42 protein-coding genes and 1 pseudogene (1 of these 43 only partly in view) are annotated in these 57,671 nt (G+C 39.6%); 13 read left to right on the forward strand and 30 right to left on the reverse strand.

From position 1 onward, the window contains the following. Both A4H00_RS03525 and A4H00_RS03530 read right to left on the reverse strand, forming a co-directional pair. On the reverse strand, window positions 1–377 hold the 5' portion of the coding sequence (locus A4H00_RS03525) for a DUF3021 domain-containing protein (RefSeq protein WP_067087355.1). It extends 70 nt beyond the left edge of the window; only the first 377 of its 447 coding nucleotides appear in the window; the start codon lies at window positions 375–377; its stop codon lies beyond the left edge, outside the window. Next, a complete protein-coding gene (locus A4H00_RS03530) occupies window positions 374–817 on the reverse strand; it encodes a LytTR family DNA-binding domain-containing protein (RefSeq protein WP_067087358.1) in 444 nt (147 codons plus the stop codon). Before A4H00_RS03530 ends, A4H00_RS03525 begins: the two co-directional genes overlap by 4 nt. A 322-nt stretch (window positions 818–1,139) precedes the next feature. On the opposite strand from A4H00_RS03530, the gene A4H00_RS03535 reads away from it, so the two are divergent. Beyond that, window positions 1,140–1,775, forward strand: coding sequence for a hypothetical protein (locus tag A4H00_RS03535; protein ID WP_067087361.1), 636 nt, complete (start codon window positions 1,140–1,142; stop codon window positions 1,773–1,775). Between the two features lie 185 nt (window positions 1,776–1,960). Here the strand turns inward: A4H00_RS03535 and mutS are convergent, their stop codons facing one another. Both mutS and argR read right to left on the reverse strand, forming a co-directional pair. After that, window positions 1,961–4,492 carry a DNA mismatch repair protein MutS gene (gene mutS / locus A4H00_RS03540; RefSeq protein ID WP_067087364.1) on the reverse strand — a complete coding sequence of 844 codons (2,532 nt, stop codon included), beginning with the start codon at window positions 4,490–4,492 and terminating at the stop codon, window positions 1,961–1,963. 10 nt (window positions 4,493–4,502) lie between these two features. Next, a complete protein-coding gene (gene argR / locus A4H00_RS03545; RefSeq protein ID WP_067087367.1) occupies window positions 4,503–4,943 on the reverse strand; it encodes an arginine repressor in 441 nt (146 codons plus the stop codon). A gap of 112 nt (window positions 4,944–5,055) precedes the next feature. Between argR and argS the strand changes: the two genes are divergently transcribed. Continuing rightward, window positions 5,056–6,744: an arginine--tRNA ligase gene (gene argS / locus A4H00_RS03550; protein ID WP_067087368.1), complete on the forward strand. Its 1,689-nt coding sequence runs from the start codon at window positions 5,056–5,058 to the stop codon at window positions 6,742–6,744. Window positions 6,745–6,968: 224 nt separating this feature from the next. On the opposite strand, the gene A4H00_RS11820 is transcribed toward argS, so the two are convergent. The 8 genes from A4H00_RS11820 to malQ form a co-directional block, all read right to left on the reverse strand. Beyond that, window positions 6,969–7,142 (reverse strand): P-loop NTPase family protein, encoded by a 174-nt coding sequence (locus A4H00_RS11820; RefSeq protein ID WP_157770981.1) that lies wholly within the window; start codon window positions 7,140–7,142, stop codon window positions 6,969–6,971. Window positions 7,143–7,196: 54 nt separating this feature from the next. After that, window positions 7,197–8,567, reverse strand: a complete 1,371-nt coding sequence (locus A4H00_RS03555; RefSeq protein ID WP_167541353.1) for an ATP-binding cassette domain-containing protein — start codon at window positions 8,565–8,567, stop codon at window positions 7,197–7,199. A gap of 190 nt (window positions 8,568–8,757) precedes the next feature. Further along, window positions 8,758–9,624 (reverse strand): helix-turn-helix domain-containing protein, encoded by an 867-nt coding sequence (locus A4H00_RS03560; protein ID WP_067087371.1) that lies wholly within the window; start codon window positions 9,622–9,624, stop codon window positions 8,758–8,760. A 242-nt stretch (window positions 9,625–9,866) separates the two neighbouring features. After that, window positions 9,867–10,400, reverse strand: a complete 534-nt coding sequence (locus A4H00_RS03565; protein ID WP_237334210.1) for an ABC transporter permease — start codon at window positions 10,398–10,400, stop codon at window positions 9,867–9,869. A gap of 109 nt (window positions 10,401–10,509) precedes the next feature. Continuing rightward, window positions 10,510–12,111: an ATP-binding cassette domain-containing protein gene (locus A4H00_RS03570; protein WP_067087373.1), complete on the reverse strand. Its 1,602-nt coding sequence runs from the start codon at window positions 12,109–12,111 to the stop codon at window positions 10,510–10,512. A gap of 12 nt (window positions 12,112–12,123) precedes the next feature. Then, the gene (locus tag A4H00_RS03575; RefSeq protein WP_067087375.1) at window positions 12,124–14,703 is read right to left on the reverse strand and encodes a class III lanthionine synthetase LanKC N-terminal domain-containing protein; all 2,580 of its coding nucleotides are present in this window, start codon (window positions 14,701–14,703) and stop codon (window positions 12,124–12,126) included. Window positions 14,704–15,312: 609 nt separating this feature from the next. Continuing rightward, entirely contained in the window at window positions 15,313–16,233 is a 921-nt protein-coding gene (locus tag A4H00_RS03585) for a helix-turn-helix domain-containing protein (protein ID WP_067087381.1), read from the reverse strand. A gap of 196 nt (window positions 16,234–16,429) precedes the next feature. Further along, window positions 16,430–17,932, reverse strand: coding sequence for a 4-alpha-glucanotransferase (gene malQ / locus A4H00_RS03590; protein ID WP_067087383.1), 1,503 nt, complete (start codon window positions 17,930–17,932; stop codon window positions 16,430–16,432). Window positions 17,933–18,234: 302 nt separating this feature from the next. On the opposite strand from malQ, the gene A4H00_RS03595 reads away from it, so the two are divergent. The 6 genes from A4H00_RS03595 (at window position 18,235) to pulA (ending at window position 25,856) form a co-directional block, all read left to right on the forward strand. Beyond that, window positions 18,235–19,488, forward strand: coding sequence for an extracellular solute-binding protein (locus A4H00_RS03595; RefSeq protein ID WP_067087386.1), 1,254 nt, complete (start codon window positions 18,235–18,237; stop codon window positions 19,486–19,488). A gap of 94 nt (window positions 19,489–19,582) precedes the next feature. Further along, window positions 19,583–20,875 (forward strand): carbohydrate ABC transporter permease, encoded by a 1,293-nt coding sequence (locus A4H00_RS03600; RefSeq protein ID WP_067087389.1) that lies wholly within the window; start codon window positions 19,583–19,585, stop codon window positions 20,873–20,875. Window position 20,876: 1 nt separating this feature from the next. Next, a complete protein-coding gene (locus tag A4H00_RS03605; RefSeq protein ID WP_067087391.1) occupies window positions 20,877–21,719 on the forward strand; it encodes a sugar ABC transporter permease in 843 nt (280 codons plus the stop codon). A gap of 298 nt (window positions 21,720–22,017) precedes the next feature. Beyond that, on the forward strand, window positions 22,018–22,800 hold the full coding sequence (locus A4H00_RS03610) for a DUF1189 family protein (RefSeq protein ID WP_067087393.1): 783 nt from the start codon (window positions 22,018–22,020) through the stop codon (window positions 22,798–22,800). Window positions 22,801–22,809: 9 nt separating this feature from the next. After that, window positions 22,810–23,793 carry a LacI family DNA-binding transcriptional regulator gene (locus A4H00_RS03615; protein WP_067087396.1) on the forward strand — a complete coding sequence of 328 codons (984 nt, stop codon included), beginning with the start codon at window positions 22,810–22,812 and terminating at the stop codon, window positions 23,791–23,793. Between the two features lie 17 nt (window positions 23,794–23,810). After that, window positions 23,811–25,856, forward strand: a complete 2,046-nt coding sequence (gene pulA / locus A4H00_RS03620) for a type I pullulanase (protein ID WP_067087397.1) — start codon at window positions 23,811–23,813, stop codon at window positions 25,854–25,856. 225 nt (window positions 25,857–26,081) lie between these two features. Here the strand turns inward: pulA and A4H00_RS03625 are convergent, their stop codons facing one another. The 10 genes from A4H00_RS03625 to A4H00_RS03670 all read right to left on the reverse strand — a co-directional run bounded on the left by A4H00_RS03625 (window position 26,082) and on the right by A4H00_RS03670 (window position 42,279). Continuing rightward, complete coding sequence (locus tag A4H00_RS03625) at window positions 26,082–27,017, reverse strand: DUF6287 domain-containing protein (RefSeq protein WP_067087400.1); 936 nt, start codon at window positions 27,015–27,017, stop codon at window positions 26,082–26,084. Window positions 27,018–27,035: 18 nt separating this feature from the next. Continuing rightward, window positions 27,036–30,455 carry an InlB B-repeat-containing protein gene (locus tag A4H00_RS03630; RefSeq protein WP_067087403.1) on the reverse strand — a complete coding sequence of 1,140 codons (3,420 nt, stop codon included), beginning with the start codon at window positions 30,453–30,455 and terminating at the stop codon, window positions 27,036–27,038. A 289-nt stretch (window positions 30,456–30,744) separates the two neighbouring features. Further along, entirely contained in the window at window positions 30,745–31,194 is a 450-nt protein-coding gene (gene nrdI / locus A4H00_RS03635) for a class Ib ribonucleoside-diphosphate reductase assembly flavoprotein NrdI (RefSeq protein WP_067087405.1), read from the reverse strand. Window positions 31,195–31,288: 94 nt separating this feature from the next. Continuing rightward, entirely contained in the window at window positions 31,289–32,224 is a 936-nt protein-coding gene (locus A4H00_RS03640) for a YitT family protein (RefSeq protein ID WP_067087408.1), read from the reverse strand. Next, window positions 32,217–33,968, reverse strand: coding sequence for an aspartate--tRNA ligase (aspS, locus tag A4H00_RS03645; RefSeq protein ID WP_067087410.1), 1,752 nt, complete (start codon window positions 33,966–33,968; stop codon window positions 32,217–32,219). The genes A4H00_RS03640 and aspS overlap by 8 nt, the downstream gene beginning before the upstream one ends. Window positions 33,969–34,197: 229 nt before the next feature. Beyond that, window positions 34,198–35,109, reverse strand: a complete 912-nt coding sequence (locus A4H00_RS03650) for an aldo/keto reductase (protein ID WP_067087413.1) — start codon at window positions 35,107–35,109, stop codon at window positions 34,198–34,200. Window positions 35,110–35,121: 12 nt separating this feature from the next. Then, the gene (locus A4H00_RS03655) at window positions 35,122–36,135 is read right to left on the reverse strand and encodes a glycosyltransferase family 2 protein (RefSeq protein WP_067087416.1); all 1,014 of its coding nucleotides are present in this window, start codon (window positions 36,133–36,135) and stop codon (window positions 35,122–35,124) included. Between the two features lie 70 nt (window positions 36,136–36,205). Further along, on the reverse strand, window positions 36,206–38,605 hold the full coding sequence (locus tag A4H00_RS03660) for a glycoside hydrolase family 3 C-terminal domain-containing protein (protein WP_067087419.1): 2,400 nt from the start codon (window positions 38,603–38,605) through the stop codon (window positions 36,206–36,208). A gap of 275 nt (window positions 38,606–38,880) precedes the next feature. Beyond that, on the reverse strand, window positions 38,881–39,363 hold the full coding sequence (locus A4H00_RS03665) for a GtrA family protein (RefSeq protein WP_067091443.1): 483 nt from the start codon (window positions 39,361–39,363) through the stop codon (window positions 38,881–38,883). 12 nt (window positions 39,364–39,375) lie between these two features. Then, window positions 39,376–42,279, reverse strand: coding sequence for a glycoside hydrolase family 3 protein (locus A4H00_RS03670; protein WP_067087422.1), 2,904 nt, complete (start codon window positions 42,277–42,279; stop codon window positions 39,376–39,378). A gap of 216 nt (window positions 42,280–42,495) precedes the next feature. Here A4H00_RS03670 and A4H00_RS03675 point away from each other — a divergent pair, with 216 nt between their 5' ends. Together A4H00_RS03675 and A4H00_RS03680 are read left to right on the forward strand one after the other, a co-directional pair. After that, on the forward strand, window positions 42,496–42,717 hold the full coding sequence (locus A4H00_RS03675; RefSeq protein ID WP_067087424.1) for an AbrB/MazE/SpoVT family DNA-binding domain-containing protein: 222 nt from the start codon (window positions 42,496–42,498) through the stop codon (window positions 42,715–42,717). Next, entirely contained in the window at window positions 42,717–43,130 is a 414-nt protein-coding gene (locus tag A4H00_RS03680) for a type II toxin-antitoxin system death-on-curing family toxin (RefSeq protein ID WP_067091447.1), read from the forward strand. Before A4H00_RS03675 ends, A4H00_RS03680 begins: the two co-directional genes overlap by 1 nt. 152 nt (window positions 43,131–43,282) lie before the next feature. Here A4H00_RS03680 and A4H00_RS03685 read toward each other — a convergent pair whose 3' ends face one another. Continuing rightward, entirely contained in the window at window positions 43,283–43,762 is a 480-nt protein-coding gene (locus A4H00_RS03685; protein ID WP_067087427.1) for a GtrA family protein, read from the reverse strand. 53 nt (window positions 43,763–43,815) lie between these two features. Then, a pseudogene (locus A4H00_RS12425) lies at window positions 43,816–46,712 on the reverse strand (glycoside hydrolase family 3 protein). A gap of 259 nt (window positions 46,713–46,971) precedes the next feature. Between A4H00_RS12425 and A4H00_RS03695 the strand changes: the two are divergent. Genes A4H00_RS03695 through A4H00_RS03705 form a run of 3 tightly spaced genes read left to right on the forward strand, consistent with a single transcriptional unit; the run spans window position 46,972 to window position 50,231 of the window. Further along, window positions 46,972–48,189 carry a Fic family protein gene (locus A4H00_RS03695; protein WP_067087430.1) on the forward strand — a complete coding sequence of 406 codons (1,218 nt, stop codon included), beginning with the start codon at window positions 46,972–46,974 and terminating at the stop codon, window positions 48,187–48,189. Between the two features lie 18 nt (window positions 48,190–48,207). Continuing rightward, window positions 48,208–48,921 (forward strand): LytR/AlgR family response regulator transcription factor, encoded by a 714-nt coding sequence (locus A4H00_RS03700; RefSeq protein WP_067087433.1) that lies wholly within the window; start codon window positions 48,208–48,210, stop codon window positions 48,919–48,921. Further along, complete coding sequence (locus A4H00_RS03705) at window positions 48,918–50,231, forward strand: ATP-binding protein (protein WP_237334213.1); 1,314 nt, start codon at window positions 48,918–48,920, stop codon at window positions 50,229–50,231. Before A4H00_RS03700 ends, A4H00_RS03705 begins: the two co-directional genes overlap by 4 nt. Window positions 50,232–50,773: 542 nt before the next feature. On the opposite strand, the gene A4H00_RS03710 is transcribed toward A4H00_RS03705, so the two are convergent. From A4H00_RS03710 to A4H00_RS03730, 6 genes are all read right to left on the reverse strand, one after another. Continuing rightward, window positions 50,774–52,129 (reverse strand): metallophosphoesterase, encoded by a 1,356-nt coding sequence (locus A4H00_RS03710; RefSeq protein WP_067087435.1) that lies wholly within the window; start codon window positions 52,127–52,129, stop codon window positions 50,774–50,776. 159 nt (window positions 52,130–52,288) lie between these two features. Beyond that, the gene (locus A4H00_RS03715; protein ID WP_067087438.1) at window positions 52,289–53,803 is read right to left on the reverse strand and encodes a flavocytochrome c; all 1,515 of its coding nucleotides are present in this window, start codon (window positions 53,801–53,803) and stop codon (window positions 52,289–52,291) included. 160 nt (window positions 53,804–53,963) lie between these two features. Beyond that, window positions 53,964–54,575, reverse strand: coding sequence for a 30S ribosomal protein S4 (gene rpsD / locus A4H00_RS03720; RefSeq protein ID WP_067087439.1), 612 nt, complete (start codon window positions 54,573–54,575; stop codon window positions 53,964–53,966). 318 nt (window positions 54,576–54,893) lie between these two features. After that, window positions 54,894–55,049, reverse strand: a complete 156-nt coding sequence (locus A4H00_RS11825; RefSeq protein ID WP_157770982.1) for a hypothetical protein — start codon at window positions 55,047–55,049, stop codon at window positions 54,894–54,896. A gap of 48 nt (window positions 55,050–55,097) precedes the next feature. Further along, window positions 55,098–56,342, reverse strand: coding sequence for a bifunctional folylpolyglutamate synthase/dihydrofolate synthase (locus tag A4H00_RS03725; protein WP_067087442.1), 1,245 nt, complete (start codon window positions 56,340–56,342; stop codon window positions 55,098–55,100). Window positions 56,343–56,548: 206 nt separating this feature from the next. Beyond that, on the reverse strand, window positions 56,549–57,445 hold the full coding sequence (locus tag A4H00_RS03730; protein WP_067087444.1) for a helix-turn-helix domain-containing protein: 897 nt from the start codon (window positions 57,443–57,445) through the stop codon (window positions 56,549–56,551). Window positions 57,446–57,671: the final 226 nt, after the last annotated feature.

The following is a 57,671-nucleotide window of genomic DNA, read 5'->3' on the forward strand; positions in this document are numbered from 1 at the left end:
AGGGCATAAATGACAACAAAAATCATTTCAAAAAATAGTAGCCAAGGGAGATTGAGCGGAAACCAGCCTGCTAGTACGCCGAGCGAGGTAAAGCCGATTGCGGTTAGAAGAAAATGTACCACCGTCATTTTAAGCAAACTCCAATCTTGCTTAAAAATCCGATTAACAATTTGAAATAATAGACCAATAGCCGCCCAGATAAGGGCTGAAATCAGCATGACTTCTACCAAATTAAAATGCTGCAGATAATACTGCCCCAAGGTAGATGTAGGATTGAGTGACAGATAGGTGCCGTGTCCAAAAATAGCAGACATCAGCAGCGAGATGCTAAGACCAATAGTGACGCCTAAACTAGCGGAATAAAGATAGGGTTTCATAAGTTCAATGCCTCCTTGATACGTTTGAGATAGCGACGGGACGAGTAAGTCACGTCTTTATTTTTTAAGACAAGTTTAACAAGACCGTTTGTGGTCACTTGTAAATGGTCCAGTTGATGTAAATTGATGATTTCCGATTGCGAAACCTGCAAGAAATACTGCGGCAACATCTCCTTGACCTGATAGAGGCGCAAAGAAGATGTGTAACAGTCATCTTTCGTTTTGACCTGCAAGATACGATTTTCCAAATAGAGGGTGTAAATATCATCCCAATCCAGAAAATAGACATTCTCCCCCTTTTTGACCGTTAAAGTAGTTGAAACGGTGTCCAGCCGCTTGGTATAAGCAATCAAATCCGCAATAACTGGGGTCACGGCACGCGCTTCAATCATGACCCTATCTTCTGCAATATCCGGGTCAATCTCAACTCTTACTTTCATATAGAACTCCTTTCTTGCCTTTATTAAACACCATTTATGAACAGTTTGCAATAGCCGTTGCCTATGTGGCTGAATGCGGTGTTTATGTGGTTAACCATAAATAGACAACCAAAACATATAATAAAATAATAAATATTGTTGACAATCTCAAAAAAAAATTGTACAATAATAAAGTAGAAAACGTTTTCTTTTTTATTGTTTAATATGGAGGTTCGTATGGTAGGAATCAATACTGCACGCTACAGAAATGGAGATTGGATTATATAGCTCAATACTTCTTGATAGAATTTCTTACAACATATATTAATAAGGAGGTTTTCTCATGAAAAAATTAACTTTTCTGATTTTACTCATTGGCGCCTTATTTACAACTCCTATTTGGCAACATAATGCTGTACAGGCTGACACGCAAGAAAATCTGACAATCAATTTTAAAGATTTTAAATTTACAACCACCGATTATAAAGATTTTGATGTTTCAGTTAATTACTATCAAGTTGGACTAACAGAAGTAGCAGATATTATCGAAAATCAGACTGGACAAACTCTAGAATCTATCAAAGTTATTCCTAATCTTTTCCGTTCTGGTCATACTTATTCGCACACACTTAGCAGGAGCGCTTCTTTTGGACGAACAACTTTACAATTAGATGTTCACGTCGAAATCTACACCAATGGTTCTTTTCGACAAATCAATTCTGTCCAAGGGCATTACCTAGGTATAACCAACTTCATCACCAATACTTCTATTGAAGGGAAAGATGTCAGTGTTTGGTCATCAAATGGTTTTCCAACTACTGAATTGAAGTATGCTTATAGTGGTACTCTCGTTGCAACAATAAATAGTGGATTTAACGCCGGTATTAAAGGCGAACTATTTCAGGCTGGATTTCATATGAGTGGCGATAATCATTACAGACTTCCATTCAATAGAAACGGTTCAATTAGTCTCTACTAAAAAAAGGAAATACCTATGAAGCTAAGAGATAGTCTCATCATTGGAACTGCCATTATCATTGGTTCGATTATCATCAGTCTAACCATACAAGCTGGGCTGAACTACATTGCAGAAACAATTTCTATTTTCCACTAACTAAGAATCATTCTATCAAGAAGAGAAGAGGCTGGGGAATCCCCAGTCTCTTATACTAATTTCTTCAATTCAGCTAAGGCATTCATGGCTTCAAGCGGAGTCATGGCATAAATATCTAACTTCTCTAATTGTTCTAGTGCTGGATGTGGGGCGGAAAAGAGGTCCATTTGACCGACAGGAGGTTGGAAGGGGGCCTCTTCTACTCTCTGCGGTAACTGATTTTGATTTTCTAGGGATTGTAAAATAGTGTCTGCCCGCTGCAAGAGATCGTCTGGCATACCCGCAATTTTAGCCACATGAATTCCATAAGACTTATCAGCAGGTCCTGAAGCAATCTTGTGCAAGAAGGTCACTTGACCATTGTGTTCTAAGGTTGACACATGGACATTTTCTAAATGTGCCAAGGTTTCACTTAAATCGGTCAATTCGTGATAGTGGGTCGCAAACAAGGTCTTTGCTCCGATACGATCATGAATGTATTCAATAATCGATTGAGCCAAGGCCATTCCATCATAGGTGGCCGTTCCACGCCCTAATTCATCAAAGAGAATCAAGGACTGTTCGCTCGCTAAACGAATAGCTTTATTGGCTTCCATCATTTCAACCATAAAGGTTGACTGGCCACTCACTAGGTCATCTGCTGCTCCAATTCGGGTAAAAATCGCGTCAAAAATCGGTAAGGTAACAACCTCTGCTGGCACATAGGAGCCCATTTGCGCCATGATGACAATCATGCCCAGCTGGCGCATATAGGTTGATTTACCACTCATATTCGGTCCTGTAATCAACTGCATATTGGTCCGTTCATCAAGGACAATCGAATTAGGAATATAGGTCTGCTTGCCCATCACTTTTTCAACAACTGCATGACGCCCTTGTTCAATGGTTAATTGACGCGTGTCCGTAAACTGAGGACATACATAGCGCTGGTTTTCTGCCACAACAGCAAAGGATTGCAGTACATCAATCGTCGCAATAGTCCGCGCTAGCCTCTGCAGGCGACTGATATATTTTTCCACTTCTTGTCGAATCCGCATGAAAATCTCATACTCCAGATGAGCCGATTTATCACGTGCCTCGAGCATTTGTCCCTCAATTTTTGCCAACTCTTCTGTCCCATAGCGCTCTGAATTTTTCAAGGTTGCCTTCCGGAAAAAGTGGTCGGGAACGTTGTTAAGATTGGAATTGGTTACGTGGAAATAGTAGCCATCTTTTTTATTATAATCAATTTTTAAATTGTTAATTCCTGAATTGGCTCGCTCCTTGGCTTCTATTTCAGCAATCCAGCCAGTCCCTTCACGCATGACCAGACGGTATTGATCCAAGGTGGTATCAAACCCTGTCTTGATAATATTCCCATCTGTAATAGTCCCTTGGGCTTCGGGATCAATTGCTTCACTAATCAAGGCATGAAGCTCAGGAATGGCATCCAAACCTGAAATCAAGGGAGCAAGAGCAGGCTCATTCATCTGCTCTAAGATCGTCCGTATTGCAGGCACATTTGACAAAGTCTGAGAAAGTTGCAATAAGTCCTTCGGTATAGTTTTACCAAAGGAAACCCGACTAGCCAAGCGCTCAATATCATAAACCCCTTTTAAACTCTCCACCAAATCGCTTCGCTCAAAGAAATAATCTAGAAAGACCTGCACCACACGTTGACGCGATTCGATTTTCGTACGGTCAATCAAGGGGCGGTCAATCCACGAACGCAGTAAGCGTAAGCCCATGGCCGTTTTGGTTTCATCCAAAAGCCAGTAAAGACTGCCATGCTTCTTTCCTGTTCGGGCATTTTCCAGCAAATCAAGACTCGATTTGGTCGCATAATCCATCTGCAAATAATCCTTGATTTCATAATGCTGTACCTTTTGCAAATGAACCAAGTCCCGTAACTGCGTCCGTAAGACATAGCTCAGGAGTTTGCCAGCTACATTTTTTTCAATTGCAATTAAAGATGAATCAAGCAACTGCGTATCATCTGCTACTGTATCCTCATGAGATAAGAGAAGATTCATTTGAGATGTCAGAACCTGCTCCTCTTCCTCCGACAAAGAATAGCCAATGACCAATTCACGCGCACGAAGGTTACGAATTTCACCGCACAATGTCATAAAATCATCTAGGCTGGTCACAAAAAACTGCCCTGTCGCCACATCCATATAAGACAAGGCATAGGTCACGCCTTGGCGATCCACCGCCACCAAAAAGTTACTTTCAGAGCCGATTTTGGACGAGTCCACAACCGTCCCAGGTGTAATAATCTGAACAACTTCACGTCTCACGACACCAACAGCCGTCTTAGGGTCTTCCACCTGTTCAGCAATTGCGACCTTATGTCCCAAATCAACCAGAGTATCAATGTACTGCTGGGCTGCATGATAGGGAACGCCTGCCATCGGAATGGGATTTTCCGCATTTCGGTTGCGACTGGTCAAAGTTAATTCCAAAATCTGTGCTGCCTCTACTGCATCATCATAAAATAATTCATAGAAATCCCCCATGCGAAATAGCAAAAAAGCATCTGGATAGTTTGCTTTTATATCCAGATACTGTTGCATGCCGGGTGAAATTTTTTCTTTTGTCATCTCATCCCTCTCAATCCAAGTAAGATTTTATTTCAGCTTCTACCTGCTTAGCCGCTACTTCATCACGACAAATAACCAACAAGGTATCTGCTCCTGCCAAGGTCCCTAAAATCGTAGTCGGTTTTTCAATATCAATAATATTGGCCATCAAGGCTGCTTCACCCAATTCTGAATGCAGAACCAAAATAAAACTCGCACGCTCTACTTTATAGGCATATTTAGCCAATAATTGAGTAAAAGTCATTTCCTCTTGCGTGATGGGCAAGGTGTAGTAAGAACTTCCATTTTCATGCACTTTAACAAGACCCAACTCCCGCAAATCGCGCGATAAGGTGGTCTGGGTCACAGAAACACCACGTCGAACAAGCCCTTGCTGTATCTCTGCCTGCGTCCGAATCTTTTCCTCACGAATCATATCTTGAATGACTTCTTGTCTTTGTATTTTATTCACTCATCTACCTCAAACTGTATATTATATGAATAGTATAACAAATTTTAACATATTTCTCATGCGTAACATCAGAAATATGTTAAAATAGAATGAATAACTCTGGAGGTTTATTATGAATCAAAAAATGCTTGTTGCTGAAAAACTCGCAACTGCCATTTCTAGTCTTGAACTAGAAGCGATTTACGCACTATTAGAAAAACCAAAATCATCTGAAATGGGAGACATCGCTTTTCCTGCTTTTTCATTAGCAAAGGTTGAGCGCAAAGCGCCTCAAGCTATCGCAGCGGACATCGTGGAAAAATTAGATACAGACGGATTTGAAAAAATTGTTGCAACTGGTCCTTATGTCAACTTTTTCTTAGACAAAGCAGCCATTTCACACGCAACCTTGACCCAAGTCATCGAAGAAAAAGAGCAATATGGACAACAAAAACGTGGTGAAGGACAAAACATCACCATTGACATGTCTAGTCCAAACATCGCAAAACCCTTCTCAGTTGGTCACTTGCGTTCTACGGTTATCGGAGATGCCCTTGCTAATATCTATGAAAAGATGGGTTACAAGGCGCTTCGTATCAACCATTTGGGGGACTGGGGCAAACAGTTTGGTCTCTTAATCGTGGCCTACAAGCTATGGGGCGATAAGGCTGCTGTCGAAGCCAATCCGATTTCAGAATTGCTCAAACTCTATGTCCGTATCAATGCTGAAGCTGATGAAAATCCTGAACTAGACGAAGAAGGACGGAAGTGGTTTAAAAAATTAGAAGACGGAGATGCAGAAGCTCTTGAACTCTGGCAATGGTTCCGTGATGAAAGTCTAGTTGAGTTTAACCGTATCTATGACAAGCTCAATATTACCTTTGATTATATTCAAGGTGAGGCTTTCTACAACGATAAGATGGAAAAGGGAATTGGCATTCTCAAAGAGAAAAACCTCCTGCAAGAATCAAAAGGTGCCATGATTGTTGACCTTGAAGACTACAATCTCCCACCAGCTCTAATCATGAAATCAGACGGCGCAACCCTCTACATCACTCGTGATATTGCAACAGCCCTTTACCGCAAAGAACAGTACAACTTCGTCAAAAATATTTACGTCGTGGGGCAAGAACAAGCCAACCACTTCAAGCAGTTAAAAGCCGTTCTCAAAGAAATGGGACTTGACTGGAGTGATGATATGCTTCACATCGCCTTTGGTTTGGTGACAAGAGACAAGAAAAAACTGTCTACTCGTAAGGGAAATATCATCCTCTTAGAACCAACTCTTGATGAAGCCGTTTCTCGTGCCCTTTCTCAAATCGAAGCAAAAAATCCTGATTTGGAAGACAAGGAAGCTGTCGCAGAAGCTGTTGGTGTAGGAGCTGTCAAATTCTTCGACCTCAAAACAGACCGCGAAAATGGTTATGACTTTGATTTGGAAGCAATGGTATCCTTTGAAGGGGAAACTGGTCCTTACGTCCAATATGCCTACGCACGGATTCAATCCATTCTCCGCAAAGGCAACTTCACACCAGCAACGGACAACCAGTATCAATTGACTGATGCAGAAAGCTGGGAGATTATCAAACATCTCCAAAACTTCGCCAACGTCATCGAAAAAGCTGCTGACAAGTACGACCCATCCTTGATTGCCAAGTACGCGATTAACCTTGCCCAAGCCTTTAACAAATACTACGCACACACTCGCATTCTTGATGAAAGTCCAGAACGCGACAGCCGCCTAGCTTTGGCTTATGCAACAGGTGTTGTCTTAAAAGAAGCTCTTCGCCTCCTTGGTGTTGAAGCTCCTGAAAAAATGTAAAGAACAAAAGGAGTGGGCCTCAATCGTGATTTCAAAGAAATCGATTAACCTCACTCCTTTCTTTCTAGGTTCGGGCTAAACGAATCTGTATGTTGATTAACTTTCACAATTGAAAATTGTGAGCAGTTGGAAATAGGGCTAGCGAAGGAATGTTCGCTAACCCTTCTAAAAACTGTTAAAGCCATAAAGAAGCAAGGCTGGACACTTTTGTCTCAGCCTTTTTTCTATACCTCTAATAACGTTTGTTCTGACAAACTCAGATGTTTTACCTTATGTTTTTGAATAGCTTCCTCTGAAAAATGATGTGCTACTTCAATTACTGTACTGTTTAAATTTGCTAAAATATTTCGAATATTTTCTGAGTTTTCCTTATCAAGAGCAGAAGTTCCTTCGTCCACTAAAATGATAGACTTATCATGAAGAATTGCCCTTGCAATCTCTAATCGTTGCTTTTAACCACCAGACAATGAAATTATTCTATCATCACAAACGATATCCAATAAATTTGAACCTAATTCTGTGACTAATCCTAACCGACTTAATATTGAAAGAACCTTGACTTCATCTATTTCTTTTCCTAGGAGAAGATTGTTTCTAATAGAAGTCTGGAACAAGACTGGCTCTTGGCTGATTCTTGAGATAGACGAACTTAATTCAACGCTTCTATTTCCTACCCTACCAACTATTCTGCCTGAATCTGGAATAAACACTCCCTGCAATAAATCTAAAATCGTTGTTTTCCCTGTTCCAGACGAACCTGAAATAAGATATTTTTTTCCATATTCGAATGTATAACTAATCCCTTCAACTATTTTTTTGTTTCCGAAACTAAAATGAACATCTTCTAATACAATATCAACTTTATCATCAACAGATTTATCTCCTGAGAAGTCTGTCTTTACCTGTAAAATTTTGTATATCTTTTCTCGTGCTTCTTTTGTGGTATTAATTTGATTAAGCAACATTGACACATTTCGTAAAGGATAAATGACTCTATCACTTGCTAGGAACATAGCAACAACCGCACCAGCTTCTAGCTGTCCTCTAATGACAAAATACAAAGCACCAGTAATCGGAACAATATAGCCAACCCAAGATAAAATAGCAGAGATAAAATTAGCAAAATTCTGGGTATTCTTAAAAGATTTGTTTACCCCTTCAACCTCTCTTAACTTAGATGAGATTTCTTGGTTTGAAAAATTATAAGCCGAATAAGTTTTAATTACTTTTCGACCAGCAAATATACTTTTTAATCTAGCTGTAAACTCTTCGTTTGCATTTGACCACTCTAGCGACTTCTTCTGAATTAAACTGCTCATTAACTTAGGTGGCAGCATAGGCAAGAAAGAAAAGATAATAAATAGAACAGCAATAGTTGGATTTAAATAAATAAGATATCCCATAGAAACGATTCCCATCGTTCCAAAAGATAGAACGTCTAAAAGCACTCCGATATAATTGCTTTCAACTAACGTAAAGTCATTCAACATGAATGAGACAATTTCATCTGTATCATTTTTATAATCATCTACCTGCAGCTTATTTGTAATATATTGCTCCTTGATTTTAATGTTAATGATATACAACAGTTTGTTTCTTAAAAAAGAATTTAATTGTCCACTCACCATAATCAATGAATATAGTATAAAAGCAGATAAACTAAAACCCAAGACTTCCTGAATGCTACTGTTCCTATCAAACTCTGTTACCTTCGAAATAACTGATGATAATATAACTCCATCAAAAGAAGCAATCACCATCGTCAATAAAATAAAGACTAGAAGATATTTAGGAGAATATTTTAGTAAGTATTTATAATTCATGTATCTCACTCCTTTCATATTTATGAGAATATTTTAACACCACAAAATAACTTTGTCAATACTCTTTATGTTTATTTTTATATTTTTTATATTTATAATCATCTAAATGTTTTATACTATCTTAAACAAACAGTAAGGCTTGAGTTTTATATCTAACCAGAAATAAAACTCAAGCCTTACTGTTGTTAAATTATACATACTTTTCATTCATATATCGCTCCAGAGTTAGCACCATTTTTTGATTATCATCCATTTTATATAAAAATTGAGAAACTTGAAAATAGTGCAACACCACTTCTTTATCAGCAAAATCTTCACTAATATTTCCTAATAGACAGTACAAATCTGCTAATAAATAATTTGAGCGATATTGTTTACAGCGCTTAATCGCTTCTGTCGTTTCGTTAATTGCTTTTGTAATATTTTTATTAAGCCATAAAAATCTACAACAATTATAACTAAATTTAATTGATAGTTCCAGATCATCTAATGTAGTGATTCGGATATTTCGAAACTTTTCAGCTAGCTGATCATACCTATCCTCAAACCTTTCTAATTCACCACTTTCAAAATAGAAATTCATCAGTGTATTCGATAAGTGCAGGTAAATTGTATCACTTTCACTCAATTGAGATAATGTAGCTTCTAATTTATCTATTGCTTCTAGCTGTTTTTCGTAATAATAGAACGTAATCATCGACTCTATCCAAGCTAAATAGATTTGATCCGATAGGTTCAAACGATGACTTTGAGCCACTTCTGCATCATAAATATACTTTAGTGTTTCATAATCTCTATAATCTATGAATTTTTTTGATAATATTCTAAACTTCTCTAACCCTTTTGTTTCCTCTGGTTCAGTTTCATCAAAAAAGTAATTCATACTCACATTTAACTTTTTTGAAATCTCATATAATAACTCAGAACCCGGAGTATAATTTCCTTTCTCCATTCGACTAATTTGTCCTTGCTCACAGATTCCGTCTGCCAATTCTGCCTGCGATAGCTTCATTTCTAGACGCTTATTTTTTAATCTCGTAGCTAACAATATTCCCATCTTTTTTCTCCTATTTGTTTTTTCTTCATTATAGCATCAATTATATGCTAAATCAAATATTTTAAATGTTTAAAATCATATAAATCATTTGAATTAAAATTACAATACTATTCTAAGGCTCTAAAAAGAGGCTGGGACAAACGTCCCTAACCTCAGTATTTTTGTAGACTTAATAGTTTAGCGCAGTAGCTGTCAGGTTTACAGGGTGGAATTGATTTCTACGAAATCACGATTGAGCATATTTAAATATCTGTTGCTGTCTGTTCCATTGACGGTTTTTCTTTTGGTTTACGAAGTAGGAAGAAGACCGTCAAACCGGAAAATAGGAGAAAGAGCACAATGCCTAGACCATAACCTCCCAAAGTTGTAGCTTGCATTGTTTTACGCAGCATTTCATCTGAATAATAAGTAGCAATACCCCTTCCACCGATATAAGCATACGTTCCGTTTATTAACGTAACAAACAAGTAGGCTAGATACGTATAGGAGGCTGTTTCATTTTTCTTCCGGAATAAGAAAACAATTGTTGCAACAATCAATACCAAGAGGACAAGGGCTAGAATTTTATTAACTATATTTCCGTCAAATGCCATCCCCGCTTTTGTGACTTTGATTATGTCATCAATATTCGCCTTGGGCATATTCAGCTTACTATAAGTGTCTCGTACCAGTCCCTCGTCAAACGTTTTAGGAGTAAACCTTCCCCATAACTTCGCTAGTGTCGCAATGGTTGACAATGTCACTAAAATATATAAATGAATTGGTTTTTTCATCATACTTCTCCTTTGTATTATTGTTTTGTTACAATCGATTATACTCCTTTATTTTTGGCTTGTCAATTGATTCTTTAAAAAATTAAAATGCTTTTTTGCTACATAGTCATTTTCAATCTGCTTTAGCTAATGTTTTATTTTTTAGACAAATATGAGTTAAACTATATTTTTGAATCTCTTCTTCTGTAAAATGATGAGCAACCTCTATAATAGTAGCGGGTAAACTGTAAAGTTTATCTCGAACAATAGTTGAATTTTTCGAATCAAGAGCTGCTGTTCCCTCATCGACTAAAATGATTGGCTTCTTATGTAGAATTGCACGGGCAATCTCTAAGCGCTGCTTCTGACCACCAGACAAATCCATTGTTTTTTCATTGTAAACAGTATCTAAAATATCATTCCCCAATTCATTTATCAAACCAAGTTCTCCTAATACTGATACCATTTCAACATCTGTTATGGGCTTCCCTAACGCAAGGTTATCTCTGATACTAGCTTGAAACAAAGTAGGGTGTTGATTTATTCGTGCAACCTGAGATTCCAAATTTTCGGATGATAACGTACTATCTGTTATAAATACCCTTCCTTTTTGAGGTAGTAGTAATCCTTGTAATAAATCTAGGAACGTACTTTTTCCTGAACCAGATGGACCTGAAATAAGATAGTGTTTCCCAAACTCAAAGGTCATATCTACATTGTCAAAAATAGTTTTTGTTTCAAACGAAAAGGACATCTCTTTTATCACTAGTTTAGGAGTTGAAAGTTGGTGCCCCCCTTGGTCAATACTATCTCGTTGGATTACATCATATATTTTCTTTCTTGCCTCTTTCGTAGTATTTATCTGATTCATAAGCATTGAAACATTACGCAAGGGGTAAATCACACGATCACTCGCTAAAAATATAGCAACAACTGCACCAGCTTCTAGTTGTTTATGAATAACTAAGTATAACGCACAAGTTATGGGAATGATATAACTAACCCAAGATAGAACAGCTGCTACAAATCCAACGAAACTTTGGCTATTTTTAAATGACTCATTCATCTTCTCGTTTTTATACAGCTTATCTGCTACTTCTCGTGACGAAAATACATAACCGTTATAGGTTTTTAATGTTCTTCGACCAGAAATCAAAGACTTCAAGGTACTTGTGAAATTCTCATTACTTGAAGACCATTCCCTGGATTTTCTTTCCAAAGACTGTGAAAATAATCTCGGAGGCAACATTGGCAAAAATGAAAAAATGATAAACAACGTAGCTATAATAGGGTTTAAGTATAGCAGATAAGCCATCGAAACTACACCTGTAACTACATAGTAACACACATCAAAAAGAACATTAATATAATTACTTTCTACTAGCTTAAAATCATTTAGTAAGAACGAAACAATCTCGCTACTATCCAAAGAAAATGGATAAGATTCTAGACGATTTTTAATATACTTATCTTTTATTTTGATATTAAGTTCGCGAAGTAATTTATTTTTTAGAATCGTATTCAATTGACCACTTAACATGACTAAAATATAGCTTACCAAAGAAGTCATACTAAAAAAAATAATATCTTTAACGCTACTGTTACTATCAAAATGTGTCACTTCTGAGATAACTGCTGATAACACAATACCATCGAGAGATGCAATTAGCATTGTTAAAACGATAAACAATAGTAACATTTTAGATGATATCTTTATAATATATTTATAATTCATGACACACTCCTATTATTCCACCAGAATTAAGCTATCACAGAAGAAAAATGGATTCTCCCCTTGCCCACTATTAAGGCGATTTATAAAGGATAATATTCCACTACTACCAAAATTTAAACTACAATCTAATTTTTCCATTTTTAGATTCGGAAAAAAATGTATACCTTGTCTCTCAATCATCTGTAAATCTATTCCTTCTTGAAGGGAATAAAGCATATCTTCATATATATCATCTTTAAAATGAGTATATAAATCTAACAAAGTATGACCTACGCCAGCCAAACCATCTAGCAGTCCCGGTGAGACACTGTATTTGATATTGAGAGCTGGGGTAAATCTATTAATTTCTAATCTATAACTTTCATTCTTTGTTATTAAATAGTATCGTAATAGCACTGATATTAAGCCCGCCACTCCACTACCTAGATAAGGCAAAATAACATTATCATTTCTATATTCTGGAATACCTATACTTCCATTTACTGACGTAGCACATTTTAGCACTTCATCAATGATTGTTTCGCCAAATTTAAGATATTTTTCCTCTTTTGTAGCGACAAATAAATACAGCAAATAGAGCGCAATTCCAACTTGTCCATCTGCCAAACTTATTTTTCTTTCATTCAATATTAAATCTGAGTGATCTAGGAGTTGGTTCCCGATTGTTTTTGCCTGCTGTAAATAAGACTCAGACTGAAAATGTTGCCACATTTTTAGCAATACTATTCCATAACCTGCTAAACCATTGGATAAAGAAAAATCTTTTATATTTTCAAGTTTTATATTGTGTCCCAGTAATTTCATAATTTCATTAGAAAATTCTGGTCTATTCTTTAACAGTATTAAAGCAATACCTACATCTCCCTCTAGCAAACTTATACTCCCCTTATCCATACGCAAATATTTAGACATCAACCATTCTTCATATTTACTAATCATTTTACTATCTAAAACTATATTTAAATACATTAAAACCCCAGGTAATCCTGTACCTAAACTTAATATCTTTGAACTATTACCGAATATATTTTTTCGGCCTAATATAACCTCCTCCATCAGCTTCACTAGTTCTTCACTGTGCACAACTATCTGCTTTCTCACACTGAAAGGAAGTTGTTGATTTTGCAATTCTTCAATCGGATTTACTTGAATAGCATCAATAAGTTGATCAATTTTTGAAATGTTAGGACAATTATCGTAATGAATTAATAACTTCCACAACTCTAGAATATTTTGATTTATGTTAAAATCTTCTACGATGTTTAATAAGTATTTTTCTAGATATTCCTCACCAAATATTTTCATTACAGATTTCGGAAAAATTAGATCATAAAGAATATTACCCATCATTTCAAAATCTATACTAAATAAATCGTTTCTATTTGCGTGATTTGCAGGAAAGGTAAGCAAAATATCTTTTGGTACAGCATCTTCATGAAATACTGATTCCAAATCAACAAACTTGATACCATCATCGTTCAGCATAATATTTTCAAGGGATAAATCTCCTATAACATATCCTCTAGAATGAACAATGTCTAAAACTTCTCTAATTTCACTCAAAATATGTAAAATATTCACAACATACTGAGATATCTTTTCCTTATCATTCTTATTATCTTGGTTCAAAAATGGATTGAATTCCGCCGAAAATTCCTTTAATGTTTTTCCATCAATATACTCTTCCACAATAAAATAATGTTCCCACTCATAGAAGGAATCATAGAGTTTAGGGAATTGTTTTACATCAGAAAATAGGCATAAAAACTCAGCCTCTTGCTTCCTTCTATCAATAGAATCTTGAGAATCAGATATAGAAATACATGTTTGTGGCCTAGATTCTTTTAAAATCACTTTAATTTCGTCTTGATTTAATCCAGTATAAACTCCACCACTATTTGAAAATCGCAAAGCTTCAATTTCATAGTACGTACTAAACAGATAACTGACCCCCTCATCTGATGAATCAAATTCAGGAAAAGGATCTTCAACAAATGATGGCTGAACGTATTGAGCAACTCGTTTATCCTCAATGAATAATCCATTTGGAGACAAAACACCTAATTTACCCTCATTTCCATTTATACCATATATAGTGTCAAATCCCCCAAATCTATAATAAAGCACCTTACAATCTTTATATCTTTTATCTGTCAAAACAAAAGAACCTTCAAATAATCGTAATTTCTTATAAAGTTTTTCTATTACTACTTTAAATTCTTTATCATCCTTAGTATATATAGTTATAAATTTTCCTGATTGAAGTCTGGAATAATTTTTTTGTGTACTAAACCATAAAATCTGTTCACTAGTCATAAACTTGAACGAAAATCCTACTTCATTCGCCATTTGAGCCACTATTTTTAATATTTCAACTGCATTCTGTATATTAGAAGAGATATGTATTTTCCATCCCTGAATAGGAAGATTCTGTTCCTGATTAACACAATGTGTATATATTCCAAATCTACTAATCGAATACTTACTTAATAATTTAGTAGATATGAAATCTGCATATTCCTTTTGAAATATCATGCTATCAATATCTTGATAATAAATATTATCTGATAAATGATTAAAAAACATTTCCATTCTAATACCCTCCTTTTTCATATTTAATATAAGGAGGATAGAAACATTTTCCATCCTCCAACTATTTAATAATACTATGTTGTAGTAGTATTATGGCAAACGTTACTAATTGTGCTCCAACTCAAGGGTGTAGTTTCCTTTACTTTAGCTGTCTTTGATTGTAATGATAATACTTGCATTTTTATTCTCCTAATTTTATGATATTTTTTACTACGACTATCTCTATAAAGGATCTGCCCGTGAATAAGCGGTAAAATATTTTTTTATCATTGATTTCTCCCACATATATCTAAGTTAACAGTAAGAGTGTCAAATGGTTCAATAATCGTAAGTTTTTTTAAACTTCGATTTTTTTCAACTTTGAACACTATAGGAATTGAGCTCATATTTCTTAGCTTTATGACATCATTTTTGCTAATAATTTCTATATATGACACACTCTCTTCTACCACTCCATCCACCATTCCTCATCAGTTGTAGGTTTGGTGGGAGGATGAAAAATAATGATTGGTCGTTCCATTTTGTATCTCCTTTCGTTGTTATACTAACCATTTTAAAGTACAACACCAAAAAAGACCATGACACAAATGTCATGGTCCATCATTTACCTTAATAAAGCATTGCGAATGCCTTTCTATCCCTTTCCCTCTCCTTTTCAAGTTTCTCTCTTAAAATCATATCATCAATAAACTCTGCTCCTATAATCGCTTTGGTATAAAATTCTTCAGCTGTTTTTTCATCTTTTTTACAAAAATAGAAATACTTAGCCTGTAACATAAATGAAATAGATTTTTTCGCAACGTCACTACTATACGTCAATAACTGGTCTAAAATCTCAAAGACTAGTTCAATATACTCAAAATCATGATGAAATAGTAAAACATTTAAACAAGAAATATAGAAAATTGTTGCATATTCTATCAAATAAACATCACTATAATCAAATGCTCTAGTTGAATGAATGAAAAAATGATGAACCAGCTTTTTTGGATATTCAATTTCATCTGAATTTGTAAGAGATATAAAAAAGAGTCGAATAATCATTAAATCCGTAAGATTATATTGTTTTTTGCGCTTTACTTGTTCAAAATATTCTGCAATAATCGGCTGTCCATATAGCAAATTAGAACTATGATGAACATCTGCAATAGCCTGTAAAATATCAATAATAACTTGTTCATCTTCTGGTAACAACTCATAAAATTCTTCATAGATTTTTGAAAATAATTTATCTTTTTTATCTATAAGATATTGATTATGATACGTATTAAACTTGAACAGCTGTAACTTTAATGCTAAATATTCTTGAGGGAGCACTATATCCTCTTCGTCAACTAAATCACTAAGCGGTACACCCAATTTTCGATGAATATATTCCAGTTTCACTAAACTAGGCAAAGAATCTCCATTCTCTATTCGAGCTAGTTGCCGAACAGTTAAATCCGATTCATCTCCACAAAATCGTTCCCTGCTTAAGCACTTATTTTCTCTTAAACGCTTGATTTTCTGGCCCAATTTCTGTTTCAACATCGCTTCATCCTTTCCATCATATACTAAGTAAAATTATTAAGTGATTCGTTCCGATATCATTTCTTCCCACAATATACCAAATATTATATAATACTCATTAAAATAAGTAAAGTATTCTTAAAAGAAGCTATCAAACTAACACGGAAAACCCTATTTTCACAAATTTGAAAACAGGGTTTTTAACTACTATAAAAAGCTAGTATTTCACATTCTGACGGCGGTAGGTAGTTGTCAAATCTAACAGATTTGCTTCTACTTCTGCGGTCAGTTGTTCTTTTGTCATCCGCCATGTCCAGTTTCCACCTAGGGTATTTGGCAAATTCATCCGTGCAGATCCGTCTAGTTCAAGTAAATCTTGCATGGTTGCAACTGCCATAAAGGCAACTGATCCAAACAACATCCGCAGCATGGCATGGTTAACGGACTCCTCAGGACGACGGTTGCTATAAGCATCTAGGTAGGCTTTAGTTTCATCACTTGCTTCATTTTCATACCAGCCACGAATGGTACTGTTATCATGGGTACCAGTATAGGCCACAACATTTCGACGATGGTTATGGGGTGCTTCAATGCTGTCCCCATATGGGTCAAAGGCAAATTGTAAGACCTTCATGCCAGGAAAGCCTGTTGTTTCACGCAGCTCAATGACCTTATCTGTCACAGATCCCAAATCCTCAGCAATAATGTTCAAATCGCCTAAGGCTTCTTTAATGGCTGCAAATAATTCAAAACCTGGCGCCTCTACGCGATAACCATTGACGGCTGTTGTTTCACCTGCTGGGATTTCCCAGAAAGAAGCAAAGCCAATAAAGTGGTCAATTCGTACCATATCATACAATTTGAAACTCTCACGTAAGCGAGCAATCCACCAAGAAAAGCCGTCTGCCTTCATCGCCTCCCAATCGTAAATCGGATTGCCCCACAACTGACCGATTTCTGAAAAAGCATCAGGTGGACAACCTGCAACCACACTTGGACGACCTTCTTCATCTGTCTTGAAGAACTGTGGATTTGCCCACATATCAGAAGAATCAGCTGCAATATAAATCGGCATATCTCCAACAATTTCAATACCACGCTCATTCGCATAGGTTTTCAACGCCCGCCATTGACGGAAGAACAGGTATTGCGTCACACGGTGATAGTCTATTTTGTCGGCCAATTGCTCACGATAAAAAGCAAGAGCTCCTGGTTCCCGTCTACGGATGGCATCATCTTCCCACTCTGTCCATGCCTTAAGATCAAAATGTTCTTTAATGGCCATATACTCTGCAAAATTATCCAGCCAAGAAGATTGTTCTTCCAAGAAAGCCTGGTAATCTGCTGGCAAACCTTGTGCTTTCATACGTGCGACAACCTTTTCTAAGACAGGACGACGACCATGGAAGATTTTTGCATAATCTACTTCAGTTGGACTCTCTCCAAAATCAATCCCTTCTACTTCATGTCCTTCTAGCCAGCCCTCTTTCATCAATAACTCAAAATCAATGAAATGCGTATTGCCTGCAAAGGCTGAAAATGACTGGTAAGGAGAATCCCCATAACTCGTTGTTCCTAGAGGTAAAATTTGCCAATAGCGTTGCTTGGTTCGTTCCAAAAAATCTACGAAGTCATAAGCAGATTGCCCAAAGGTTCCAATTCCATAATTCCCTGGTAGGGAAGAAATGTGAAGCAAGACTCCACTACGCCGTTCTTTCATATAATAACTCCTTTTTAGAAATGTACTATTCGTTTGCTCCAGCAATCAAGCAAACGTTTGCTCGTCTAATATTATATAATGTTAGCGCTCACAAATCAAGACCTATTTGGTGAGAATCTATGTTTTTTCTATGTTTTTTTACAAAATTTGATACAGGATTTTCTCCTAACAAATTTTTTTAAATTTTTTCAAAAAAAGTATTGCAAACGCATTCATTTTGCGATATAATAATCTCAACAAGCAAACGTTTGCGCTTTCCGTAGGCGTTTTACTACACTACAATTATTCTTGGAGGGGATAATATGAAACACAAATTGATCAAGAGCGTTGCTCTTCTTGCTGCTACAACAAGCGTACTTGCTGCTTGTTCGTCAAACAAACCAGCTTCTACTGATTCAGCTGCTGATGGTAAAAACTTATCCGTTTATGTAGACCAAGGTTATAAGGAATACATCGAAAAAGTCGCAGAAAGCTTTGAAAAAGAAACTGGTGTCAAAGTCTCTGTTAAAACAGGGGATGCTCTTGGAGGGCTTGATAACCTTTCTCTTGATAACCAATCTGGTTCAGCGCCTGATGTGATGATGGCACCATACGACCGCGTAGGTAGCCTTGGATCAGAGGGACAATTGTCAGAAGTGAAGCTTGCTGAAACAAGCATGACAGATGACACAACAAAAGCGCTTGTCACAAATGGTGGTAAAGTCTACGGTTCACCAGCCGTTATCGAAACACTCGTTCTTTACTACAACAAAGACTTGATTACCGAAGCACCAAAAACATTTGCTGACCTAGAAGCACTTGCAAAAGACAGCAAATATGCTTTTGCAGGCGAAAATGGTAAAACAACTGCCTTCCTTGCAGACTGGACAAACTTCTACTACACTTACGGACTCCTTGCTGGATACGGCGGATATGTATTTGGTGACAATGGTACCAATCCAAAAGAAATCGGTTTGAACAACGAAGGTGCCGTTAAAGCGATTGAATATGCTAAAACATGGTATGGTCAATGGCCTCAAGGTCTTCAAGATACTTCAGCAGCAGCAAACCTTATCAAAACACAATTTACAGAAGGTAAAACTGCAGCGATTATTGATGGACCATGGCAAGCCGCTTCTTACAAGGAAGCAAAAGTGAACTACGGTGTCTCAACGATTCCAACTCTTCCAAATGGCAAAGAATACCAAGCATTCGGTGGTGGTAAAGCATGGGTTATCCCAGTTGGCGCACAAAATCCTGATGCAGCTCAAAAATTTGTAGATTTCTTAACATCAACTGACCAACAAAAAGCACTTTACGATATGACAAACGAAGTGCCAGCCAATACTGAAGCTCGTGAATACGCAGTAGGTAAAAAAGATGAATTGACAAGCGCGGTTGTTGCACAGTTCGCTGCTGCTCAACCACTTCCAAACATCTCTGAAATGAGCACTGTTTGGGAACCAGCTGCAAATATGCTCTTTGAAGCTGCAAGCGGTAAAAAAGATGCAAAAACAGCTGCTAACGATGCTGTGAAATTGATCGAAGATACTATTGCACAAAAATACGGCCAATAAGCAGAATGACTGAACAAAAGGCTGGGTTGATGCCCAGTCTTTTATTCAAATCTGCCATTCAACAACTATCGCTTACTAGAAAGGAGATTTTAGGATGACTCAGCAAAACCCTAGTAAAGCCCTCCTATTGTCCTTGATCCCAGGTCTTGGACAACTCTATAACAAACAAAAAGCAAAAGGCTTCATCTTCCTTGGGGTGACGATTGCTTTCTTGCTTTATCTCATTACCATCGCTTCTGGCGAAATTGCAAACCTCATCACATTGGGAAGTCAACGAGGACGTGATAATTCCCTCTTCATGCTGATTCGTGGCTCTTTCCACCTTATCATCATTGCAGTTTACCTATTCTTTTATGCCTTGAATTTGAAAGACGCAAAAGATACGGCAAAACGGTGGAATAGTGGCATTCCGGTCACTACAACCCTCAAGGGCATGTTTCAAAATATCTATGAGAACGGTTTTCCTTATCTCTTGATTATTCCATCTTATATCGCTATGACCTTTGCGATTATCTTCCCTGTTGTGGTAACGCTTTTGATTGCCTTTACCAACTACGACTTCCAACATTTACCACCAGGTGCCTTGTTGGACTGGGTTGGTCTTGCTAACTTCTCGAATATCTGGTCATTAAGCACCTTCCGCAGTGCCTTTGGATCTGTCTTATCATGGACCATTATTTGGGCGCTATGCGCTTCAACTGCTCAGATTGTCATCGGTATTTTAACCGCTATTGTCGCTAACCAGCCTTTTATCAAAGGGAAGCGTATTTTTGGGGTTATCTTCTTGTTGCCGTGGGCAGTTCCTGCTTTCGTTACTATTTTGACCTTCAGCAATATGTTCAACGATAGCGTTGGGGCAATCAATACACAGGTTCTTCCATTCTTGAGTAAATTCTTGCCATTTATTGACAATTTCCTCATCCCATGGAAAACAGACCCATTCTGGACAAAAGTGGCCTTAATCATGATGCAGGCCTGGCTTGGTTTCCCATATATCTACGTATTGACCTTAGGAATTTTACAATCTATTCCAAACGATTTGTACGAAGCTGCTTATATCGATGGGGCAAGTCCTTTGCAAAAATTCCGTAGTATTACTTTCCCGATGATTCTTGCGGTAGCTGCACCAACCTTGATCAGTCAGTATACCTTCAACTTCAACAACTTCTCGATTATCTACCTTTTCAACAACGGGGGACCTGGTAGTGTCGGTGGCGGAGCTGGTTCAACAGATATCTTGATTTCATGGATTTATAAATTGACCACAGGAACATCTCCACAATACTCCATGGCAGCAGCCGTGACCTTGATTATTTCAATGATTGTCATCAGTATCTCCATGATTGCTTTCAAGAAATTAAACGCCTTTGAAATGGAGGACGTATAAGATGAAACTTTCTGTAAAATTCAAACGTCGTCTTAGTCAGACCTTGACTTATCTGTACTTGATTGTCTTGTCTGTCGTTATCATCTATCCACTATTGATTACCATTATGTCTGCCTTCAAGTCAGGAAACGTTGTGGCCTTCAAGTTGGATGGAAATATCAACTTTACTCTGGAAAATTTCAGCAAGCTGTTTAGCGAAACCTTATACGGCACTTGGTACCTCAATACCTTGATTATAGCCCTCTTGACAATGGCTGCCCAAACCAGTATAGTGGTACTAGCAGGATACGCTTATAGTCGTTATAACTTCCTCGCTCGTAAACAAAGTTTGATTTTCTTCTTGATTATCCAAATGGTGCCGACTATGGCTGCCCTCACGGCCTTCTTCGTTATGGCCTTGATGTTAAACGCCCTCAACCAAAGCTGGTTCCTCATCTTCTTGTATGTCGGTGGTGGAATTCCAATGAATGCTTGGTTGATGAAAGGCTACTTTGATACGGTGCCAATCTCTCTTGATGAATCTGCAAAACTCGACGGTGCTGGACACTTCAGACGTTTCTGGCAAATCGTTCTCCCTCTTGTTCGTCCAATGATTGCTGTACAAGCACTTTGGGCATTTATGGGACCGTTTGGCGATTACATCTTATCTAAGTTCTTACTCCGTGAGAAAGAATACTATACCGTTGCCGTTGGTCTTCAGACCTTTGTCAACGATGCGAAGAATTTGAAAATCGCATATTTTGCGGCTGGAGCAATTCTCATTGCTTTGCCAATCTGTACCTTATTCTTCTTCCTTCAAAAGAACTTTGTATCTGGTTTAACGAGTGGTGGTGACAAGGGATAATCTTTTGTCCCACCTTTTCTTGTGGTCGAGATAAGCATACGTGCGAGGAGAACGACGTGAACTAAGAAAGCCCAACGTCGTACTGATGATAACTGTTCAATTCAAAACGAAGAACCTGTATGCACAAGAGAAGTGCTATTATATAAGAGATCGTTTTTCGCTAATCAAGGCAATTTTTTGAGGGAATACTGACTGTATTTTGAAAAAAACTAACGATGAGGAACTCAGAAACTAGCCTTAGATGGAAGCGCAAAACTGTGAATACAGGTTCTAAAGAACGATAGAAATGAGGATGCCTATGTTACCCTACCCCTTTTCTTATTTTTCCAGTCTCGTAAAACCGCAAAAGATGTTTGCTAATCGGCATGCTTTGACGCTCTGGCAACGTCTCTTTACAACGATTTTTCTGATTGCTCTTTTGGTCATTCCCTCGTCTTTGCAAACCGTTCAATTAACCAGTTACCCGCTTGAGCAGTTTATAGATGGGATTTATGATCCCTTGACAGAGCAAGTCGTGACAGACTTGGCTAGCCATAGCCAATTTGATGATGGACGATTGACCTATACTGGCACAGCTACCTATTCAGCTGTTACATTCGGTCAGAAAATACCACAAGGTGCTGGTTTTACCTACCAATTCAACACTGAACAGCTAACCATTCGGAAAGGGGACACCACCTTAGTGGAAACTCCTTATCAAAGCTTTGAAACCAGTAGCTTCCAAAGCAAAGAGGCTTTAACGACTGCTATTTCGCGGGCCTGGTATCAGCAGAATCGTTTGCCTATCAGCCTCACCATTACCTTCATTTCTGCTCTTCTTTTGGGTGCAAATTTGCTCTTTATCGTCCTTGGAGCCACCTTCTTCCTCTATCTAACAAAAAGATCGAAACTCTTTCATCTGCAGTCCGTCAAGGAATGCTATAATCTAGCTCTGAACTGTCTCGGTTTGCCAACGATTATCGCTTGTTTTGTCGGTTTATTTGGACAAACGGTGACGACAGTCATGACAGTACAAAATATCTTATTTGTCCTTGTCTTACTCTGGGTATTTTTCACCACAAAATTTCGAGATCGTGCTTAGGAGGTTTGTATGCGTGCTACCATTAAAGATGTTGCAAAACTAGCAGGGGTTTCGCCCTCTACTGTTACTCGTGTCATTCAAAACAGCTCTGCTATTAGCCAAAAAACCAAAGAAAGTGTCCGAAAGGCCATGGCAGAACTCAACTACCATCCCAATCTCAATGCCAGAAGTTTGGTGAGTAGCTATACCCAGGTCATTGGTCTGGTTCTACCAGATGATTCTGATATTTTCTATCAAAACCCCTTCTTTCCAACGGCTTTACGTGGCATTTCTCAGGTAGCAGCCGACCATAATTATGCCATTCAAATTAGCACTGGAAAAGATGAAAAACAACGCCTTGAAGCGATTTCTCAAATGGTATACGGCCGACGAGTAGATGGTTTAATTTTCCTTTACTCAAAGCCTGACGATCCCCTCGTACAGCTAGCTATTCAACATAATTTTCCATTTCTCATCTTGGGAAAAGCTGCATCGCCTTTTATTTCCCTAGTCGACAATGACAATATCCAAGCTGCCTTTGAAGCAACCAGCTATTTTATCCAAAAAGGCTATAAAAACCTAGCTTTTGTCGCTGGAAATAAGGAACTCGTAGTATCACAGGACCGCTATAAAGGGTATAAAAAGGCACTTAAAGCCTACAATATCCCCCTTGATGATAGCAAGGTCAAATTTAGCTCTGGTTTCCTCTTGGAAGACAGCAGTTATAAAATCATGAAAAAACTCATGAAACAAAATCCAGACGCTATTGTCACCACAGATACCATGGTAGCAGAAGGGATTCTCCATTATCTAAATGAAATCAATGTACAGTTGCCAATTATTTCCTTTGACTCTGTCAAACCAAAACTTGCAATCGATGCCTACGTGGACGTTCATGCCATTCAATTAGGACGTGTCGCCTGCGATACCCTACTGCAAATTATCAATGATAGCAAGGAGGAAAAACAAATTTGCTATCGCCGTGTGATTCCACATACCATTACTGAACTTTAGAAAGGAGCCATTGGCTCATGGCCTTACGAAAATTGAAAGCCTATCTTGATGACGAAGCAACGATTCGAATTCTTCTTGAAAAACGCTTTGATCATCCCGATTTAACCTTCCACATTGCCTCTCATCAGGCAGAAGAGGAATTAGTTATCCACAGTCGCATAGAACAAGGTGAGACCGTAACCTATTTTCTAACGAGTCTTCATCCCCTTCACTTGACAGGTGACTACACGATTTACGATCAGGATCGTAATGCAGCCGAATTAGCCTATGGGCACATTGTCCGCTCCCATCTCTTTGAACAAACCTTTACTTATGATGACGAAGATCTAGGTTCTCACTACAGTCCAACTCACACTCAATTTAAATTGTGGGCGCCGATTTCAAAAGCTGTTTTCCTCGTTCTTGAGGGCAAACCTTATGCCATGGACAGACAAGAAAAAGGTGTCTGGCAAGTAACTGTGGCAGGCGATTTAGACGGTGCCAGCTACCATTATCTCCACAAAGTCAATGGGGAGTGGATTTCCGTACATGATCCTTATGCCCTTTCTTCTAAGGCAAATTCTGGTGATAGCTACGTCATCAATCTAGCCAAACTCGCTAAACCACGTCGTGCTCACACTCAAATACCAGCTGCACAAGCCATTATCTATGAAATGAGCGTTCGTGACTTCTCTCAACAAGCAAGTGCAGGATTTCAGCATGCTGGCCAATTCCTTGGTTTAACGGAATCTCCTCAGCAAGAAGGAATGCACCTTGGAATGAACTATATCAAAGAGCTCGGTGTGAGCCATATCCAGCTCATGCCCCTCTATGATTTTGGTAGTGTGGATGAGAATTATCCACAGCTTGTGTATAACTGGGGATATGACCCTGTTCAATACAATACTCCTGAAGGATCCTTCTCTAGCAATCCTAATGATCCTTATGCACGAATTCAGGAATTACAAACCGCCATTCAAGCCTATCACGATGCTGATATCAGCGTCATCATGGACGTTGTCTATAACCATGTCTATCACGCTGAAGAATATGCTTTTGAACGCATCGTTCCTGGCTATTTCTATCGCTATCAAGAAAATGGTCTCCGAACAGACGGTACCTTCTGTGGAAATGATGTAGCCAGCGAACGCAGCATGGTCCGTAACTACATCAAACACTCCCTCCGCCAATGGACGGTCCTCTATGGATTTGATGGGTTCCGCTTTGACCTCATGGGCATTCTGGATGTCGAGACCATGAGCCAAATCGAGACGGAACTTCGGGCACTCCATCCAAACATTTATCTATATGGTGAAGGATGGAAAATGGCAACAGGTCTCGATTTTGACCAACTAGCACATCAATACAACGCAGAAAAACTGCCAACACTTGCCTTTTTCAACGATGATTACCGTGATACACTGAAAAAAGTCCTGCTCAACCCTGAGCGTTTGGTCACAAACCAGCTGCACGAGAAAATCCAACACCTCTTAGCAGGAAGCCGTTTCAGTCATTTCCTCAGTCCGGAACAATCTGTCAATTATATCGAATGCCACGACAATGCGACAGTCTTTGATTATTTCCACATCGAACATCCTGACTGGACACCGCAGCAGCAAAAACGTGCGGCGAGCTTTGGGCTTCAACTGATTCTCATCTCGCAAGGTATCGCCTTTCTTCATAGCGGACAGGAATTTTTCCGCACCAAAGATGAAATCGACAATACCTACAATATTCCAGACCAGGTTAACCGTCTTGATTGGGAAAGAGCTATTTGCTACCACGAACATGTCCAGTTTATCCGAGAAGTGATTGCCTTCCGCAAAGAGCACCCTATTCTCACACAAGCTGATTACCAAACCATTCAAAATAGTTGTGATTTCTACTGGCTGACCGACTCTGTCCTACGCTATACCGTCACATCAGATACAAAAAGAATTCAATTTATCATTAACTTCTCAAACGCTGACTTTAACTATGAAAAAGAAGCAACTCAAGCAGTTCGCTTCACCTTCCCACCAATGAGAGAGGATAGCAACCACATCCTTCTTGCTGGACAAAGTATCTGTATCTTAGAAGATTAGGAGCACACACAAAAAGCACTAACCAGTTGCGAACTGATTGGTGCTTTTTGATTTTGGTACATCAGATAAGGAGCTTGATAGTAATACTCTACAAATCAAAATCTGACAAAGCAACGAAACTGCAGATAGAACTAGAGTTCAGTAAGGTAAGTTAACGATGTCAGATTTTGATGTTTGACGAGTATAAGGACTCTTTTTAAAGGACTAGAGCTCTTGTACTGTCTATTACTGCTGAAATTCCATTTTTTCCAAAATGGTTTGAATCTTTTCAGGCATTCCCAATGGGACCTTTAGGAGCACGGCTTCATCTAAAATCTTCTGGGTATAGCTATCCATGTACTCTTTATCCTGCAATTGCTCTGGGCTTTGGTGCCATTTGTCTGGTGCAGGGTAGACGGTGATGGTACCATCTCCATTGCTGGTATAGGTGATGGTCGTTGAGGCCGGTGAAGCGGCAATCATACGAGTCGGCTTAGCATAACTTTTTCCAAAATCACTATACAGACAAACTTTTGTCCCTGCAGGCATTTCTGGAGTCGCTATTAGATTAGGAGCGCTCCAGTTGCCCAACATATTATAAATGCGAGCTGCTTCTACTTGCTTTTCTGTATAGCCTGGAAACTCTTGGCTTTCTGCATCCGTCACTGAGGTCATGGTTTGCATAGACTCTTCATCTACTCGATAATAAAATGAATCTGCTGCTAAGTCTGGACTTTGGCCAGCTCTGATGCGATCTTTGGTCTGATCTGATTCATCTTGGAAAAATTGATTGGTCAAATCAATCCCTGTTGGGATGAAACTGATTGCGGCATAAGGGAGTTGTCCTCCTGCTGTGCCGTTTTCATGTAGCTGCAACGTCTCCTGGCGGATAGGCAGATTTACCAATCCTCGAGTCGCATCAAAATACAAGGTTTCTCCCTTGGAGGTTTGCCACAAGCCTTGGACAGAGCTGTAATCTCCTGCCACTACCGCAGCTACATCCATAGGAGATACCACCTTCTTTTGTGCAGGAGCTGCTGTGCTACTGCTTGCGCTCGTTTCTGTCGTAGTCGTCTGCTGATTAGTCGATTCTACCGATTGCGCCGTTTCTTTTGGTGTCGCTGTCTGCTGACAAGCTGTCAGACAGAGCAGAACGACGATTCCTAGTATAGTCTTTTTCATGGTATATCCAATCATTTTTTAGTATAAGAAGAAACTTTGAACCCAACGTAGAGAGCCTTTAGCTTCTACAACAGAGATTGAAGTGTACTCATAATCAGGGTTTTCAATATTGCGTTTGTGCCCCGGAGAATCAAGCCATTGTTTCAATACGAAATTAGCGGCATCTTCTTTTTCTGAGTTCATTGCAATATTTTCACCTGCTGGGTGATTTGGGAAGAGTGTCGCTTGACTTTGGTCTGTTCCCGGAATTTTATGTGAGAACTCATAAAGCAATTGTTTTGCACGCAAATCGCTTCCAGCTTTTGTTTCATCCAACCAAATGAGTTTCTTTAACCCAAGAGAAGCACGATAATCATTCATCTTCTCGAAGAAATCTTTTGCCAAATCATCACGATAGCGATAAGTTTTTTCTGGAATTTCTTCTCTTGTCTTATAAGAATGGAATCCTGTTGAGTATTCATTATCTTTAGCTAACATCCAGCCAGATGCATAGTCAATACTCATTTTAGCTTTCATAATAATGGTTCCGTCTTGTTCGCTTTCTTTCTCCCAACCGTTGAATAACCATCCTGTAAAGAATCCGTTATCTAAGGCTTGTTCCAAATAGAATTGTCCGTTATGGAGAGATTTTGGAGCTTCTTCAAACTCTTGACCTTCTTCGACAGTTGCGGTTTTAACTTCAAAGTAAGTTAATCCTGTCCCCCAATGTTTTTCTCCAGCAGGGTTATCAACGATATAATGTACAGTGACGTATTTAATATCTTCGTATTCAGAGTAGATATCCAAGTCATTCGTTACAACATCAGACGATGCAGACCAGGCGATAAAGCGTTTGCCTTCTACCTCTTTTAGGGTTGGTGGGGTAGCTGACTGGCCGTGTTCGACAACTTCTGTCTTGACCACCTCTTTATTCACATCAAAGAACTGGACACGATAGGTTTTTATCTGATAGACAGGAGTCAGCACGGTATCTTTCGTGATTGCAATGTCGCTCAAGCCAACATTTTGACCATTCTCATCTACAAAGTTTGTGATAGTATAGCCTTCTTTCTCATACTGAGCAAGATTTGGGCTGACTGTCTCTTGATAGGTCTTCGTAAAGGTCTCCGTAGCCTGACCTTGTTCATCATTTACGGTGACCTGATAGTGATTTTGGCTATAGTGTGCTTTTACTACTGTATCGTCAGTCACCGTAACGGATTGTGGCTCCCACTTGACAAAGGTATAGCCAGGAATCTCAAGTAGACTAGGATAGTCTTCTTCCTTGATAAGCGTTTCTTCTTTAAAGATTTTGCTGGTAATGTCTTTTAGCTCTTGACCGTCTTGATCTACGGCAACAAAACGGACAGGTAGATCCGCATACACACGCTCATAGATCGCATTGACTTCCATATCTCCCGTTACATTTGTTAGGTCTTTATCCCAGCCAACAAACCGATGTTTTGCCTTTTCTGGGACTTTTGGAGCAAAGGCCATTCCATCCATACCATGAGGAATGATTGCAAGATTGAGCGAAGCGCCATCTGCTTTGAAAATAACGCGGTACCGTTTCTTCGCATAGATAGCTGTTACAGTCGTATCATCCTCAAAGCTCGTCTGCTTCGTTGACCAACGTACAAACTCATGTCCCTCTTTTTCTTTCGGAGTCGGGAAGGTGACCTCTTCACCACGTAATGCTCGAACCGTCGTCTTTTCTCCATCTTGGTCAAACGTGATGGTCAACGGAATTTCTTCTACAGAAAGGGTGATGGTCCTATCTTTTGTAATTGGCGAACCATCATAGTCAGAACCAGTGATTTTATACCCTTCAATGAGAAGAAGAGGCTTAGCAGGTAAAACATCTCCATGATCAACCGTTTGCGTATGAACTTTTTGACCAGTTGGTGTTACATACTGAACCGTGTATTCTTTCACCTTATACTGCGCAACTACTTGAATATCACCTGTGACCGAATCAAAGGCTGTTGACCAACCAACAAATACTTTTCCTTCTAACTCTGGAATATCTGGCGCCGTAGCAGCCTTCCCAGCTTCAACCTCTTCCGTCTTCAGTACTTGACCATCTACCATAAAGGTTACCTTATATGTTTGCGGTTTGGCTGGCTGACTTGGAGTAGGGGCATCTGTCTCATCATCTGACAGACCTGGCTGTGTTGTCGGTGGGACTGCATCTACTGACGTGCTTGGCTGGGGTTGACTAGTTGGCGGGACAGTATCTACTGGCGTACTTGGTTGAGCTGGGCTACTTGATGGAGCGGTATCCACTGGCGTACTTGGCTGAACTGAGCTACTTGATGGCATCGTATCATCTGACAAGCCTGGCTGTGTTGTCGGTGGGACGATATCCACTGGCGTACTTGGTTGAGCTAGGCTGCTTGATGGAGCGGTATCCGCTGGTGCACTTGACTGAGCTGAGCTACTTGATGGAATCGTGCCCACGGGTGCACTTGGTTGAACTGAGCTACTTGATGGAATGGTGCTCACGGGTGCACTTGGTTGAGCTGAGCTACTTGATGGAATAGTGCCCACGGGTGCACTTGGTTGAGCTGAGCTACTTGATGGAATGGTACTCACGGGTGCACTTGACTGAACTGAGCCACTTGATGGAATAGTGCCCACGGGTGCACTTGACTGAGCTGAGCTATTTGATGGAATGGTGCCCACGGGTGCACTTGGAGAAGTTGAAACAGTAGGATTTACTGACTCAACTAGTTTACTCAAAGCAGTCGTTTGAGCAGCAGATGATGGTATAGAAGAGGAAGGACGACCTTCTGTGGCATTTGACTGGCTATTGAGGGTAGCTGAAGCGCCATCAACCGTCGTCTTAGTGCCTGTATTTGACCTTAGGGCAGTCGCAGGTAGATAACCAACATAGGTATACCCCGGAATCTCCACTACATCTGGCAGTTCTTGTCCTTTTTGCAGGCTGAATTGCTGATTATAACCTGATAATTCCTTGCTTTCTAAAGCCAAGACCGTTGTCGAAGCCCCGATACTTGTCAACAAGAATAAACTTGTGATAACATGACGCTTCTTCTTGCCCCGTCCCACTATAGCTATTCCTACGACAAACAAGCTTGCCCCAACTATGCCTGGTACGAGCAAGGTACGGCCATCACTTGTCTTTGGTAACACAGATGACTGGTTTGCACGAAACACCAGATAATACGTCTGATTTTGATCGGTTGTATTTTCTGGAAGATTTTCTATGATTTGCTTTTTCTCGTCTGCAGTTAGCTCTGTCTCGGCTACATATTGGTAATCCACTGTAAAACGCTGCTGCTCACTTGTCATTTCTTCGGCAGCTACTGGGACAGGTAGTCCGACAAAGGGACCCACAAGGGCCGAACCGACAGCTAAAGAGACTGTCCCAAGGGCGATTTTCCGGATGGAATAGCGGGTCACAGATTTCCAACTCGACTGGGTATTCTTTTTCATTTATCATACTCCTTTTTGATTACAATCATATCTATATTATAATATGCTATAAAAAAAAAGCAATATCTGACCCCTATTTTAATTTGAGATTTTTCCTAGAAAATAGGGTCCCCGCTAGTACGCAACGCTAAAAAATCCTCTGAATAAATAAGGAAGAAAGCGCCCGCTATCCCATGATACCGACTCGCCAACTCCTATTTTATAACCTCCAAACTGACTGCATCATTCGTAAACAGCTAGTGTGACCGCTCTTTCTCATCTACAGATCTCATCTGTCCATCCGTCTCTATCACACTAACTCTATAATCTTTTTCCCTACCCGTTCAATATCATTTTGAAGACCACGGAGTTCGAAGTTCGCAAGCACAGGAAAACCAAACCGTTCGGAATATTGCTTAGCTGTCAAACAATATTGATTGTTGAAATTCCGATTTCCAGAACCGACAATACCAAGGCACTTATCCGCATTTTCTCCATAGGCGATAAAATCGCCTAGCGGATTCGTCAAAATCTCCACATCGCCATTGTCTACACCATTTCCACCTTCTAAATAGGTCGGCAAAAAGGCGACAAAAGGCGCATCCAATTCGTAAAAAGGAATATCCTCTTTGACCAAATCCTTGACATGCACCTGCTCGACCTGCAAATCAGACTGAAATTGTAAAAAAGTGGTCAAGCGCTTCACAAAACTTTCCGTATTTCCACTTAGACTGATATAAACTAGATAGACTTTTTTCATTCCTTCTCCAATCAAAAAACACAATATATAGGATATAACTATCATTATATATCTATATATTGTGTTTGTCAATTCATATACAAGATTCCAAACCTTATTCATCAGCCTCTACAAAGCGTCCGATAATATTGACATTATCCGCCACCGATACGAAGGCCGTCTTATCGGTCTTTTTCATAATAGCCTTGAAATCATTAAATTCTGCACGAGTAATAATGGTAATCAGCACGGTCTTTTCTTCATGATTGTAGGCACCTTCTGCCCCATTGATAATGGTCACACCACGGTGCAGTTTCTTTTGAATCATCTTGCACACACGACTCGGATGACTGGTGATAATCATGGCTTGCATACGCTTTTGCTTTACATAGATAACATCGGTCATCTGACTACAAACAAAGAGGGCAATCATGGAATAAAGAGCATATTTCCAGCCAAAGGTCACTCCAGCTGCCAGCATGATCAAGATATTGACAATCAACGAAATGCTTCCAACTTGCCTTCCTGTCTTTTTCCGAATCAAGATACTGACAATATCTGTCCCGCCACTGGACACATTATTCCGAAGGGCAAACCCAATCCCAGTTCCCAGCATGAGACCGCCAAAAATAGCATTGACTAGGGGGTCTGTCGTCAGAGTAATATGAGGCATGAACTGGATGAAGAAGGAGCTACAAGTAACCGTAATAAAGGTGAAAATCGTAAATTTATTTCCAATCTTATACCAAGCAATGATGAGCAAAGGCACATTTAGACCATAGTAGACCAAGGCTAGCGGAATTTTAAAGCCCCAGTAGGTAATCGAAATAGCAGAGACAATCTGTGCAATTCCTGTTACTCCAGAAGAATAGACATTCCCTGGCTGGAAGAAGAAATTGACGGCTATACTGGATAAAAGTCCATAAATGATTGAGCCAGATATACGCTCTGCATAGCGTTCTTTTGACACACTCGAGATGACAGACCAAAAACGATTGCGCCTTGCCTTTCTCAAGAATTGAATACGAAGTTTTCTAAAATATCTATTCATTAGTTGTTTGAATCTGAAGTGCTAATTCTTCTAATTGACTGTTAGCTACCGTACTTGGAGCTTGGGTCATTGGATCACTGGCCTTATTGTTCTTAGGAAAGGCGATTACCTCACGAATATTGTCCTTACCTGCTAGGAGCATAACCAAACGGTCCAATCCGATTGCAAGTCCACCATGTGGTGGGAAACCGTAGTCCATCGCTTCCAAAAGGAAACCAAATTGGTCATGAGCCTGTTCAGCACTAAAGCCAAGCGCTTTGAACATCTTCTCTTGCATCTCTTTTTGGTTAATACGTAGGCTTCCACCTCCTAATTCATAACCATTTAAGACGATGTCATAGGCAACCGCACGAACACTTGCCAAATCGCCTTCCAAATGATGTGCTGTTTCTTCTGTCGGAAGTGTAAATGGATGATGAGCGCTCATGAAACGACCTTCTTCTTCTGACCATTCAAACATTGGCCAATCCACAATCCACAGGAAGTTAAACTTGCTTTCATCAATCAAGCCTTGTTCCTTAGCAAGACGAGTACGAAGCGCTCCTAATGTATTATTCGCAATTTCTAATTCGTCTGCAACAAATAGGACCAAATCCTTGTCTACTAATTGTAAACCTTCTGTCAACTTTTCTGTAATAGCTGTCAAGAACTTGGCAATTGGACCTGTCAATTCACCATTTGTAACCTTTATCCAAGCTAGGCCTTTTGCCCCAAATTGCTTAGCGTAATCAGTTAATGTATCAATGTCTTTACGCGAGTAATTGTCTGCTGCACCTTTGACTACAATCGCTTTAACAGCAGGAGCTTGGGAAAAGACTTTAAAGTCAACTTCCTTTACAATATCTGTCAAGTCTTGCAAGAGCATCTCAAATCGAGTATCCGGTTTATCGCTACCATAAGCATTCATGGCATGGTCATAGCTCATACGAGGAAATGGTAGAGCAACATCGATTCCTTTAGTCTCTTTCATGACACGCGCAAGTAAACCCTCTACTATATCTTGAATTTCTAGCTCAGATAAGAAGGAGGTTTCTAAGTCAACTTGTGTAAACTCTGGCTGGCGATCTCCACGCAGATCCTCATCACGGAAGCATTTCACAATTTGATAGTAGCGGTCAAAACCAGCATTCATGAGCAATTGCTTGGTAATCTGTGGACTTTGTGGCAAAGCATAAAAATGCCCCTTACTCACACGACTTGGCACCAAGTAATCGCGTGCACCTTCTGGTGTTGACTTGGTCAACATCGGTGTTTCAACGTCGATAAACTCCAGTTCGTCCAAATAATTGCGGATACTATGTGTTGCTGCAGCTCGCAATTTAAAGTTTGCAAGCATCTCAGGACGGCGTAAGTCCAAATAGCGGTAGCGAAGACGAGTATCATCGCTTGCTTCAATACCATCCTTAATTTCAAACGGAGTTGTTTTGGCTACGTTTAAAATCGTCAGGCTAGACACTTGTAGCTCGACTTCACCTGTCGGTAGAGTAGCGTTGACCTGTTCACGTGCAACAACTTGTCCTGTTACTTCAAGAACAAACTCGCTCCGCACTTTCTCAGCCTGTTCCATCACATCACTAGATACCATCTCAGGATTAATGACCAACTGCATGATTCCTTCACGGTCCCGCAAGTCAATAAAAATCAAGCCACCCAAGTCACGACGGCGACCAACCCAACCTTTCAAAGTAATTTCTTGACCGATGTGTTCTTTCCGAACACGTCCCGCATACATCGAACGTTTCATATTTTCCTCTCTCCGATTATGGAATCCAGTAGCACAAACCTACATGCCCATCTTCCATCTATTCTTGGTTTTATACCTAACTATTCTATCATAAAAGCAGGCAAATCGGGAACAATTCGAGTGAATTTTCTCGAAAATCCTTGCTTGATAGAAAAAGGCTAGGCACCCCCCTACCCAACCTTGTTCACATTTCTGTTCTAGACAGCTTGAGATACTACTAGCTTTTCTGCTATGGCAGACTGTTTCCTGCACTCGTGTAGATGTCGTACCACTCTGGTCGTGTGAGGTGCACTTTTTCAGCTGCGGCAATGTTAGTCAACCGTTCAGGATTCATAGAACCTACAATGGTCTGAATCTTAGCAGGATGGCGCAAAATCCAGGCTACGACAATTGCTTCACGTGAAACATGGTATTGCGCTGCTAAGCGCTCAATCGTCTGATTTAAGTTGGCATAATCTGGATGATCAACGAAAATTCCTCTTTGTAGATCAATCAAAAATGGTGACCAGGCCTGAACTGTCACTCCTTTTAAGCGACAATAGTCTAAGACACCACCATCTCGGACAGTTGCTCCATCTTCTTTCATATTGACATGTAAGCCCATATCAATAAGGGGAGTATGGGCAGGTGAAAATTGCAACTGATTGACCACCAAAGGCTCATCCAAATAAGACTGGAGCAATGCCATTTGGTAGGAATTTTGATTACTGACACCGAAGTGGCGGACTTTTCCAGCTTGTTTCAGCTGAGTAAAGGCTTCTGCAACTTCTTCTGGCTCCATGAGGGCATCTGGGCGATGTAGGACTAGGACATCGAGATAATCAGTTCTCAACCGTTTTAATATCTCATCGACAGAAGTTAGGATATGCTCTTTTGAAAAATCAAAATATCCCTTGCGAATACCGCATTTAGATTGCAGAATGTAGTCCTCACGACGGATGCCCAATTCGTTCACAGCTGCTGCAAACCGAAGCTCTGATTCCCCACCACCATAGATGTCTGCATGATCAAAAAACGTAATGCCCTTTTCTAAAGCCGTTTTAACAACTGCTTGAGCTGCTGAAGCCTCCAAACTGGCCATGCGCATACAGCCTAGTGCGATTCGAGATACCTCTAGCTCTGTTGTCCCCAGTTTTTGCATTGATTTCTCCTATCAATTAAAGCCGTAAATGCTCTTTGCAATCTTGTAAACAGCGTTTGAAATCTTCCGGCCTGGGTAGCCATATAGGTTCGTCAATTGCCCTAACAAACCACTGCGAACGATTTTAAAGAGAGCTGGATTATTGTCTCGAATATAGTTCCACAATTCTTGCTTTTTCATCATATGCTCAGCTGTCCCACCTCGGTTAAGAAGGGCACAAGAGATAATAGTCGTAATCTCTACATGATTCAGCAAATAGCTGCGCAAATCGGGTTGATCAATGGCATCCAAGTCCAAACTGTCCACCAAGATACGATTCACCTTCAGCTGCTGGTCAATCCGCTTGATCATCACCGATTCATTAACAGATTGGTCATGACGCCCGATAAAATAACGGTAAAAATCAACCGGCAGATAATACATGGTCTTGACAGCTTGTAGTGGCGTAAAGACAAAAATATTGTCTACATAAAAGGTATGCTCTGGTAACACCAAGTCTACCTCTCTTAGCAGGTCTGTCCGATAAATCAGCGAATGCATCATCATATAGGTCCCCTTTGAAAAGGCAGCTACATCATCCCAAGTAAAAATGCGCTCAGTCGGTAAGACATTCTGGTAGTGCATACTCTTCTTACGAGATTGTCCTTCCTTTTCATAGACAAAATTCGAGATAAACGCATCCACGTATTGCCCCTGACTTTCCAATTTTGTCAAGGTTTCAAGGATTTTGAGATAGGCCCTCGTATCAACCCAATCATCGCTATCCACTACCTTAAAATAGCGACCTGTAGCCTCCCGCATACCAGTATTTACTGCCCCACCATGGCCCTTATTTTCTTGATAAATCGCCCGAACATTGGCATACTTGGCTGCAAGTTGTTCCGCAATTTCTTGTGTACGATCGCTTGAACCGTCATTGATAATTAAAATTTCGACTAAATCACCTCCAACAACGAGTGATTCAACACAGTAATGTAGATATTCTTGCGCATTGTAACTCGGAATGGCAACACTTAATAAAGTCATCTCCTACTCCCTATCAACGAATGATCTGCCAGCTTGAGCTGGCAGATTTTTTATTTATTTTACCATAATTTTATGAAAGTTGCTTTTGGTAACTGTTCTTGGCACGAAAGGCTTTCCATAATTGGCCAACACCTTTTATAAAGTGACCATTCACGATGATTAAAATAGCTGCAACCATTTGTTGATCTATCATACCTCCTGTCATTTTGGCAAGGGCTCTAAATGGCATATTATAAAGGAATAGTAAGTTCAGGTCTGGTTTTCCTTTCTTTTCAGCTTTTTTCAATAAATGGTGTAGCAATTTATAAACCAAGCGAGCCAATCCACTCTTGGCATACTGCAACTTCAATAAGGGATCATTGAGACGGAGTTCCTGACCAATTGTCCAAGATTCAACAGGTACTGGTCGGCCTAGCAAACGAGCAAACTCTTCATCTGTCACCTGATCAACTTGACCAGATTGATAGTGTTCTAGTCCTGCCATATCCGGTAATTGATCAGTTGTAGCTGCTTGCGTTACTTCTGCTACCAAACGAATATCTGACACACTTGCACCGATGTAAAGCTGATAGGCTCCTCCTTCAACTTCAAAGGAATTGATCAAGGTATTGAAGTAACGGAAGGTCTTATCATCAAAGGAAATCGTTATTTCTTTTGATTGACCTGCTTCCAAATACACCTTTGCAAAACCTTTTAATTCTTTTTTAGGTCGGAAAATAGCGCCGTCTTCTTTCCCCACATACAATTGCACGACTTCAGCACCAGCACAAGTACCCGTATTGGTGATCGTCACAGAAATTCCTGTCTCGTGAACGAGGAGATTGCTGTAAGCAAAGCTCGTATACGATAGACCGTAGCCAAATGGATAGTGAACAGCTTTCTTACTGGTATCGAAATACCGGTAGCCAACGTATAGACCCTCGCGATAGAGTGCATAATCACCTTCGGCAGGAAAATCTTTCGAAGAAGGGACATCTGCCAGATTCACTGGATAGGTTTCACTTAATTTTCCGCTTGGGTTGACGATACCAGTCAGCGCATCCAGCATGGCTCTTGCCCCTGCTTCACCTGCCAAATAACCATGAATCACTGCTTTTACATGCTGAGTCCAACTCATATCAACGACAGAACCTGCTGATAGGACTACGACAATATTCTCATGAACTGCTGCTAATTTCCCAAGTAAATAAAGCTGATTTTGCGGCAAATTCAAATGACTGCGATCTAATCCCTCACTCTCACTAATTTCATCCAAGCCCATGTAATATAAGACAGTATCCGCTTGCTTCGCTAAGGAAATAGCCTCTGTCACCAAGGTTTCATCTGGTTGGTCAATTCGCTGGTAACCCTGTGCATAGCCAACAACTGTTAAGGAATAATCCGCAATGCTATCCACCGTATTTTCTACCTGTCTAGCGTTAATAAGGGAAGAACCTGCCCCTTGATAACGTGGATTTTGAGCAAATTCTCCAATTATAGCAACTGTTTTTTCTGCTTGAAGTGGGAGGATTTGTTCGTCATTTTTTAGTAAGACAACACTTTCTGCAGCTGCTCGTTGCGCTAGACGGTGCTGTTCCTCAGGATGAATGCTACGCTTTTCTTGTGCCGCTAATTCTAAGACAACCTGCAACAGCTCATCCACGCGCTCATCGAGCACACGTTCAGACAGACGCCCAGATTGGACTGCAGCAATCAATTCCTTTTGACCAACCGTTGTCGTGCCTGGCATTTCCAGATGACTGCCATTTTCAACTCCAAGAACATGGTCATTTGAGCCACCCCAGTCTGAAACGACAAAGCCTGTAAAGCCCCATTCATCCCGTAAAATATCTCGTAACAATCGTTTATCTTCATTAGCATAAATCCCATTGATCTGATTATAAGCAGACATAATCGCCTTCGGATTTCCTTCACGAACAGCGATTTCAAATCCTGTCAGATAGATTTCACGTAGTGTGCGCTCATCTACAACGGAATCAGAAGCCATACGACGAAGCTCTTGACTATTTACCGCAAAATGTTTTGGCGTAGCTGCTACACCTTGAGATTGCAGACCACGGATCATAGCTGCTGCCATTTTTCCTGCCTGATATGGATCTTCTGAATAATATTCAAAATTACGTCCACACAAGGGATTCCGCTTGATATTGAGTCCAGGCCCCAAGACCACATGAACACCCAAACTACTTGCTTCTGCCCCTAAGGCCGCCCCAACTTTTTCCACCAAATTTGGATCCCAACTATTTGCAAGAGTCGCTGCTGTTGGGAAGCAAGTCGCTGGAACGGAAGCATTCAAGCCTAGATGATCCCCACTTCCTTCTTGCTTACGAATACCGTGTGGCCCGTCTGATAAAAAAACGGACGGAATTCCTTTTTCTGGAAAATCCTTGGTTTCCCAAACAGACTTACCAGACATCAGAGCTGCTTTTTCTGCTAAGGTTAATTGCTCAATAATCTCACGATGTTTCATACTTTTCCTCACTTATACTCTATAAAAAATCAAAATCTGACTAGGCAACGAAACTCTAGATAGAACTAGAGTTCAGCAAGGTGAGTTAACGATGTCAGATGTCGATGTTTGACGAGTAGTATTTCTATTCTACTAAACCTATCATAGCAAAGAAGAACAAGAATTAAAACGCTTTCTTCATAAATTGACAAGTTTCCGACATAATCTGTTTTCAACAATTGAAGGGTATACAAAATTCCCCCAACAACTCATCATTAGGGGAATAGTATTTTCCATTATTTCATAATGACAAATTTCATCATTGGATAGTTAACGGCAACTTGGACAAGGATATTAACCCAGTTGGCAGCTGTTTGAGCCCATCCTAGGCTCAAGCCCCATGATGTGAATAGCTGAGTGGAATAGGGTGGTAAGACAATGGATAAGATACCTGCCACAACCACCGTCAAGATATACCAATGGAGGGTTTTTGATATATCATTTTCCGCTCCAAAAACCAATTTCCGCTGAACGATATAGTTCACAATCTGCGCAACAACATAAGCTAACAGGAAGGATAGAAATCCATTTAAACCACCATGATCTGCTGCTGTATAATGGAAAATCAGCCAATGAAAATCTTGCCCTGAAAAAGCGGTAAATAGAAAGTTTGTTGACAACCACAGAACTGCGAAATTCGTAATCGTTGCAATATTGGACAAGACGTTAAACTTAATAAATTCCCACAAATCAGGATGTTTGGCAATCCACTCTTTCATCAAATGGATCATCTATTCCACCCAATCTTTCTTTTTAGACTTGATTTTACCAGAAATAGCGTACATAGATAGAGACCATATTCCCACAATTACCAGTTCTGCAACACATACCACTAACATCCATGTTCTTGTCTTTGGCACATACACTTCCATTGCTTTTGAGTTAGCAATCGTATATAGAATGTTTTTACTTGCCGCACGCAAAGCTTGCTTAGTAGTATTAGTATCCTGAATGGAGTTTAAGAATGGTAATGGATTAAGAATAAGATCATTACCTGCACGGATTGCCTGGTCTACATTCATATATTTTTTACCAAATGATCCGTCTGTTATAACAGTCCCTTTAAATCCCCATTCTCCACGTAATACCGTTGTTAAAAGGGGATAGGAAGCACCTGTCCATATAGTTCCAATACGATTAAACGATGACATTAGACCTGTTGCTTTCCCTTCCTTGACTGGAATTTCAAAGGCCTTGAGATAGACTTCACGAATCGCTTGCTCATTTGACCAAGTTGCAACACCTTCACGATTGCTCTCTTGATCGTTGAGAGCAAAGTGTTTCATATATGTATAGACCCCTTGTTTAGTAGCATTTTGCACAAAAGCTGATGCCATTTTCCCTGATACAACAGGGTCTTCTGAATAATACTCAAAATTTCGACCAGAAAATGGTGTTCGGTGAATATTAACAGCTGGTGCATAAAGACCCACTACTCCTAATGCTAAAGCTTCTGAACTTATAGCATCACCTATTTTACCAGCTAACTCAGTATTCCAAGTTGAGGCAATTACCACTTCAGAGTTAAGCTGAGTTCCAAAAATAGGCTTGAAGATACCATTGACTCCGGCAGGACCATCTAATTCAACTGTTGCAGGTTTATCAATTGAATTAATTTCAACTGTTCCATATCCTCCTGCTCCTACTAAACGCTTCATATCAGCAACCGATAATTGCTGGAGTATCTGTTCCCATTTAGGATCATCATATTCTAATCCAACCATATCAACTAACCGCAAACCATTGTTCCTAACAATAATATCTTCATCAGAATCTCTATTTTCAATTACTAGCTGATTCAGATCCAAAGCCTTAGAGATTTCATCTGTTGCTTCCTTATCTTTCGTCCGTTCCGTTGGAAGTGTTCCTGTCCAATCGTTACGAGTCACATAGTTTACATCACCTACTGCATATTCAAAGGCATTTGTTACCTCAGCCTTATCAGATGTCCGTTGTTTACGTACTTCTTTTTGAGCAACGGTGTAAGTCTTCGAATCGAGCACATCATGAGCATTGTTCATCAATTTAATCTCATAATTTCCAGCATCTAAGACATAGGCTTTTTCGTTTTTCTCATCATAGGATGCAAGGTCATCACGGTCAAAGCGGATGGCTAATTCTTCGCTCTTACCAGGCTCAAGCACTTCTGTCTTACCAAAACCAGCAAGAACAACATGTGATTTCTCAATGCCACCAGCTGTATATGGTGCTGTATAGTAGACTTGCGCTACATCTTTACCAGCAACCTCACCAGTGTTTGTGACCTTCACTTTCACTTCAATCTCATCACCATCTTCTTTCATGCTGGTAATTTCTTGTTTAAAGTTGGTATAAGATAGACCATATCCGAATGGGTATTGAACCGCTTTTTGATACGCTGCTTCATCCACTTTGCCTGTCGCATTATCTACAAAACGTGTTTCGTAGTAACGATAGCCGACATAGATTCCTTCTGCATAATTAAGGAAATGTGCTGGATATTCAGTAACTTCTTCCCCGTCTTTTTTAACTGTTTCAGTTATATTTGTATATGTAAAATTCCCTTGATTATAATAGGCAGGCGATTCCGTTACATCATATGCATAGGTATCAACTAAGCGTCCTGATGGATTAACTTGACCAGTTACAATTTGTCCTACTCCGTATGCCCCTGTTGAACCTGGGTTACCAATCCAAAGGGCTGCATCCACACCTTCATCTTCTAGGAAGCCAAGCTCCATCGCATTAGAAGAATTGACTAATACAATAACTTTATTAAACTTTTCTTTAACTACGTTTAGTAATTTGCGTTCTACGTCTTGTAACTCCAAGTAGTGTTTATCGGCATCACCATTATAACTCGCCATATCCATTGGCAAGTCTCCGCCTTCCCCTCCCTGGCGGGAAAATGTCACAATAGCAGTATCTGAGAAAGATTGTGCATCTTTTATAATATCTGATGGATAGCTATCTACATCCAGCTCGTTTATAGAAAAATCTCCCCCTGTCAAATTATGAATATCAGCTTTCTTTTTTTCAGGAAGATTTTTCTTATAATATTCCACCAGTTGAGTATTCACTTCCAAGCCAGCTTTCTCTAGTCCTTCTTGAAGAGTGATATTTGTAGCTTCATTAGCAGCACCAGAACCTGTCCCACCATAAGTCAATCTAACTGAAGAAATTCCAAAAAGATTCACTTTACTTCCATTCTTTAATGGTAAAGTACTTTTTTTATTTTCTAATAAGACAGAACCTTCTGATTGCACTTCTGTAACTAAATTTTTTGTCTTTGCGACTGAACTATCTACCTGTTTCTGATTAGCATATGACGGAGAAAAATATAAATTCACTGTTGTTGCAACGATGTTAAGAACAAAATTAAGGCCTAATATCATGAGAGAGAAAAGTGTTAAGAAAAATAAGCCAACTTTCCTCCAATGTGATTTGAGAGATTTATTTTTGCGAAACCGCAAAATAGAAAAAGCAAACATTCCCAAAATAATCACTAAAACTACCCCAAAAAGAATACTTGTAAAAGTTGTACTATTCATCTTGACATAATTTTCTGGGTAATTAACTTCCTTTGCTTGAACATCTTTACTAAATAAGCTAGCAGTCACTAGCACTCCCATAAAACAATTTTTCCAAGTCTTCATAAGACCCTCCTAAATAATTCAACGGCTTGAAAGCCCTTTCTTTTTATAGTTCTACTTTACCAAACGGGACAATTTATGAAAACCCTTTCTTCATAAATTGTCAAGTTCCCGACATAATCTGTCGCCATTCTAACAATCTATTTCATTTACAACAAAAATTTGCTATTTTTGTATATACCTGTTATTATGTATATACGAAAGATAAGAGGTGCCGATATGAATGTAAAACTCAGAAAGACTGGAAACAGTGCTGTTATTACCATACCTTTAGAAATTCAAAGAACTCTTGGAGCTAGTATCGGAGAAGAGATTGAGTTTGTCACAGACGGCCACACCGTTAAGATAAAAAAAGCCGAACCGACCTTTCATTTTGATATAGAACTTCAAAAAGCACTGACTCAATATGACGAATTGATGAAAGAATTGGTAGATAAATGATGCGATATCTATCTGTAGAAGATATTATTAAAATCAACGTCGCTATTATTCAAAAATATTCTCCAAAAGAACCTGTAGGCATTACAGATGCGAATAGTCTAAATATGATTGTAGAACAACCCAAACAAGAAATTTTTGGAAAAACACTCTATCCTACTATCGAAAGTAAGGCTGCTATTCTTTGGATCAATCTAATCAAAAAACATCCTTTCAAAAATGCAAATAAGCGGACTGCTTTCATTGCCATGCAAATGTTTTTTCAACTAAATGGCTATCGCACAGCTATTCCAATAGAAGATGGTTTACATCTAACCCTCGAAATTGCCACCTTTCAAGGGAATTTTGAAACATTAAAAGAGAAGATTACGAACTTTCTAAGCGATAAAGAAACCGTTCAAAAAAGCAAATCTTAAAAACACAAAACTAGACTGGGTAAAAATTTTTCAAATAGTAAAAACACATAAAATCAGGTTGTTAGAAAACCCGATTTTATGTGTTTTTTATGAGACTTTATTATTGTTCTGACCTAAAATTTAGTTTATGCCTTGTTTCATTACTTTTTCCATTATTTCATAATGACAAATTTCATCATCGGATAGTTAACGGCAACTTGGACAAAGATATTAACCCAGTTGGCAGCCGTTTGAGCCCAGCCTAGGCTCAAGCCCCATGATGTGAATAGCTGAGTGGAATAGGGTGGTAAGACAATGGATAAGATACCTGCCACAACCACCGTCAAGATATACCAATGGAGGGTTTTTGATATATCATTTTCCGCTCCAAAGACCAGTTTTCGCTGAACAATATAGTTCACAATCTGCGCAACGACATAAGCTAATAAGAAAGATAGAAAACCGTTTAAGCCACCATTGTCAACGGAATAATGGAATATCATCCAATGAAAATCTTGCCCTGAAAAAGCGGTAAATAGAAAGTTTGTTGACAACCACAGAACTGCGAAGTTCGTAATCGTCGCAATATTGGACAAGACGTTAAACTTAATAAATTCCCACAAATCAGGATGCTTGGCAATCCACTCTTTCATATTTCTCCTTCTAAAAGAGAGGAGGACGAACTGTCCTCACACCTCTTCATTCATTATGCTACTTCTTTTTTCTTTGCAGTTAGTTTCACAAGACCAAGCCCTACTAGCGCAACCAGAACAATGTTTGCCGCTACAAGGACAACCAACCACCATTTTGTTTTTGGTTTGTAAATATCAAGTGCTGCTGAATGTGCAATGGTATACAAGATATTTTTACTTGCTTGACGAAGGGCTGCAACTCCTTCTTTGGTACCAGTAGAGAGCGTTGTTGGATCATCTCCTACAGGAGTGAGCATCAAGTCACCACCGTTGCGAATCGCTTGGTCAGGACTCATGTAGCTTTGACCGTCATAGTCTGTAATCACCATACCATGGAAGCCCCACTCGCCACGTAAAACCGTATTCAATAGGTCACTGTTTCCACCAGCCCAAAGAGTACCAATGCGGTTGAAGGAAGACATGATTGCTGTTGCGCCACCTTCCTTGACTGGAAGTTCAAAGGCTTTGAGGTAGACTTCACGAATCGCTTGCTCGTTTGACCAAGTTGCAACACCTTCACGATTGTCTTCTTGATCGTTGAGAGCAAAGTGTTTGGTAAAGGTATAGACACCATTGTCAAGGGCTTTTTTCACTAGGGCAGAAGCCATTTGACCGGATACGACAGGATCTTCTGAATAGTATTCAAAGTTTCGACCGGAGAATGGAGAACGGTGAATATTCACTGCAGGAGCGTACAAACCGACAATTCCATGAGCCAAGGCTTCTTTTGCAAAAGCATCACCCATTTCTTCAGCAAGCGCTGTATTCCAAGTAGAGGCAACAACCACTTCTGAATTGTATTGGATTCCCTTGATGCCTTGGAAGATACCGTTGATTCCCGCAGGTCCGTCAAGATCCACTACTGCTGGCTTATCAACTGATTTAACCGCAATCGTTGCATAACCACCATGCCCAATCAAGGCAGCCATCTCAGCTACTGTCATTTGAGCAACCAATTTTTCCCAACGTTCATCATCATAATCTGCGCCAACAAGATCTGCCAAACGAAGACCATTCTTTTCAGCTTCTACCTTGTCAACTGGCGTTTCAGCATCTGCATCAATTCGGAAGTTTTCACGATCGACTTCTTTTGCAACCGCATCCGTTGCCTCCTTATCAGATGTCCGTTTAGTTGGAAGTGTTCCTGCCCAATCGTTACGAGTCACATAGTTTACATCACCTACTGCATATTCAAAGGCATTTGTTACCTCAGCCTTATCAGATGTCCGTTGTTTGCGTACTTCTTTTTGAGCAACGGTATAAGTCTTCGAATCGAGCACATCATGAGCATTGTTCATCAATTTAATCTCATAATTTCCAGCATCTAAGACATAGGCTTTTTCGTTTTTCTCATCATAGGATGCAAGGTCATCACGGTCAAAGCGGATGGCTAATTCTTCGCTCTTACCAGGCTCAAGCACTTCTGTCTTACCAAAACCAGCAAGAACAACATGTGATTTCTCAATGCCACCAGCTGTATATGGTGCTGTATAGTAGACTTGCGCTACATCTTTACCAGCAACCTCACCAGTGTTTGTGACCTTCACTTTCACTTCAATCTCATCACCATCTTCTTTCATGCTGGTGATTTCTTGTTTAAAGTTGGTATAAGATAGACCATATCCGAATGGGTATTGAACCGCTTTTTGATACGCTACTTCATCCACTTTGCCTGTCGCATTATCTACAAAACGTGTTTCGTAGTAACGATAGCCGACATAGATTCCTTCTTGGTAATTGACAAATTTGTAGTTAAAGGTTGTGGTTCTTTTGCACCCCACGGAGTTTTTTCATAGGTAATATTTGTGTAAGAGAAGTCTCCTGTATTCCAGTATGTTGGAGCAGAAGCCATATCATAGGCATAGGTATCTACCAAACGACCTGACGGATTGACCTCACCCGCTAAGATGCGTGCTACACCATCAAGACCTGTTGAACCTGGTCCACCAATCCAAAGGGCTGCATCGACACCTTCATCTTCTAGGAAGCCAAGCTCCATCGCATTAGATGAATTCACTAGGACGACGACTTTATCAAAGTTTTTCTTAACGGTTTCAAGCATGTCTTTTTCAACATCTTGAAGCTCAAGATAATGTTTATCTGCTTGCCCTTGCTCATAATCTTTCATAGATTGAGGAAGGTCTGCCCCCTCACCACCATTACGAGAAATGACAACAAGCGCTGTATCAGAGAATTCTTTCGCATTCTTCATCAACTCTTCCGAATACTTGTCTTGACTTGGCTCATAGATATTGTAATCTCCACCGTTTAATGAGAAGATATTGGTTCCCTCTTTTTTCGGTAAGTTTTCTTTATAAAAATCGGTCAATTCAGTATTGACTTTAAAACCTGCATTTTCAAGACCCTGTTGCAAGTTGATATTTTTTGATTCATCGGCTGAACCCGAACCTGAACCACCGTAGGTCACTGCAACTGAAGAAATCCCAAATACATTGACTTTTGATGATTTTTCAAGTGGCAAGGTCTTCTGCTTGTTCTTCAAAAGAACCGTACCTTCTTCTTGAATCTTTGTCACCAATTGTTTGGAAACTGCTTCTGCATCCTTGATTTTACCTTCATCGGCATAAGAGGGTGCAAAATAGGTGTCAATCACGTTTACAAACATGTTCACCGCATAGTTAGCGCCTACAATCACAATACTGAGTAGTGACAGCAATCCCATTGCAACCTTGCTCTTAACTGTTTTCAACGGCTTGTTCTGCACAATACGGTAAATCGCATATGCCAGTAGGGCAACTACTGCAACTGAAGCGACAATCAAGGTCGTCTTTACTATCCCCGCTGCATCCCATGACTGATAGGATTTAGCATAATCTTCAGCTGCTACTGGAACGCTAAGAAGTGCGCCAGCAACAACCAAAGCTAGTCCTTTGTTTTTCCAAGTCTTCATAAGACCCTCCTAAATAATTCAATGGCTTGAAAGCCTTTTCTTTTTATAGTCCTACTTTACCAAACCAAACAATTTATGAAAACCTTTTCTTCATAATCTGTCATTTAGACTGCATAATTTGTCTGTTTCTGCTGATTTGTCTCTTTTCTTTATTTTCTACTTATCCTATTCTCTCTATTTTGCCATTTTTATTGAATAAAGATAAAAAAAGTGTTACTATTTGTAATATATCGCCTTATTTTACAAATAGGAGTCTGAAATGTCTTATAAAGAATTAAAAATCATCAAATATCAACATTACGATACACTGGAAGAAGAATATCAACGAAGATTGACTAGTTTTGGTGTCATTAAAACAGAAATGTATCCCTATCTAATGCAAAGAGATCGTTTTAAAACCCATCAATATCCCTTATTTGTCGTTCCTTTGTTAGAACTACAATTAGTATCACAAAAAATACAGGAAAATTCGACAAGAATTAAAGAAATTGCAAACTTACTTCCCCCAGTCGCTCATACCCAATTTTATACAGAGCAACTCTACAAGGCTGTGATTAACACCAACGAAATAGAAGGCATTAAAACCACACGAAAAGATGTTTCAGAAGCCTATCGAGCCTTACAAGAATCTTCTTCGAAAGATATCCGTCTCTTGTCCACTGTACGCATGTATCACGATATTGCAGATAATCAATTACTCACAATCGACCAACTCTCAGTGATTCGAGATATTTATGATAAGCTCACTGATGAAGAAAACCAACTAGATGGTGAGCTGTTCCGTGACAATATCGTCAGCATTGTTGATCAGCACAGCGGGAAAGTAGAACATATCGCTCCATCAACTGAAAAGCAAATCTATTTGATGCTGACAAGCTGGATTCAATTCATCAACGATGACACAATTCCCTTCTTAATCAAGGCAACGCTAGGACATTTCTTTTTTGAAAACATTCATCCGTTTTACGATGGAAACGGGCGGACAGGTCGCTACATTTTATCTCGTTATCTAGCTAGAAAACTTGACATTTTTTCAGGTCTCGTTATTTCACAAAAAATCAATGAGAATAAAAAAAGATACTACAAAGCTTTCTCAACTACAGGAGATAGTGATAATCGTGCAGAGGGCACCTTCTTTGTTCAAACCATGCTAGAATTAATTGAGGAGGGACAAAAAGATATTCTTAACATACTAAAAGAGAAAAAGGTCATTCTTGATCATTTCTGGCAGCGGATGGAATCCAATAATGACCTGACAGAAATCCAAAGACACATCCTATTTCTCCTGCTGCAATCTACTACCTTTGTCAACCATCCCAAAGAAGGCTTGACAGACCGTGCTATCATTGATATTCTAGCTTCCGAGTTCCCTAGAAAAACCATCAAAGATAGCATTGCAGTATTACGAGAAAAAGGAATGATTGCCCAAATTGCCCGAAAACCAAGCAGACATCAATTACTCAACACTGACGAATAATAGATAGAAAGGACTCGTATGAACATCGCAATTGTAGAAGACCAAAAAGTCGAGCAAGAACGACTCAGTAAGTATATTCACAACTACTGCCAAAAGATCAAACGCCCTGTAGACATCACCTGTTTTAACGACGGTATTGATATCACCAGTGACTACCAGCATCGCTTCGATATTATCTATTTGGATGTGGAAATGGAAATCATGGACGGTATGACGACTGCTAAAAAGATTCGTGCGGTAGACAAAGATGTCTTGATTGTCTTTGTAACCAACCATTCTCAGGTAGCCATTCAGGGATATTCTGTTGAAGCAATCGACTTTCTCCTCAAACCACTTAGCAACTTCGTTTTTGAAGAACATTTCAAAAAAATGCTTCGAAAGCTTCCTAGCCCCGAAGAGGAGCAGCACTATCTCTATGTAAAAAATAAGGCTTCCACTTTTAAAATTCCTCAAAAGGACATCTATTATCTGGAAAGTGACGGCCACCAACTCCATATCCATAGCAAGCAAGAAACCATTACCATCAGCAATACCTTAAAAAACATGGAACAATTGCTCGATAAAAAGAGTTTCTTTCGTTCTAATTCAGGCTATATTGTTAATCTCGCTTATGTAGAAAAAATCGAAGGTAATCTAGCCTATATCAAGGGAGAACCCTTGCAAATCAGTCGACCTCGTAAGAAAGATTTCATGACTGCTCTGACCAATTACATCGGAGACACCTTGCTATGATGACACACTTTCCAGATATTCCACGAGTCTATACCGCACTATCTGAAGCAGTCGCCTGTTGCTTGGTCTGTCTTCCCCTGATTATCAACATGGAATGGTTGCGAAAAATGAGAACCTTGCTCCTCATCTTTCCTGCTCAAATTCTACTGCAACTCCTAGCTGGTCAATTCCCTATCCTCTTGTGGACAATCGGCATGGGTATCAATATCTCTTGGATGTTTGCATCGATTTACCTACTAGGTGTCAAACAGTCAAAGACTGCTCTTTATTTAACTGCAAAGGCCTTTATCGCTGCAGAATTAGTCGCCTCTCTTGCCTGGCATCTTTACTGTCTCACGATTTATTCACAACCTGTGGATAACTTGTGGACACAGGCTTTATTCATGGGAATTATTTCTAGCATCGCTTTTCTTCTCTTCTATCAGCAAAATCGAAAAATAAACCTAGAAGAGCTGCAAAATAGTATCGAAAAACGAGAGGTTTGGGTTGCTGTTTTTACTTCATTAACTATTTTTATTTTAAGCAATATTGGGTTTATCCTCTCTGGGACACCCCAATTTCAAGATTCAACAAGTATCTTTATCCTCAGAACGACGGTCAATTTCTCTGGTATTCTACTCCTTCTCACACAAGAGTCCCAGCAATACGATCGCTATCTACGTGAAGAATTGGTTGCCATCCACAACATGTTCCAACTGCAGTATAAACAATACCAAGCCTACCGAGAAAATAATGATCTCATCAGCAGAAAAGCCCATGATCTCAAGCATCAGCTCTACATTATCCAGCAGGAAGCAGATAAGCAAAAGCAACAACAATACCTCAAGGAAATGACAGTAGCCATTCAGAATTTTGAAGCTAAGATTGAAACAGGAAATCCCGTCCTTGATACCATTTTGACACAAAAAAATCAATACTGCCTCCAAAACAGTATCAATTTTACTTGTATCGTGCAGGGTCAGCTTCTCCATTTCATGGACATTATGGACATCTCTGCTCTTTTTGGAAATGCGATTGACAATGCCATTGAAGCTGTGGAAAAAATCAGCCAAGCCGAGCAACGCCTGATGACCTTAAAAGTCTCTCAACACAGCCAATTTATCGTCATTCGACTCGATAATTATGACACTTCTAATCTTGACTTATCCACAGGACAATTTCCCAGCACTTCAAAAGAAGATAAAAATCTCCATGGTATCGGCCTGAAAAGTATGGACTTTATTGTCCAAAAATATGGCGGCAATCTAACGCTCAGCAAGGAGGACAACTGGGTTCAACTAAAAATCTTACTTCCTGTGGAAAACAGTTAATACTCTATCCATATCAAAATGAGCGTTTTTCAATACTTTATTGGGTAGTGCGGGCGCAAGCAACCTCCTTCGGGGTTTCATTGCTAAAGTATCCTATATTTAAATACCTTCGACTTACTGTACTTCCAAGCTGACATCATCACTCTCCTAACGTTGTCAATGCAACCAATTTCTATTTTTTAAGGGTCTAAATTGGTGGATAAGTTGGTTATTTTTGAATGTCAATGAGTATACTACTCTATAAAATCTGATTAAGATTCGAAATTAGAGATAGAAAGAATCTCCAAATGATTCAGCAAGGTGTGGCATACTCTATAAAAATCAACATCTGACTAGGTTCCACAATTGAGAATTGTGGAAGATGATAGATAAAACTAGCGTAGCTTGTGTCCTAAAAACTGCAGGGGTAACGTAGATTAGCTGAGGATTATTTCATAATCCTTATTTCCAACCTTCAACAGTCCGCTGGACTGTTGAAGGCAGGTGACTTAACGACAGAAGAAACTGATTGTTGCCGTGCTTACTATGCCATTCAAAAAGCCCTAATCGGGCTTTTTCTGCTTCCATTCGATTTCTACATAATCAACAGCGCCCTCTTTCATTTCATCTATCATCATCCCTATATAATCTACCAATCTACTTTGAGGCTCTTGTTTCAGGAGGGCTACATAAGCCGGGTGTTGATAGATTTTTTCTTTAAACCATTCCTCCGTCAAACGTTCACCTGAAAAAAAGGCAAGATTGAGCGAAGCCATTATGTCTGACAGTTGATCTGCCAATTGCCGGTCATAAGCTGCATCATCATGTAAGGCAGTATGAAGCATCATATCACTCGACCGATGAAAGACATCCATTAAATATTTTTGATGATCCGCTAAATCGAGATTCGCATTGTTTTTCCACAAGTCAACATCAAGTCTGGTTTGTTGATAAATGAGGCGATTCTCTTTTAAAGATAAACGACCAATGGTCATAGGATACATGGAAAAAGCGCCATTTACAACCTCAGTAAGCTGCGATTGCTTTCCTGTTGATTGAGTGATGTGCTGGGTATGAATATGACCAGAAAAGGTTAGGGTAATACCATACTGATCATACAATTCTCGCAAATCAACCGCATTATCAAGTGTAAATCCACTCGTCGGCGCAATGTGCTGGTCCAAGACATTATGATGCATAATCGGAATCACCTGAACTCCCGCTTCCCTAGCTTCCTGCAATTGGGAAGTTATCCACATCAACGTTTCTTTTTTCAATCGCCCATTCGTCGCAGGAGCACCCCTTCCTAGGCCGTCGACATAGATATTACTATCAATCATCAATAACCAAAGATTTGTAAAGGGCTTTGCCATATAACTAAGAGAAGATTTATCCCGTTGACTGGCTTGGGCGTAACCAAAATCTGTAAAGATTTTTTCAAAGTCCTTCTTCGTGACTTGGGCTGTCTTAACCTGATTCTCACCCTTAAATTCACGCGCCCACCCACTGGCAATATCATGATTTCCTGGAATAACCAACACTTCTGTACCAGCAGCTTCCATTACGTTGAACTGTTCTGCCAAGTCTTCCATGCTCTTTTTTTCACCATTTAGGCTCAAATCCCCACTAACAAGGAGTAACTTAGGCTTCTCTTTCTTCACTTGAGCCACCAAGGCATCCATTCTTTCCTTACTATAGCGGACATCTTTTCCTGCTGCTGTATTTTGAATAATGGAAAAAGCCTTACCATTATCGTGCAGACTTGGAGATAGGTAATGCATATCGGTTACAATCCAAATTTGCTCAGAGTCAGTCCACTCTTTTGCTAAATAAGAAGCTCGTTGCGCTTGTTTGGGCATCAAAAAATAGCCAATTAATACCCCTAAACACACTAGATAAAACCAATAGCGCTTCTTCATACAACCTCCTCCATTCTCTTTCTTATTATACCATCTTCTGCTATTTTTTGAAGAAGCCTAGCATGATTCAACAGATGAATTAGACTTTATAGGAAAGAGAATGTTAACTCTATAAAAATAGAAGGCTGAGAACGAGCCTCAACCTCCTTGATTATTGGATTATTTTTTCACAAATTTCGCAGATTGTTCACCAGCTTGGCGACCAAATACAATAATATCTGCGACGGCATTCCCACCAATACGGTTTTTACCGTGAACACCACCTGTCACTTCTCCAGCTGCGTAAAGACCTGGAATTGCTTGACCTTCTTTGTTCAATACTTCTGTATTGGTATTAATTTTAAGACCACCCATTGTGTGGTGAATACCTGGTGCAATCTTGATTGCATAGTAAGGAGCTTTATCTAAAGCATGATCCATACCGCTTGACCGACCAAATGCTGCATCACTTTTATCTGCAACAGCCTTATTCCATGTATCCAAGGTTGTTTGTAAGGCATCTGCTGGAACATCAATTGCTTTTGCAAGATCTGCAAGTGTTTCACCTGATTTCACAAGACCTTTTTTCTCATATTGAGCAATTGCTTTTACGCGGTCTTTCAAGGCTGAATCAAACACCACGTAAGCATAGTTTGGCTCTAAACCATTGATTGCTGCAGAAACTTTATCACGAGTTTCCAATTCATTGAAGAAACGCTCTCCTTTTGTATTCACCAAAATAGCACCTTCTCCACGGATAGCTTCTGTAATCAAGTAAGCTTTTTCTTGCTCAACAGTTGGGTGGATTTGAATCTGTTCCATATCAACCGTTGCAGCACCTTTTGCTTCTGCAAGAGCAATCCCATCACCTGTTGAACCTGCTTGGTTTGTTGTGACATAACCTTTTAATTTGGGATTTAATTGAGCAACTTTTTCTAAATCAGCACCGAAACCACCTGTTGCAATCACGACGGCTTTAGCTGCAACTTTTTTTGTTTTACCATCAATTTTTACTTCAACACCTGAAATCTTACCGTCTTTTTCTTCAAGATTTGTCACATCAGCATTGACGAACATTGGAATCTTGCGCTCTGTCAAGTTGTGATAAAGACCAGTTACAAGGTAACCACCAACTGCTGAACCATCCGCTGGACGGTGAGTTCGTTTTTCACTCATACCACCTGTTGTTGTGATGTTGCTGAGGGTAATTCCCATACCATCCAACCAGTCGATTGCAGATGCTGAGTTATCTACTAAATAGCGAAGCAATTCTGGGTCGTTTGTTCCGCCACCACCTTTAAGGGTTTCTTCATAGAATTTATCGTTTGAATCGTTAATTCCCTCTTTATCTTGGAATTTCGTTTGAGAAGCATTCATACCTGCGGATGATTTTGCGGTATTTCCACCTACTTCTCCCATCTTTTCAAGAACAGCTACGCTTGCTCCTGCATCGTGAGCAGAAACTGCTGCAGCCATACCTGCACCACCTGAACCGATGACAACTACATCATAGTTGTCTTTTAATTCTGACGGATCTGTATAGACCTTCTCTGATGCTCCTGAAACAGCTTCTTCTTTAGAAGATGAAGCAGGAGTTGACGATTCTGCTGTATTGGTTGATTTACTTCCACAAGCAATCAAGAAAACAGCAGCGAACAAACTTAGTAAGGCACCTAGCCAAACTTTCTTCTTCATATTAAATCTTCTCCTTTTTTAAAGTTACCGTATTATTGTACCCTATTTACCAATCACTTGCAATAGTTTTTGTAATTTTTTTCACAAATGTATTGATTTTCATTTTCATGCAAAACAAAAAGCCCACTTGCGTAGGCTTTCTGTAATATACATAATGAAATTAAAGCATTTTGTTGTAGAATTCAACGACAAGTGCTTCGTTAATTTCTGGGTTGATTTCGTCGCGTTCTGGAAGGCGAGTTAATGAACCTTCTAATTTATCAGCATCAAATGATACGAATGCTGGACGTCCAAGAGTTGCTTCAACTGCTTCAAGGATTGCAGGTACTTTCAATGATTTTTCACGAACGGAAATCACTTGACCTACTTCAACACGGTAGCTAGGAATGTCAACGCGTTTTCCGTCAACAAGGATATGACCGTGGTTTACAAATTGACGTGCTTGACGACGAGTTGTTGCAAGACCAAGACGGTAAACAACGTTGTCCAAACGACGCTCAAGAAGAAGCATGAAGTTGAAACCAAGAATTCCGCCTTTGATTTTTGTAGCTTGTACGAACAAGTTACGGAATTGCTTCTCACCTACACCGTAAGAGAAACGAAGTTTTTGTTTCTCAGCCAATTGCAAACCGTATTCTGACAATTTGCTGCGGTTGTTTGGTCCATGTTGACCTGGTACATAGTTACGACGAGCAAGCTCTTTACCTGTACCTGTAAGTGACAAACCAAGACGGCGTGCTTGTTTCCAAGATGGTCCTGTATAACGTGACATAAGAATGTCCTCCATAAAATAAATTTTTTATGGAAATAGTCTTTGAGAAATCCTGATTCGTGCAGGTACCCTTCGCCTAAACAGCTAAGGTTACTTCTATTGCAAAGTACCTGTTGACGAGCTTCATATTCCTCTGCTGCTATTTCACACAAGGGATAGTATATCATAGAAAAAAGGCTTTGTAAAGCCTTTTGTACATTTTATCACGACAGACGCAGGAAAAATTGCACACCAAAAGTTCTAAAATGAAGCTAGCCACTTAGGATAAGTTAATAAGGTCAGAGTTTGATTTTTGACGAGTATTAGAACTTTTGTTCTTCACTTAATAACCTGATTTTTCGGGACAATATCAAGTTCAATTGACAGACCCGTCTTCTCTTGTAATAGTTGGACATAGCGCTCAATTTCACGAAAAGTATGGTATTCTTCTTTTTGAAAGGTTGCTAAAAAAGCTTCTTTTTCTTGATGTGTCATACCTATTTATTCGAAAAACAGGAACATAAATCAATCAAGTAATGATAGCTACTTTGAGTTTTTTTCGATAGCTTTTCTGACTTCTGCGATGAAGTAGAGAGAGCCCGTTATAAAGAGCAGTTCCCCTTCAAGCGACTGACGCTCCCATTCTTGAATGAATTGGACATAATCCGCTATATAAGGTATCCCTTTAGGAGCATCTAGCTCGTCTATCCCTCCATCATAGGCAAAGCTCGTTAAAATCAAGCGAGCTTCCGGTAGCCGTTCGCAAATAGAATCCAGCATTTCTCGGAAATCTTTCCGTTTCAATGCTGAAAATAAAATTGTAACCCTATTCCATTGCTGAGACTGGACAAAATCGACCAGCCGCTCAATTGCTGGCAAATTATGTGCGCCGTCTAAGTACATGCGATTTGTACCACCAATCCGTTCGAGTCGACCAGCCCACTGGGTGTTTTTCAAGGTTTTCAAAACCTCTTCTTGGTCAATGTGGATATCTTGATGATTCATCAACAGATAAAAAGCCTGCAATGCTAGCGCTGCATTTTCTTCTTGATGCTGACCAATCAGCCCCAGTTCGATCCCTTCTATTTGCCAAGTGTCACTGCGAAATTGACCATTCATTAAGACAAAATCTCGTCCTTCATAGTAGAGCGGGGCGTGATGGGCACTCGCTGTTTTCTTGCAAATTTGCAAAGCAACATCAGGCATAGGTCCCAATATAATAGGTGCTTTCTCCTTTATGATCCCTGCTTTTTGTTCCGCAATCTCAGTGAGACTATTTCCTAATAAATCCTGATGATCCAAGCCAATAGAGGTAATGATACTTATCAAAGGCTCCACCACATTGGTCGTGTCTAGCAATCCTCCGATTCCTACCTCAACCAAAGCAATATCAAGCCGCTGCGCCTGAAAATAGAGTAGCATCACTAGCGTCAGCACTTCAAAATAGCGGAACGGCTCATAAACCTGTTCGACTTTCTTCTCCAGCTGAAAAACACGCTCAAGCAACTTCTGAAAATCAGCTTTCGCAATCGGCTGCCCATTGATACAGATACGGTCATGAACCGTTACCAAATGCGGTGATACAAACGTTCCTACACGTAAGTTATGTCCCTCCAACAGGCTTCTCAAAAATGCAATAGTCGACCCCTTCCCATTCGTACCCGCCACATGAACCACCGGCAGTCCCTGCTCTGGGTGTCCTAGTAAATCCAACGCATACCGCACCTTCTCCATCTTATAGCGGTAGTTCCTTCCCTGCTTCTCATTGAGCCATTTTTCTAACGTCATCCCATCCTCCAACACCCCTATCCTATCAAGTTTCCCCTAAAAAATCAAAAGAAAAAGGGGGATTAAAAATCCCACCATGGCCCTGGCCACCCTTCTCCAAAAACTCCAATCACACTTAAAAATTTAAACATCTTATATCTCCTTATCTCTTTGATAAGTTTAGTATACAAGATTTATACTTTTCACAACAGGACAAATTTGTCACATTAGGCAATATTTTCCTGCCATTCCGCTTCCAGTCGCTCTGCAAGATATGTATTCCCAATTAGCTGAGCAAAATTAATCGCTTCTTCATAGTAAAATGTTGCTTGTTCCCTATTCTTTGTATGGAATAACTCATATTTCCACTTTAGCATACTCAAAATTGGCTTCTTCTGAAAATCCTGACTCATCATCATGATGTCATCTAAAGCTTTGAATAGTCTAGGAAAAAATTCGTATTTTCCCGATTTTCCTAATATCCCAATTGCTGCCATTAGAACGTCACGCAGGACAAATAAGTCTTCTGCGATTACGACATCTACTTGATGGACTAAGACTTCTAGTAACTCTAAAAAATCTGGAAACTGCTCTTCTTCTTGCCAATATTTTATGCGTTCTATATAGAGGCGTATAATTAACAAATCATTAATTTTATACGAATCTTTCTGGCGGATCTGAAAAAAGTACTCATCAATAATTTCCTGACCAAAGTGTGCTGTTTGCGTTTCTGCAACATCTAGCGCTGACCGAAAGGCATCTATCGCTATCTTTTCTTCTTCTGGTAATCTATCATAGAAGTCATCATAGATTTCTTCTAAGAGAGCCTCACGTTTCTCTACTAATTCAGGCTTTCCGTATGTAGGTACACGTAACACATCGTACTTTAACTTTGTATAACGAGATGGCAACTCGACATAATCCGGCATCAATTGATAAAGAGTCATACCCAAACGTTGGGCAATGAAGGTAATTTTGCTCAATGTTGGCTTAGATTGTCCGGCTTCTATCCGCATCAACTGTCGAGCAGTTAATTCAACTTCATCTTCACAAAACTGCTCTCTAGTAATACCCAAATTTTCCCGCAATCGTCGAACTTTTGCCCCAAATTCTTTGTTATCCACAGCATCACCTCCATCTTAATATCTCAATTATTATACAAAAGTATCAGAAAATTTTCAATATTTTTTCACCGAGATATTCAACCTTTATCATTCGAAAATGAGATGCCCCATCTGTCAAACTAGAAAGATGAGAAAGATAGAAGAACCATGACAGAATCAAAGAAATAGGGGAGTGAGACAAAGTCATAACCACCCGTGAAAACGGGTGGCTTGTACACCGGCTATA

Origin of the sequence: Streptococcus marmotae, assembly GCF_001623565.1 — a bacterium.
Lineage (GTDB): Bacteria > Bacillota > Bacilli > Lactobacillales > Streptococcaceae > Streptococcus > Streptococcus marmotae.

Coding starts and splice junctions, on each gene's coding strand:
- A4H00_RS03530 (WP_067087358.1), bottom strand. CDS start 817: ATGAAAGTAAGAGTTGAGATTGACCCGGATATTGCAGAAGATAGGGTC.
- A4H00_RS03535 (WP_067087361.1), top strand. CDS start 1,140: ATGAAAAAATTAACTTTTCTGATTTTACTCATTGGCGCCTTATTTACA.
- mutS (WP_067087364.1), bottom strand. CDS start 4,492: ATGACAAAAGAAAAAATTTCACCCGGCATGCAACAGTATCTGGATATA.
- argS (WP_067087368.1), top strand. CDS start 5,056: ATGAATCAAAAAATGCTTGTTGCTGAAAAACTCGCAACTGCCATTTCT.
- A4H00_RS03555 (WP_167541353.1), bottom strand. CDS start 8,567: ATGAATTATAAATACTTACTAAAATATTCTCCTAAATATCTTCTAGTC.
- A4H00_RS03560 (WP_067087371.1), bottom strand. CDS start 9,624: ATGGGAATATTGTTAGCTACGAGATTAAAAAATAAGCGTCTAGAAATG.
- A4H00_RS03565 (WP_237334210.1), bottom strand. CDS start 10,400: ATGATGAAAAAACCAATTCATTTATATATTTTAGTGACATTGTCAACC.
- A4H00_RS03570 (WP_067087373.1), bottom strand. CDS start 12,111: ATGAATTATAAATATATTATAAAGATATCATCTAAAATGTTACTATTG.
- A4H00_RS03575 (WP_067087375.1), bottom strand. CDS start 14,703: ATGGAAATGTTTTTTAATCATTTATCAGATAATATTTATTATCAAGAT.
- A4H00_RS03585 (WP_067087381.1), bottom strand. CDS start 16,233: ATGTTGAAACAGAAATTGGGCCAGAAAATCAAGCGTTTAAGAGAAAAT.
- malQ (WP_067087383.1), bottom strand. CDS start 17,932: ATGAAAGAACGGCGTAGTGGAGTCTTGCTTCACATTTCTTCCCTACCA.
- A4H00_RS03595 (WP_067087386.1), top strand. CDS start 18,235: ATGAAACACAAATTGATCAAGAGCGTTGCTCTTCTTGCTGCTACAACA.
- A4H00_RS03600 (WP_067087389.1), top strand. CDS start 19,583: ATGACTCAGCAAAACCCTAGTAAAGCCCTCCTATTGTCCTTGATCCCA.
- A4H00_RS03605 (WP_067087391.1), top strand. CDS start 20,877: ATGAAACTTTCTGTAAAATTCAAACGTCGTCTTAGTCAGACCTTGACT.
- A4H00_RS03610 (WP_067087393.1), top strand. CDS start 22,018: ATGTTACCCTACCCCTTTTCTTATTTTTCCAGTCTCGTAAAACCGCAA.
- A4H00_RS03615 (WP_067087396.1), top strand. CDS start 22,810: ATGCGTGCTACCATTAAAGATGTTGCAAAACTAGCAGGGGTTTCGCCC.
- pulA (WP_067087397.1), top strand. CDS start 23,811: ATGGCCTTACGAAAATTGAAAGCCTATCTTGATGACGAAGCAACGATT.
- A4H00_RS03625 (WP_067087400.1), bottom strand. CDS start 27,017: ATGAAAAAGACTATACTAGGAATCGTCGTTCTGCTCTGTCTGACAGCT.
- A4H00_RS03630 (WP_067087403.1), bottom strand. CDS start 30,455: ATGAAAAAGAATACCCAGTCGAGTTGGAAATCTGTGACCCGCTATTCC.
- nrdI (WP_067087405.1), bottom strand. CDS start 31,194: ATGAAAAAAGTCTATCTAGTTTATATCAGTCTAAGTGGAAATACGGAA.
- A4H00_RS03640 (WP_067087408.1), bottom strand. CDS start 32,224: ATGAATAGATATTTTAGAAAACTTCGTATTCAATTCTTGAGAAAGGCA.
- aspS (WP_067087410.1), bottom strand. CDS start 33,968: ATGAAACGTTCGATGTATGCGGGACGTGTTCGGAAAGAACACATCGGT.
- A4H00_RS03650 (WP_067087413.1), bottom strand. CDS start 35,109: ATGCAAAAACTGGGGACAACAGAGCTAGAGGTATCTCGAATCGCACTA.
- A4H00_RS03655 (WP_067087416.1), bottom strand. CDS start 36,135: ATGACTTTATTAAGTGTTGCCATTCCGAGTTACAATGCGCAAGAATAT.
- A4H00_RS03660 (WP_067087419.1), bottom strand. CDS start 38,605: ATGAAACATCGTGAGATTATTGAGCAATTAACCTTAGCAGAAAAAGCA.
- A4H00_RS03665 (WP_067091443.1), bottom strand. CDS start 39,363: ATGAAAGAGTGGATTGCCAAACATCCTGATTTGTGGGAATTTATTAAG.
- A4H00_RS03670 (WP_067087422.1), bottom strand. CDS start 42,279: ATGAAGACTTGGAAAAATTGTTTTATGGGAGTGCTAGTGACTGCTAGC.
- A4H00_RS03675 (WP_067087424.1), top strand. CDS start 42,496: ATGAATGTAAAACTCAGAAAGACTGGAAACAGTGCTGTTATTACCATA.
- A4H00_RS03680 (WP_067091447.1), top strand. CDS start 42,717: ATGCGATATCTATCTGTAGAAGATATTATTAAAATCAACGTCGCTATT.
- A4H00_RS03685 (WP_067087427.1), bottom strand. CDS start 43,762: ATGAAAGAGTGGATTGCCAAGCATCCTGATTTGTGGGAATTTATTAAG.
- A4H00_RS03695 (WP_067087430.1), top strand. CDS start 46,972: ATGTCTTATAAAGAATTAAAAATCATCAAATATCAACATTACGATACA.
- A4H00_RS03700 (WP_067087433.1), top strand. CDS start 48,208: ATGAACATCGCAATTGTAGAAGACCAAAAAGTCGAGCAAGAACGACTC.
- A4H00_RS03705 (WP_237334213.1), top strand. CDS start 48,918: ATGATGACACACTTTCCAGATATTCCACGAGTCTATACCGCACTATCT.
- A4H00_RS03710 (WP_067087435.1), bottom strand. CDS start 52,129: ATGAAGAAGCGCTATTGGTTTTATCTAGTGTGTTTAGGGGTATTAATT.
- A4H00_RS03715 (WP_067087438.1), bottom strand. CDS start 53,803: ATGAAGAAGAAAGTTTGGCTAGGTGCCTTACTAAGTTTGTTCGCTGCT.
- rpsD (WP_067087439.1), bottom strand. CDS start 54,575: ATGTCACGTTATACAGGACCATCTTGGAAACAAGCACGCCGTCTTGGT.
- A4H00_RS11825 (WP_157770982.1), bottom strand. CDS start 55,049: ATGACACATCAAGAAAAAGAAGCTTTTTTAGCAACCTTTCAAAAAGAA.
- A4H00_RS03725 (WP_067087442.1), bottom strand. CDS start 56,342: ATGACGTTAGAAAAATGGCTCAATGAGAAGCAGGGAAGGAACTACCGC.